Origin of the sequence: Streptomyces yunnanensis (genome assembly GCF_029011865.1) — a bacterium.
In the GTDB taxonomy this organism is placed as follows: Bacteria; Actinomycetota; Actinomycetes; order Streptomycetales; family Streptomycetaceae; genus Streptomyces; species Streptomyces yunnanensis.
This window is the reverse complement of record NZ_CP095749.1, coordinates 283,765-339,579: the sequence shown is the minus strand read 5'-3', so window position 1 is coordinate 339,579 and position 55,815 is coordinate 283,765. Positions and strand designations below refer to the sequence as shown.

The 55,815-nt window shown below is 71.4% G+C and carries 52 protein-coding genes and 4 pseudogenes (2 of these 56 cut by a window edge); 29 read left to right on the top strand and 27 right to left on the bottom strand.

The annotated features are described in order from the left end of the window. Positions 1 to 531, bottom strand: the 5' portion of a protein-coding gene (locus MOV08_RS01510) for a TetR/AcrR family transcriptional regulator (RefSeq protein WP_275305846.1). The gene continues 48 nt to the left of window position 1, outside the view; only the first 531 of its 579 coding nucleotides appear in the window; it begins with the start codon at positions 529 to 531; its stop codon lies off the left edge, out of view. An 85-nt stretch (positions 532 to 616) separates the two neighbouring features. On the opposite strand from MOV08_RS01510, the gene MOV08_RS01505 reads away from it, so the two are divergent. The 3 genes from MOV08_RS01505 (at position 617) to MOV08_RS01495 (ending at position 3,127) form a co-directional block, all read left to right on the top strand. Continuing rightward, positions 617 to 1,498, top strand: coding sequence for an SDR family oxidoreductase (locus MOV08_RS01505; RefSeq protein WP_275305845.1), 882 nt, complete (start codon positions 617 to 619; stop codon positions 1,496 to 1,498). Between the two features lie 328 nt (positions 1,499 to 1,826). Then, positions 1,827 to 2,675: an SDR family oxidoreductase gene (locus MOV08_RS01500; RefSeq protein ID WP_275305844.1), complete on the top strand. Its 849-nt coding sequence runs from the start codon at positions 1,827 to 1,829 to the stop codon at positions 2,673 to 2,675. A gap of 233 nt (positions 2,676 to 2,908) precedes the next feature. Then, a complete protein-coding gene (locus MOV08_RS01495; RefSeq protein WP_275305843.1) occupies positions 2,909 to 3,127 on the top strand; it encodes a hypothetical protein in 219 nt (72 codons plus the stop codon). Positions 3,128 to 3,297: 170 nt separating this feature from the next. Here MOV08_RS01495 and MOV08_RS01490 read toward each other — a convergent pair whose 3' ends face one another. Further along, positions 3,298 to 3,888, bottom strand: coding sequence for a TetR/AcrR family transcriptional regulator (locus tag MOV08_RS01490; protein WP_275305842.1), 591 nt, complete (start codon positions 3,886 to 3,888; stop codon positions 3,298 to 3,300). A gap of 277 nt (positions 3,889 to 4,165) precedes the next feature. Between MOV08_RS01490 and MOV08_RS01485 the strand changes: the two genes are divergently transcribed. Both MOV08_RS01485 and MOV08_RS01480 read left to right on the top strand, forming a co-directional pair. Next, positions 4,166 to 5,107, top strand: a complete 942-nt coding sequence (locus tag MOV08_RS01485) for an alpha/beta hydrolase family protein (protein WP_275305841.1) — start codon at positions 4,166 to 4,168, stop codon at positions 5,105 to 5,107. A 182-nt stretch (positions 5,108 to 5,289) separates the two neighbouring features. Further along, the gene (locus tag MOV08_RS01480; RefSeq protein ID WP_275305840.1) at positions 5,290 to 6,183 is read left to right on the top strand and encodes an LLM class flavin-dependent oxidoreductase; all 894 of its coding nucleotides are present in this window, start codon (positions 5,290 to 5,292) and stop codon (positions 6,181 to 6,183) included. A 264-nt stretch (positions 6,184 to 6,447) separates the two neighbouring features. Here MOV08_RS01480 and MOV08_RS01475 read toward each other — a convergent pair. Together MOV08_RS01475 and MOV08_RS01470 are read right to left on the bottom strand one after the other, a co-directional pair. Continuing rightward, positions 6,448 to 6,825, bottom strand: a pseudogene (locus MOV08_RS01475) (transposase); the annotation flags it as partial. Between the two features lie 45 nt (positions 6,826 to 6,870). Continuing rightward, positions 6,871 to 7,233: an isoprenoid biosynthesis enzyme family protein gene (locus tag MOV08_RS01470; RefSeq protein WP_275305839.1), complete on the bottom strand. Its 363-nt coding sequence runs from the start codon at positions 7,231 to 7,233 to the stop codon at positions 6,871 to 6,873. 181 nt (positions 7,234 to 7,414) lie between these two features. On the opposite strand from MOV08_RS01470, the gene MOV08_RS01465 reads away from it, so the two are divergent. The 3 genes from MOV08_RS01465 (at position 7,415) to MOV08_RS01455 (ending at position 9,738) form a co-directional block, all read left to right on the top strand. After that, positions 7,415 to 7,768, top strand: coding sequence for a hypothetical protein (locus MOV08_RS01465; protein WP_275305838.1), 354 nt, complete (start codon positions 7,415 to 7,417; stop codon positions 7,766 to 7,768). A gap of 104 nt (positions 7,769 to 7,872) precedes the next feature. Then, positions 7,873 to 8,706 carry an alpha/beta fold hydrolase gene (locus tag MOV08_RS01460; RefSeq protein ID WP_275305837.1) on the top strand — a complete coding sequence of 278 codons (834 nt, stop codon included), beginning with the start codon at positions 7,873 to 7,875 and terminating at the stop codon, positions 8,704 to 8,706. Between the two features lie 315 nt (positions 8,707 to 9,021). Beyond that, positions 9,022 to 9,738 (top strand): GntR family transcriptional regulator, encoded by a 717-nt coding sequence (locus MOV08_RS01455; RefSeq protein ID WP_275305836.1) that lies wholly within the window; start codon positions 9,022 to 9,024, stop codon positions 9,736 to 9,738. Positions 9,739 to 10,548: 810 nt separating this feature from the next. Here MOV08_RS01455 and MOV08_RS01450 read toward each other — a convergent pair. Next, on the bottom strand, positions 10,549 to 10,704 hold the full coding sequence (locus MOV08_RS01450; RefSeq protein WP_420834114.1) for a 3-hydroxyacyl-CoA dehydrogenase family protein: 156 nt from the start codon (positions 10,702 to 10,704) through the stop codon (positions 10,549 to 10,551). Between the two features lie 607 nt (positions 10,705 to 11,311). Between MOV08_RS01450 and MOV08_RS01445 the strand changes: the two genes are divergently transcribed. Beyond that, positions 11,312 to 11,842 carry a DUF3995 domain-containing protein gene (locus tag MOV08_RS01445; protein WP_275305835.1) on the top strand — a complete coding sequence of 177 codons (531 nt, stop codon included), beginning with the start codon at positions 11,312 to 11,314 and terminating at the stop codon, positions 11,840 to 11,842. A gap of 276 nt (positions 11,843 to 12,118) precedes the next feature. Further along, the gene (locus MOV08_RS01440; protein WP_275311676.1) at positions 12,119 to 12,613 is read left to right on the top strand and encodes a hemerythrin domain-containing protein; all 495 of its coding nucleotides are present in this window, start codon (positions 12,119 to 12,121) and stop codon (positions 12,611 to 12,613) included. On the opposite strand, the gene MOV08_RS01435 is transcribed toward MOV08_RS01440, so the two are convergent. Then, complete coding sequence (locus MOV08_RS01435; RefSeq protein WP_338057123.1) at positions 12,591 to 13,124, bottom strand: MmyB family transcriptional regulator; 534 nt, start codon at positions 13,122 to 13,124, stop codon at positions 12,591 to 12,593. The genes MOV08_RS01440 and MOV08_RS01435 overlap by 23 nt on opposite strands. 114 nt (positions 13,125 to 13,238) lie before the next feature. Between MOV08_RS01435 and MOV08_RS01430 the strand changes: the two genes are divergently transcribed. Both MOV08_RS01430 and MOV08_RS01425 read left to right on the top strand, forming a co-directional pair. After that, positions 13,239 to 13,976: an MFS transporter gene (locus MOV08_RS01430; RefSeq protein WP_275305834.1), complete on the top strand. Its 738-nt coding sequence runs from the start codon at positions 13,239 to 13,241 to the stop codon at positions 13,974 to 13,976. Positions 13,977 to 14,060: 84 nt separating this feature from the next. Continuing rightward, positions 14,061 to 14,990, top strand: a complete 930-nt coding sequence (locus tag MOV08_RS01425; protein WP_275305833.1) for a LysR substrate-binding domain-containing protein — start codon at positions 14,061 to 14,063, stop codon at positions 14,988 to 14,990. Here the strand turns inward: MOV08_RS01425 and MOV08_RS01420 are convergent. Both MOV08_RS01420 and MOV08_RS01415 read right to left on the bottom strand, forming a co-directional pair. Then, entirely contained in the window at positions 14,938 to 15,801 is an 864-nt protein-coding gene (locus tag MOV08_RS01420; RefSeq protein ID WP_275305832.1) for a M24 family metallopeptidase, read from the bottom strand. The two genes, MOV08_RS01425 and MOV08_RS01420, sit on opposite strands and share 53 nt — an antisense overlap. 242 nt (positions 15,802 to 16,043) lie before the next feature. Then, positions 16,044 to 16,664: a TetR/AcrR family transcriptional regulator gene (locus MOV08_RS01415; protein WP_275305831.1), complete on the bottom strand. Its 621-nt coding sequence runs from the start codon at positions 16,662 to 16,664 to the stop codon at positions 16,044 to 16,046. Between the two features lie 117 nt (positions 16,665 to 16,781). Here MOV08_RS01415 and MOV08_RS01410 point away from each other — a divergent pair, with 117 nt between their 5' ends. Beyond that, the gene (locus MOV08_RS01410; protein ID WP_275305830.1) at positions 16,782 to 18,287 is read left to right on the top strand and encodes an MFS transporter; all 1,506 of its coding nucleotides are present in this window, start codon (positions 16,782 to 16,784) and stop codon (positions 18,285 to 18,287) included. 133 nt (positions 18,288 to 18,420) lie between these two features. Here MOV08_RS01410 and MOV08_RS01405 read toward each other — a convergent pair whose 3' ends face one another. The 4 genes from MOV08_RS01405 to MOV08_RS01390 form a co-directional block, all read right to left on the bottom strand. Beyond that, positions 18,421 to 19,299, bottom strand: coding sequence for a geranyl diphosphate 2-C-methyltransferase (locus MOV08_RS01405; RefSeq protein WP_039628840.1), 879 nt, complete (start codon positions 19,297 to 19,299; stop codon positions 18,421 to 18,423). A 32-nt stretch (positions 19,300 to 19,331) separates the two neighbouring features. Next, complete coding sequence (locus tag MOV08_RS01400) at positions 19,332 to 20,390, bottom strand: family 2 encapsulin nanocompartment cargo protein terpene cyclase (RefSeq protein ID WP_275305829.1); 1,059 nt, start codon at positions 20,388 to 20,390, stop codon at positions 19,332 to 19,334. Between the two features lie 18 nt (positions 20,391 to 20,408). Continuing rightward, complete coding sequence (locus MOV08_RS01395) at positions 20,409 to 21,851, bottom strand: family 2B encapsulin nanocompartment shell protein (RefSeq protein WP_275305828.1); 1,443 nt, start codon at positions 21,849 to 21,851, stop codon at positions 20,409 to 20,411. Positions 21,852 to 22,214: 363 nt separating this feature from the next. Beyond that, positions 22,215 to 25,064, bottom strand: a complete 2,850-nt coding sequence (locus MOV08_RS01390; protein ID WP_275305827.1) for a M48 family metalloprotease — start codon at positions 25,062 to 25,064, stop codon at positions 22,215 to 22,217. A gap of 360 nt (positions 25,065 to 25,424) precedes the next feature. On the opposite strand from MOV08_RS01390, the gene MOV08_RS01385 reads away from it, so the two are divergent. Next, on the top strand, positions 25,425 to 26,066 hold the full coding sequence (locus MOV08_RS01385) for a PepSY domain-containing protein (protein ID WP_275305826.1): 642 nt from the start codon (positions 25,425 to 25,427) through the stop codon (positions 26,064 to 26,066). 92 nt (positions 26,067 to 26,158) lie between these two features. Here the strand turns inward: MOV08_RS01385 and MOV08_RS01380 are convergent, their stop codons facing one another. Continuing rightward, a complete protein-coding gene (locus tag MOV08_RS01380) occupies positions 26,159 to 27,295 on the bottom strand; it encodes an MFS transporter (protein WP_275311675.1) in 1,137 nt (378 codons plus the stop codon). Positions 27,296 to 27,613: 318 nt separating this feature from the next. Here MOV08_RS01380 and MOV08_RS01375 point away from each other — a divergent pair, with 318 nt between their 5' ends. Further along, positions 27,614 to 28,108, top strand: a complete 495-nt coding sequence (locus MOV08_RS01375) for a VanZ family protein (protein WP_039628827.1) — start codon at positions 27,614 to 27,616, stop codon at positions 28,106 to 28,108. Between the two features lie 38 nt (positions 28,109 to 28,146). Here MOV08_RS01375 and MOV08_RS01370 read toward each other — a convergent pair whose 3' ends face one another. Together MOV08_RS01370 and MOV08_RS44000 are read right to left on the bottom strand one after the other, a co-directional pair. Then, positions 28,147 to 28,743, bottom strand: coding sequence for a LysR substrate-binding domain-containing protein (locus MOV08_RS01370; protein ID WP_420834273.1), 597 nt, complete (start codon positions 28,741 to 28,743; stop codon positions 28,147 to 28,149). Positions 28,744 to 28,845: 102 nt separating this feature from the next. Then, positions 28,846 to 29,022 (bottom strand): annotated as a pseudogene (locus MOV08_RS44000) (LysR family transcriptional regulator); the annotation flags it as partial. A gap of 72 nt (positions 29,023 to 29,094) precedes the next feature. On the opposite strand from MOV08_RS44000, the gene dapA reads away from it, so the two are divergent. Together dapA and MOV08_RS01360 are read left to right on the top strand one after the other, a co-directional pair. Further along, on the top strand, positions 29,095 to 29,982 hold the full coding sequence (gene dapA / locus MOV08_RS01365) for a 4-hydroxy-tetrahydrodipicolinate synthase (protein ID WP_275305825.1): 888 nt from the start codon (positions 29,095 to 29,097) through the stop codon (positions 29,980 to 29,982). Between the two features lie 148 nt (positions 29,983 to 30,130). Continuing rightward, the gene (locus tag MOV08_RS01360) at positions 30,131 to 30,322 is read left to right on the top strand and encodes a hypothetical protein (RefSeq protein WP_039628824.1); all 192 of its coding nucleotides are present in this window, start codon (positions 30,131 to 30,133) and stop codon (positions 30,320 to 30,322) included. 118 nt (positions 30,323 to 30,440) lie between these two features. Here the strand turns inward: MOV08_RS01360 and MOV08_RS01355 are convergent, their stop codons facing one another. Continuing rightward, positions 30,441 to 34,175: an nSTAND1 domain-containing NTPase gene (locus tag MOV08_RS01355; protein WP_275305824.1), complete on the bottom strand. Its 3,735-nt coding sequence runs from the start codon at positions 34,173 to 34,175 to the stop codon at positions 30,441 to 30,443. A 333-nt stretch (positions 34,176 to 34,508) separates the two neighbouring features. On the opposite strand from MOV08_RS01355, the gene MOV08_RS01350 reads away from it, so the two are divergent. Then, a complete protein-coding gene (locus tag MOV08_RS01350; protein WP_039628818.1) occupies positions 34,509 to 34,886 on the top strand; it encodes a hypothetical protein in 378 nt (125 codons plus the stop codon). 114 nt (positions 34,887 to 35,000) lie between these two features. Here MOV08_RS01350 and ppk2 read toward each other — a convergent pair whose 3' ends face one another. Beyond that, on the bottom strand, positions 35,001 to 35,828 hold the full coding sequence (gene ppk2 / locus MOV08_RS01345; RefSeq protein WP_275305823.1) for a polyphosphate kinase 2: 828 nt from the start codon (positions 35,826 to 35,828) through the stop codon (positions 35,001 to 35,003). A 219-nt stretch (positions 35,829 to 36,047) separates the two neighbouring features. Here ppk2 and MOV08_RS01340 point away from each other — a divergent pair, with 219 nt between their 5' ends. The 4 genes and pseudogenes from MOV08_RS01340 to MOV08_RS01325 all read left to right on the top strand — a co-directional run bounded on the left by MOV08_RS01340 (position 36,048) and on the right by MOV08_RS01325 (position 39,091). Continuing rightward, complete coding sequence (locus tag MOV08_RS01340; RefSeq protein WP_039628817.1) at positions 36,048 to 36,740, top strand: CBS domain-containing protein; 693 nt, start codon at positions 36,048 to 36,050, stop codon at positions 36,738 to 36,740. A gap of 234 nt (positions 36,741 to 36,974) precedes the next feature. Further along, complete coding sequence (locus MOV08_RS01335; RefSeq protein ID WP_052286402.1) at positions 36,975 to 37,649, top strand: CBS domain-containing protein; 675 nt, start codon at positions 36,975 to 36,977, stop codon at positions 37,647 to 37,649. A gap of 216 nt (positions 37,650 to 37,865) precedes the next feature. Next, positions 37,866 to 38,381, top strand: a pseudogene (locus tag MOV08_RS01330) (acetate--CoA ligase family protein); the annotation flags it as partial. Positions 38,382 to 38,422: 41 nt separating this feature from the next. After that, entirely contained in the window at positions 38,423 to 39,091 is a 669-nt protein-coding gene (locus MOV08_RS01325; RefSeq protein ID WP_275305822.1) for a CBS domain-containing protein, read from the top strand. 79 nt (positions 39,092 to 39,170) lie between these two features. Here MOV08_RS01325 and MOV08_RS01320 read toward each other — a convergent pair whose 3' ends face one another. Continuing rightward, positions 39,171 to 39,746 (bottom strand): Rv1733c family protein, encoded by a 576-nt coding sequence (locus tag MOV08_RS01320; RefSeq protein WP_275305821.1) that lies wholly within the window; start codon positions 39,744 to 39,746, stop codon positions 39,171 to 39,173. 189 nt (positions 39,747 to 39,935) lie between these two features. On the opposite strand from MOV08_RS01320, the gene MOV08_RS01315 reads away from it, so the two are divergent. After that, positions 39,936 to 40,634, top strand: coding sequence for a response regulator (locus MOV08_RS01315; protein ID WP_275305820.1), 699 nt, complete (start codon positions 39,936 to 39,938; stop codon positions 40,632 to 40,634). A gap of 129 nt (positions 40,635 to 40,763) precedes the next feature. Here MOV08_RS01315 and MOV08_RS01310 read toward each other — a convergent pair whose 3' ends face one another. The 8 genes and pseudogenes from MOV08_RS01310 to MOV08_RS01275 all read right to left on the bottom strand — a co-directional run bounded on the left by MOV08_RS01310 (position 40,764) and on the right by MOV08_RS01275 (position 47,078). Next, positions 40,764 to 42,473 (bottom strand): GAF domain-containing sensor histidine kinase, encoded by a 1,710-nt coding sequence (locus MOV08_RS01310; protein WP_275305819.1) that lies wholly within the window; start codon positions 42,471 to 42,473, stop codon positions 40,764 to 40,766. Positions 42,474 to 42,548: 75 nt separating this feature from the next. Next, a complete protein-coding gene (locus MOV08_RS01305; protein WP_159030737.1) occupies positions 42,549 to 42,692 on the bottom strand; it encodes a hypothetical protein in 144 nt (47 codons plus the stop codon). After that, a complete protein-coding gene (locus tag MOV08_RS01300) occupies positions 42,689 to 43,531 on the bottom strand; it encodes a universal stress protein (protein WP_275305818.1) in 843 nt (280 codons plus the stop codon). Before MOV08_RS01300 ends, MOV08_RS01305 begins: the two co-directional genes overlap by 4 nt. A 22-nt stretch (positions 43,532 to 43,553) precedes the next feature. Then, positions 43,554 to 43,769 (bottom strand): annotated as a pseudogene (locus MOV08_RS01295) (DUF1918 domain-containing protein); the annotation flags it as partial. 62 nt (positions 43,770 to 43,831) lie between these two features. Then, entirely contained in the window at positions 43,832 to 45,268 is a 1,437-nt protein-coding gene (locus tag MOV08_RS01290) for a nicotinate phosphoribosyltransferase (protein ID WP_275305817.1), read from the bottom strand. A 48-nt stretch (positions 45,269 to 45,316) separates the two neighbouring features. Beyond that, positions 45,317 to 46,045, bottom strand: coding sequence for a helix-turn-helix domain-containing protein (locus tag MOV08_RS01285; RefSeq protein ID WP_275305816.1), 729 nt, complete (start codon positions 46,043 to 46,045; stop codon positions 45,317 to 45,319). A gap of 50 nt (positions 46,046 to 46,095) precedes the next feature. Continuing rightward, positions 46,096 to 46,959: a universal stress protein gene (locus tag MOV08_RS01280; RefSeq protein WP_275305815.1), complete on the bottom strand. Its 864-nt coding sequence runs from the start codon at positions 46,957 to 46,959 to the stop codon at positions 46,096 to 46,098. Beyond that, positions 46,956 to 47,078: a hypothetical protein gene (locus MOV08_RS01275; RefSeq protein WP_275305814.1), complete on the bottom strand. Its 123-nt coding sequence runs from the start codon at positions 47,076 to 47,078 to the stop codon at positions 46,956 to 46,958. The genes MOV08_RS01280 and MOV08_RS01275 overlap by 4 nt, the downstream gene beginning before the upstream one ends. A gap of 1,038 nt (positions 47,079 to 48,116) precedes the next feature. Between MOV08_RS01275 and MOV08_RS01270 the strand changes: the two genes are divergently transcribed. From MOV08_RS01270 to MOV08_RS01260, 3 genes are all read left to right on the top strand, one after another. Next, positions 48,117 to 49,403, top strand: coding sequence for an ATP-binding protein (locus tag MOV08_RS01270; protein WP_039628798.1), 1,287 nt, complete (start codon positions 48,117 to 48,119; stop codon positions 49,401 to 49,403). Positions 49,404 to 49,631: 228 nt separating this feature from the next. Continuing rightward, on the top strand, positions 49,632 to 50,642 hold the full coding sequence (locus MOV08_RS01265) for a YVTN family beta-propeller repeat protein (protein WP_239009870.1): 1,011 nt from the start codon (positions 49,632 to 49,634) through the stop codon (positions 50,640 to 50,642). A gap of 292 nt (positions 50,643 to 50,934) precedes the next feature. Beyond that, positions 50,935 to 51,309 carry a peptidase inhibitor family I36 protein gene (locus MOV08_RS01260; protein ID WP_275305813.1) on the top strand — a complete coding sequence of 125 codons (375 nt, stop codon included), beginning with the start codon at positions 50,935 to 50,937 and terminating at the stop codon, positions 51,307 to 51,309. 88 nt (positions 51,310 to 51,397) lie between these two features. On the opposite strand, the gene MOV08_RS01255 is transcribed toward MOV08_RS01260, so the two are convergent. Continuing rightward, positions 51,398 to 53,083, bottom strand: coding sequence for an ABC-F family ATP-binding cassette domain-containing protein (locus MOV08_RS01255; RefSeq protein ID WP_275305812.1), 1,686 nt, complete (start codon positions 53,081 to 53,083; stop codon positions 51,398 to 51,400). Positions 53,084 to 53,443: 360 nt separating this feature from the next. Between MOV08_RS01255 and MOV08_RS01250 the strand changes: the two genes are divergently transcribed. From MOV08_RS01250 to MOV08_RS01240, 3 genes are all read left to right on the top strand, one after another. Beyond that, positions 53,444 to 53,971, top strand: coding sequence for a DUF4232 domain-containing protein (locus tag MOV08_RS01250; protein WP_275305811.1), 528 nt, complete (start codon positions 53,444 to 53,446; stop codon positions 53,969 to 53,971). A 104-nt stretch (positions 53,972 to 54,075) separates the two neighbouring features. Next, complete coding sequence (locus MOV08_RS01245) at positions 54,076 to 54,417, top strand: hypothetical protein (protein ID WP_275305810.1); 342 nt, start codon at positions 54,076 to 54,078, stop codon at positions 54,415 to 54,417. A gap of 125 nt (positions 54,418 to 54,542) precedes the next feature. Continuing rightward, a protein-coding gene (locus tag MOV08_RS01240; RefSeq protein ID WP_275305809.1) for an ATP-grasp domain-containing protein crosses the window boundary here: on the top strand, positions 54,543 to 55,815 show its 5' portion. The gene runs 92 nt beyond the window's last position; the window shows 1,273 of its 1,365 coding nt (coding positions 1-1,273); its start codon is at positions 54,543 to 54,545; its stop codon lies off the right edge, out of view.

Sequence of the window (55,815 nt, the reverse complement as noted above, 5' to 3'; positions counted from 1 at the left end):
GACGTACCCGGCGAGTTCGTCTTTGCCGTCACGGTCGCCTTCGGACCACTCGGCGAACCCGCGCTTGAAGGCGAGGACGCCCAGCTCGCTCGCGAGGGCCGCGGTGGGGTCGGACAGGCCGCGGGCGACCAGGGCGGCCGTCATCGCGGCGGCGAGGCTGACGGTCTTGAGGGCGTCACGCTCTTGCAGCTCGGCGCTGGCGGCGACGGCGGCCTTCAGGCGCGGGGCGAGCTCGCGGTTCACGGGGCCCATCGCGCTCGACGCGCGCTCAAGACCGGCGGCGACCGCCTCCAGCGGGGTGGCGTGGCCGGGGGCCTCGGCGATCCCCTCGCTCAGCAGTCGGCTCAGCGTCTCCTGTCCGGCCACCAACAGCTCGCGCTTGTCGGGGAAGTGTCGGAAGAAGGTGCTCTTGGTGACTCCGGCACGCTCGGCGATCTGCGCGACCGTCGTGGCGTCGTACCCCTGCTCAGTGAACAGGTCGCATGCGGCCACGACGAGGCGTTCGCGTGCGCCTGGTTCCCACCTACCCATGGGGCCAGCATATGCGATGGGACTCTTGTCCCGTCACCTGGTAGCGTGTGACGGGACAAGAGTCCCATCACTTGGAGGGATTTCCATGCGTGTCTTCGTCACCGGTGCCACCGGTCTGATCGGGTCCGCCGTCGTCGCCGAACTGCTCGGCAACGGCCACACCGTCCTCGCGCTCGCCCGTTCCGACGCGTCCGCGCTCGCCGCCGAGGCGGCCGGCGCCGAGCCGCTCCGGGGAGCCCTCGCCGATCTGGACGTCCTCCGGGCCGGCGTCACTCAGGCCGACGGGGTCGTCCACCTGGCGTTCGGCAATGACTTCAGCAGCCCCGAGGCTCTCGCGAAGAACGTCACTGAGGAGAGCGCCGCCCTCGCGGCCCTCGGCGAGGAACTCGTCGGCAGCGACCGCCCCTTCGTGACCGTCTCGGGTACGCCCCAGGCCCCGGGCCGGGTCTCCACCGAGGCCGACCCGGTGCCGACCGACGGACCGGTCGGCGGTCGCGGCCGCGCGGTCACGGCGGTCCTGGGCCTTGCCGCGCGCGGGGTCCGGAGTGCGGCCGTACGCCTGCCGCGCACGGTCCACAACCAGGGCACGGGCGGGTTCGCCGGCCTGCTGACCGGCATCGCACGCCGGACCGGGGTGTCCGGCTACCCGGGCGACGGCACACAGCGCTGGCCGGCCGTCCACGCGCTCGACGCGGCGGTCCTCCTCCGGCTCGCCCTGGAACGGGCGGAAGCCGGCAGCGTCTGGCACGCCGTGGCCGACGAGGGGGACCGGGTGCAGGACATCGCCGCGGTCATCGGCCGACGGCTGGGCCTGCCGGTCGAGTCGGTGCCGCCGCAGACGTACGGCCCTCTCGGCCCGATCTTCGCGACCGACCAGCCCTCGTCCAGCGCCCATACCCGGCAGACCCTCGGCTGGGAGCCGAAGCACCCCAGCCTCCTGGAGGACCTGGAGAACATCCAGCCCTGACCGGCGACCGGGAGGCCCGCTGACGACGCTCGCGCCGACAACGGCAGACCCTCACCCCTCACCTACGTCACTCGCGGTCGACCGTCTCGGCGCAGCAATATCCCCCGCCCGTCCCCGCCCGCCCACGTGCGGTCAACGCGGCTCCGGCTCTCGTCTTGATCCCCACCTCTTCGCCGACGGCCAAGCCCGCTGACACCGGACCGCCACCCGCGTGGCGGCAACACGTCCCGCACTGTCGACATGTCCGTGGCGAACGTGGGTCTCCGTGGCGTAGCCGGCAGTGCAGCCATTCACTCATTCACTTCCACAACCAACAGGAGGTCCCGCCATGGTGGCAGTTGTCTTCGGCGCTCGCGGTAATGTCGGTCGTCACGTGGCCGATGGCCTGCTGGCCGCCGGCGAGCAGGTCAGAGCAGTCAGCAGAACCCCCGCCGCGGGCTCGACGCCCGGGTGGGAAGCAGTCGCCGCCGACCTGGATCGCCCCGAAACGCTGCCCGCAGCGCTCGACGGTGCCGACAAGGTGTTCCTCTACGGAATGCTCGACCCCCACAAGCCCTACGACATCGAGAAGGTCGCTGCGGCGGCCACAGCCGCGGGGATCCGGCAGGTGGTTCTGCTCTCGTCGGTGGCGGTCCTGAACCCCGACGCCGACCACCCGGTCCCCCGCCTGAACCGCACGATCGAGCAGGCCGTCCAACGGTCCGGCATGGACTGGACGTTCCTCAGGCCGGGGACATTCGCGACCAACACCCGCACCTGGTGGGCCGAATCGATCCGCACCGAGAACGTCGTCCGCCTTCCCTATCCGCTCGCACAGTCGGCACCGGTGCACGAGAAGGACATCGCGGCGCTTGCGGTGACCGCCCTGACCGAACCGGGCCACTCGCACCAGGCATACACCATCTACGGAGCCGAGTCCCTGACCCTGCAACGACAGGTCGAGCACATCGGCGAGGCTCTCGGCCGCCACATCCGGATCGAACACGTCTCCGACGAGCAGGCTCGCGCGGAAGTGGGCAGAACAATGCATCCGGTCGTGGCCGAGGCAATCGTGAGTCAGTGGGCCGCCGCCAACGGCGTCCCGGTCCTGACTTCCGCCATCGCCGAAAAGATCACCGGCACGCCGGCACACACCTACGCCCAGTGGGCCGTCGACCACTCCGACGACTTCCGCTGAGCTTGTCGTTGACCTGTGATGTCGGTGGCGACCCCGGCCGGTCGTGAGGAACAGCCTTGAGTTGATCATTCTCCTTGGGGTCCAACCAAAGTGGCTGTGAAGCCCGCCGCGGAATGACCCTGGAGCCCGTCGGCGGTTCCACCGAACGGCGGGGTCGTGCTCGGCGACGTGCTGGGCGACCCCGTCGACGCCGGGACGGACGTGTCGCTCCAGGGACCGTACGGACCCTGGGCATGAACGTGACCGCTTCCTTCGTCGACGACCAGGACGAGGACGGCTACATCTGGATCCGCCGCTTCGAGGACGAGGCCCAGAGCGAGGCCCTGTACGCGGCGGTCTACGAGCACGACCGTGGGAAAAACGAGATCGGACCGGTCGTCCTCGATCTGCTGATTCCCCAGAAGACCGTCGTCACCGGAGTGGTCCCCACCCCTGCCTCGCCGCTGCGCTGACGCGGCCCCGACCGCCAGTGCAGCGCCCACCAGCACAGCGACAAAGGAAAGTTCTTCAGCACTGACACGCTCCAGAAGTCGTCCCCCTGGCAAGCGTCGGCCGCGCGTTCGGCGGGTGTGCCGCGGCCCCGTGGTCTACAGCCGTCGAGGGCGGGTGCCGACCAACGCTGTCATCGCGTTTGACTCAGCCCCGCGACGAGGAGTGAGGCGAGTCGGCGTGCGTCGTACCGGGGATCGCTCTCGGCGCCGATGCAGAGGTTTCCGATGCCGCGCATGAGCTGGTAGGCATCGATCCCGGAGTGGATCTCACCGGAGGCGGCGGCAGCGTCGAGGAGCTGGGTGCACACCGGCAGCAGACGTTCGAGGAAGTAGGCGTGCAGCGTCTCGAAGCCGGCGCCGTCCCCCTGCATTGCGGCGGCCAGGCCGTGTTTGGTGACCAGGAAGTCGACGAAGAGGTCGACCCACCGCCCCAGGGCGGCATGAGGTGTCGGGCCGGCCGCCAGCAGCGCCGGGCCGGCCTCGGCGCAGGCGTCGACCTGGTGTCGGTAGACGGCGATGACGAGGTCCGCCCGGGTCGGGAAGTGCCGGTAGATCGTGCCCAGGCCGACGCCGGCCTTGGCCGCGATGTCGCGGACCGGCGCTTCCACTCCCGAGGCGACGAAGACCGCGGCGGCAGCGTCCAGCAGGGTCTGCTGGTTGCGCCGGGCGTCCTTGCGCTTGGACCGGGCCGAGCTGCCCGGGCCCTGGCCGCTGTCGTTCACCGTGGCACTCCTTTCGTGAGGTGCATTGCAAACCGGAACAGCGTTCCGTATCGTTAGCGGAGCAACGTTCCGTTTCCATTCGATGGTAGCGGCGAGCGATCTACCGGAGCCGCTGCTGACACCATCACGCTCCACCCGGACGGAAGAGCACGGCCCGCCGGTAGCCGACGCCGATGCTGCGTCACCCGAGAAGCACTCCTCGCTCTCCACCCGAGCCGGCCCTGCGCCCCCGCCGAGGAACCACACAGCGCGAAGACACCGAACGGAAGGCACCTCCATGTCCGACTCGAAAACCGCGAACGCTCAGCAGGCCGCGGACGCTCCCACCACGGTGGTCTCTGCGAGGCCGGTCGTCCTGTCCGCCCCGGGGCGCGGCGAGGACCTCCAGGTCCGCGTGTCCGCCCCCGCGACCGGCCGCAACCTGCCCGTCATCCTCTTCTCCCACGGCTTCGGCTGGTCGATGGACGGCTACGCCCCGCTGGCGGACCACTGGGCCGCACACGGCTTCGTTGTCATCCAGCCCACCCACCTCGACTCCCGTACGCTCGGCATCCCCGCCGAGGACCCCCGCACGCCGCGGATCTGGCGCTTCCGCATCGAAGACCTCACCCGCGCGCTCGACGGACTCGACGTCCTGGAAGCCTCCGTGCCCGGCCTCGCCGGGCGACTCGATCGCGACCGCATCGCCGTGGCAGGCCACTCCTGGGGAGCCCAGACGGCCAGCACGCTGCTGGGCGCCCGCGTCCTCGACTCCGACGGTGTGCCCGGTGAGGACATGTCCGACCCCCGCGTCAAGGCCGGTGTGCTGCTCGCCCTGACCGGCCTCGGCGACGACCTGACCCCGTTCGCCGCCGAGCACTTCCCCTTCATGAAGCCGTCCTTCACCACCATGACCGCACCGGCCCTCATCGTCGCCGGCGACCACGACCAGTCCCACCTGTCCACCCGCGGACCGGACTGGTTCACCGACCCCTACACCCACAGCCCGGTGAACAAGAGCCTGCTCACCCTGTTCGGAGCGGAGCACTCGCTCGGCGGCATCCCCGGCCACCAGGTCGCCGAGACGACGGACGAGAGCCCCGAACGCGTCGCCCTGATCCAGCACCTCACCACGGCCTTCCTCCGCAGCGCCCTGCACGGCGAGGGCGCCGGCTGGAAGGCGGCGGCCACCGCGCTGGAAGGCGACCCCAACGCGCTGGGCAAGCTGCAGAGCAAGTAGACGAACGCACCGGGACCCACTGTGCGGTGCTGCCTCGCGGCAGGGGGAGTGGACCCCCGGGCGGCCCTTCCCCGTGCCGCGAGGTGCTGCCCACCCCGCCCGACAGACACCCGGCAGGGACTGCCGACACCACCAAGCAGTCCACACCGCACGTCATCCGAACGAACAAGGACCCAACGCCCATGACGCAATCCGTCCCTCCCCGCTTCGGGATCATGACGGCTCCCTCGCAGGTCGAATACCACGACATCCTGCGGGTCTGGCACGAGGCCGACACCGTCCCGGAGATCGAGCACGCCTGGCTGTTCGATCACCTCATGCCGATCGGCGGCGACCCCAACGGGGTGACCTACGAAGGCTGGACACTCCTCTCCGCCCTCGCGGCCCACACCCGGCGACTGCGCCTGGGCGTGCTTGTGACGAGCAACCGCTTCCGCCCGCCCGCACTGCTGGCCAAGATCGCCGCGACCGTCGACGTCATCTCCGGCGGACGCCTCGACTTCGGCATCGGCGTCGGATCGCGCCCCAGCCACCCCGGCGCCCGGCGCGAGTACGAAGCCCACGGCCTTCCCTTCCACGACACAGACCGCGCCGTGGCGCACCTCGCCGAAGCCTGCACCGTGATCCGGCGCCTGTGGACCGAGGCCGAACCGTTCGACTTCCGCGGCACCCACATCCAACTGACCGGCGCCTTCGGCAACCCCAAGCCCGTTCAACGCCCTCACCCGCCCCTCCTCATCGGCGGACGCGCCGCCTCGACGCTGCGGGTCGTGGCCCAGCACGCCGACGTGTGGAACATCCCCGGCGGCGACATCGACGACGCGGTACGGCGCAGCGCACTGCTGGACCGCTACTGCGCCGAGATCGGCCGCGACCCCGCCGCCATCACCCGCTCGACCGTGCTGCCGGTCTCCTATGACCACCCCGACACGACCCGGAACGCGATCGGCGAGGCCGTCGGCGCCGGGTTCCACCACATCATCCTCGGCCTGCCGGCGCCCTACCCCGCAGGCGTCGCACGATGGGTCGCCGACGAACTCATCACCGGCTCAACCCAGGAACACCGCTCGGCATGAACGCGAAAACGCCACGACCCACCACGGACAGGCAACGATCCTCGTCACCGTCACCGTTACCGGAGGCTTCGGTTTCACCGGACCGCGGACCATACGAGCCCTGCTCGACCAAGGCGAAGACCGCGCCGTGGTCCAGCGCACCGCCCGCGAACTCCCGGCCGTACTGGCCGGAAGCGCGGGCGGCGGTAGGGCAGACGGACATCACCGGCATCGCGCACCTTGCCGGCTCCTACCCCTGGCCCCCGTCCCCGACGGCCCATCGAGGCGACCCACATGCGCTGTCGACTGGACGTCCTTACGGTCGCCGGAGTCATCCATGACCAGTACACCGTCCTCGTGCGGAGCGGTCACCCGGTCGGCAATCAGCAACTTCAGACGTCGAGCATTGATGCGCTCGTAGTCCCAGCGCGGCTCGGAGAGGAAGGAATGCAGTCGTTGCACTGCTCGGTGCTGAGCCCCGGCCACCGGCTCAACACCGGCCAGACAACTCAGTGTCTTGTTCCGATCCCTCGGCGCGAGCAACCCTGTCAAGTACTCACGGAAACCTCTACGTTGAGCCAACGTGCCGAGTAGGTCGTCCCAACGCGCGGCATGCGCTTCCTACACACCCGGCGCTGGTGGACGCGGCAGACGAGCGGTCATACGCCACACCCCTTACGGGGGTAGTAGCGCAATTACATTCCGCCGTCAACAAACCGCCGCTGGCAGGTCACAGGCACTTCGACTCCCATAAGCACTGGTCACAGAGGTGCGGTGGAAGAACTCGCAGGCCCCGTCGTCGAACGCGAAGAGCCAGACGTACCAGTCTGACAGTAACCGCAGCATGTCGGCGGCTACTTCGGGATTGGTCCGTGCGGCCAGGTAGCCGCTGCGTTGACGCCGAATCCACTCGGCCTGGTGCGGTTGCCTTTCCGGCAGCCGGTGTCGTGCCAGCCAGGCCAGGCTCTGCTGGTCGACCTGCTCGAAGTGTTGGTTTATCAGGGAAGGGAAGGGACACCACAAATCGTCGGTGGCTGCTCTGCCCGGTTGCCCGTCGGGAAGATTGCCCACTGGTCTGCCAGCCTCGCCTGGGTGGGTGAAGCCGGGTTCCGTCCCATGCGACGACCGCGCGGGACGGGCCTGCTTGTACGAGCTGACGAGGTAAATCAGCCCAGGACGGCGCAGTGGACTCTGCGCGCATGCACGGTTGACTCGTGGCGCACCGCCACCTCCGGGGCATGCATTCTGGTCGTTGCTCCACCGGTCCATCGCCCTGTCCGCCCACCAGCGGGACGCCCTGGAGAGCGCGCTCGGTGTCCGGTCCGGCACCCCGAGCGGGTTCGCCGTCGGCGCCGCTGCCCTGGTACTGCTGGACGAGGCGGTGCGCACCGCCCTCGTGCTGCTCCTCCTGGACGACCCGCACTGGATCGATTCGTCGAGCCCGGCCGTCTTCACCTTCCTCCAACGGCGCTGTGCCGAGCTGCCGTTGGTGATCGTTGGTGCCACCCGCACGGACCCCCGGCTACTCGGACGTGGTCGGCCGAGACCGTCGACGTGCGGGCCCTGCCCCGGGCGGACGCTGCCCTGCTGTCGGGCGGGAGTGTGAGATCTCAGTTTGCTTTATTGAGATCTCGGATGTCTTAATGCTGACAGTGGGCCGCTGCCGTGCAGCCGAAAATTCGCCATATGTGACCATCGAGGAGTTGAGTGATGACGATCTTCGAACCGATCACGGGCCGCTATGTCGCGGTCAACGGTGCGCGCACCTACTTCGACGAGGCCGGTGAAGGCGTCCCGATCGTGTGCATTCATCCGGGGGCCACGGACTCTCGGATCTACCGGCACCTTCTGCCGCTGCTCGCTGAACGCGGATATCGCGCGATCGCGCCCGATCTTCCCGGGCACTGCCGTTCCTACCCGGCACGGTGGCAGCCGGGGACTTCCATTCACGACCACGCCGAGTTCGTGCACGCGTTCGTGCGCACGGTGCTGCCTGGGATCTCACCCTTCGTGCTCGGTGCCTCTGTCGGGGGCCTGACGGCACTGGATCTCGCCGCTCACCACGGAGAGAGCTATCGAGGTGTCGTCGCGATGCAAGCAGCGTCGTGGACACCGCTGTCGGCCGAGGCTGCCGCGTTGCTGGCAGGTCGGACAAGCGCGCCCGATGCCGGCTGGACGGATCACCTTGAGTATGCGGCGGTGACCTCGGCGAGCAAGAAGCTGACAGCCGAGCAGGAAACCGAGCTGAGGTGGCTGCAGCGCAGTACCTCCCAGCAGGCCGGTCAGTTCGACGGTCAGGCGTGGGCTTCCCACGATCTGCGCGGCCGGCTCGGCGATGTGCGGTGCCCGGTCCTGCTCGTGCAGGGCACCGACGATTTCTTCGTTCAGGACGAGCTGGTCGATGACACGGTCGCCGAGATGGGCTCGGCCGCGCAGTTGCTGAGAGTGCCTGACATCGGGCATTACCCGCCGCTTGAGAATCCGGAGTGGGTTGCGCAGGTCGCAGACACCTTTGTGAAGCAGGTGACGGCAACGGCGGACTGATCGTTTGCTCTGGCCCCCTGCTTTGCCACCCGCAGGCCGACGGGTTCGATGGCGCCCCCGCGGGGTCCGGCGAGGCGAGTGCCGAGAGAAGGGGCCAGGCAAGACCGGACGGTGGTGGCAACTGCCACGAGGCGCAGCCGACAGCCGGCTGCGAAGACGACCGCGGTCGGTGTCTGGCAGGCCACCTTCACGGCGTCGGCCGCCACCTGCGGCACCTGATCTCCCCGGACGAACCACCTGCCGGATCCAACGCCTGCACGGACCACTAAGATCCAAGACCTTCTGACTGGGATATCAAATCCCTAGGATGGATGCGTGAAGTATCTGCCCGCCATCCTCAGCACGGACCACCCCAGCCTGAGCGCCACCGAGCGCGCATATCTCGCGATCAAGCGGCGGATCATCGAGCTTGACCTGGTGCCCGGCGCCCATGTCACCAAGACGGATCTGACGCGGCTGACCGACGCCGGCACCATGCCGGTGAGAGAGGCTCTGACCCGGCTGCAGCGCGATGGGTTGGTCGATGTGCTCCCCCGCTCGGGATACCGGATCCTGCCTGTGACCTTGAAGGGGGCACGCGATCTGTGCGCCTTCCGCCGGCTTCTGGAGACGGAGACCGCCGCCCTCGCGGCAGAGCGCGGCTGCCGGCAGGATGATCTCGGCCGTATGGAAGAACTCCTGGGCCAGTCCTACGAGCCAAGCGATACAGAGAGCATCGAGGCATTCCTCCGCGCCACTTTGGAGTTCGATGCGATCATCGCCGACAACTGCGGCAACGACAGACTGGCCCGGTCGGTCATCCAGGTCTTCGACGAGCTGGAACGAGTTCTGCGGATCACCTTGGGCTCGCTTCCGTTCTCGGCAGTAGCCGCGCATCAACGACGCGCGGTCTGGGAAACGATCCGCGACCGCGATCCGGTCGCGGCCCGTGCCGCCATGGACAACCGCACGCGAACCTCTCAGCAGCAGATCATCGACGCGCTCACGGCCAGCCCGTCGATCGCCGAGGCCAGCATCACCATCTCCCGATGAGACGTCTCCGTCGACTGCGGATCCTCTTGCTTCAGGGGGGATTCCTGGCTCAGGCCGCCTCCTGGACCAGCGCTCCAGGAGGTCTTACGCCCTCGGCACCAGCCGGGGTCTCCGTTGTCGGCAACGGGCCCGTCCCTGCACGCCGCCCCACCACCCCGCCAACAGACCTGGGAGGCGTGCTGGGGGCGACCCCTCACGAGTTCGAATCTCGTATCCTCTGAACCCGCCCACCGCACTGATGGGCCGGCGCTGTCCGGCGGGTGGGCTCACCGAGCGCGCTCAGCGGCACAGGGTCCGCAGGGCGGTGAGGCAGTCCGCGCCCCGGCGCTGCGGGTCGGTGTCGGTGCTCGCCCAGGTGATCCGAGCGTCCGGTCGGATCAGAACGGCGGTGACGTCCCGCCAGATCGGATCCGCCGCTTCAGTTCTCCACCCGATGGCTGCCCGTCGGCACCGACTATCCGCAGCAGGTCCTAGCTGGACCACCGCCTGGTGAACATCGACGCTGACTGGCTCTACCGCGGCAGCCGCCGTACCCGCCTCACCCCTCGGGCGCCCACTCCGACTTTCTCCGTCCGGAATCCGCCCATCTGCTGCTGACCCTGGCGGAACGCTCCCGCTGACGTGAGCACCACCCGCAGCACGATGTCGACGCTGTTCCATGTGCTCGGTGGGAATCGGCGAGCTGGTGTCCCACCAAGTACAGCACCGGGACTCTGTCGGTGATCTCGTATGGGGTGCTGGCGGGAGGGCCGTGGGGTGCTTCGCTGCAGGCATGCGGGGTGACTTAGGGTCTGGGGCGTTGCGGTGTCGTTACGGCCGAGGAATTCCCAGCGGATCCCGGGGGCGCCGCACCCGCTCGTACGAATAGCAGCCCGACCCTGACTTCCGGCCCAGCCGGCCCGCGTCCACGATGCGTGCGAGCAGGGGGGAGCGACGTACAGAGGGCTCTTTGTACTCCTTGTTCATGCAGCCTCTTGCTCGCGGCAGCTGTCTTCCAGCCAGGTCCTGATTTCGCTAGGCCAGAACCGCAGTTGTTGCCCCACGCGAAAGCTAGGGATGGCCTGCTTCTCGTGACTGTCGTAGACCCATGAGGCGGGCTTTCCGAGGCAGTTGGCCAGGGCTGGCACGGTCCATATTGCTTGCTCCATTGCTGTTCACTGTTCACTTCCATAGGTCGGGAGTGCGACAGGATATGGACGGATCACAGCCACACCAAACGACCCCCTACAACGACGCCTGACCTTCCTGGGCCCGTCCTGACGAGTGTCCGCGGGGGAGTCGGCGCTGCGATTGAGATGACGCAAAGTGAAGAGTGAGCGTGTCGCGGCCCTGGACTGTCCGCAGTTCCACGTGCCGGCGCGGGAAGCCAGCACCGATCAAGCACGACGCTCCCGAACGGACCCCACCTCGCGTCCACCGGGACAGCCACCCTGCCGGAGCTTGTGAGTCCGAGCCGGCGTTCAACCGGCGGGTGGGCCCGCTGCTTTCGCGGTGGTGGCGGGTGGTGCTGGTGGTAGTTGTAGTGCCAGTGGTGCCGGCGACGGCGCGCCATGGCAGTGGCATGCTCCTTGCCATGCATAAGGACCGGCAGGACAGCAGGACGACGGCAGGGGTGTGGGGGCGGATCGCATGTGTCTGGGCGGTCGCTTTCGCTGCGCTTCACTTCTACTGGGCGCTGGGCGGCAGCTGGGGACTGAGTGTCTCGGCGGGACCCTTGGCCGAGGAACGCCCCGCCTGGTTCGTGGCGGTGGGCTTGTGGGGTGTGGGAGTGCTGTGCCTCGTAGGCGGTCTGCTGGGGTGGCTGCTCGCCCGTCCGCGGCCCGGTGGCCTGGTCGGACGGCTGGTCAAGGCGCTGGGCTGGGGTGTCTGTGCCGTGCTGCTGGTACGCGGCATCGGGGTTGAGATACTGCTGCTGCTCGACACGGCGGGCCGTGCGGTAGGCGTCAGCCCGGAACAGCGGCTGTGGACGCTGGTGTTGTGGAATCCCTGGTTCCTGGTCGGCGGGCTTGTCTTCGGCCTGGCCGCACGGGGATGCGGACGGGTGACGGGCCGAGCAACGGAACTGCCTGACGGGCCCGTCGGCGCACGAGAGCAGGGTGGGTGAGCGGTGGATGACGAGCCGGAGACCGGTCGGCGGAGGCGAAGGCTGCCGCCGCCGACCGGCAGCCGCGCCGGGACTCGGCAAAAGTCGACCGTGGTAGGGAGAGCGGCCCACCACGAGTCGTGCGTCCGATCAGGGCGACCGCTCGTGCCTGCGCCTGCCCCCTGCACTTGATTGACAGACCATTTTTGCCTTGGTAGGAATCTGGGCAGCGTCGCGGTGTACCCGGCAAAGAGACCGTCGAGGACATGGAGGCGCCGAACCAATGGGACAACCTTGGTGACACCCCACGGACGCCTGAAGGCGTTCGGCAATCAGTTGGTCGAAGTGCATCTCTGGCTCCGCGAAGAGCTCGCCGCACTGCGTGAAGACGTCGACTCCTATCTCGCCGGCGGCACACGACTCCGCGAGTTGCGGACGCACTGCCTCACCTTCTGCTCGGCATTGAACCGACACCACACCGGCGAGGACCACGTCGCATTCCCCGAAATGGCTGAGCAGTACCCTGAACTGCGCCCCGTTTTGGAGGAGTTGCGCCGCGACCATCAACTGGTCGAGGACTCCTTGCGACGGCTCGACGCGCTGGTCGGCGAGCTGGACCAGGCGAAGGACCCGGCCGAAGTCCGCCGCGAGATGGACAGCCTCGCGGCCCTGATGGAGACGCACTTCGCCTATGAGGAGAAGCGGATCGTCGCTGCGCTCAATGCGCTGAACGTGCCGGACTGGGAGGGTTCGATGCCGGACTTCCTGCTCACCGACGACGTGGAGCACTGACCGGTTCAGCGGCCGTACCGCTGCCGTCCCGAGGCGCCATCCGCCCCGGACGCGCTGCCCGTCCCTCGGCGGGGCCGAGCGCTCTGTCTGGCTGGCCTGCACGCCCATACGCCCGCACGTCCGCACCGTAGTGGAGGCGCATCGAGCCGACCTCCGGGTGGTTGAAGTGCTTCTGGCCGCCGCCGCGCACCCGCACCTCATACCGCTCCCACAGACGGGCGAACTCCGGGCTCATGACGGCGAGTTCACCGACGAGCTGGGCCAGTTCCGGCATGTCCGGGTCGGCGCCCGCCATCGCACGCAGGTGGGCCGCGCTGTGGCCGGCCGTCTTCTCCCAGTCGCGGTAGGGCCTGCGTCCCATGGTGTGCAGGAACATGTGGGGGGTGAGGTTGCGGCGCTCCGGTGGCCAGTCCGTGATGCCGGCGAAGAGGCGCAGGCCGGGTCGGTTGGCGGCCAGCAGGTCGTTGGTGCGGCTGACCACGCATGCCGGGGAGGGCCGCAGCGACTCCAACAGGGCGAGGATCGGCTCTTCCTCGACGCGCCCCCGGGGATCGCCGCGTGTCTGACGCTGCTGCGGGCGGCGCCCTCACCGTGCCACCGTGCACCGTTCGACCTCCCGGGCCAGGTGACGGCGGTACTCGCGCTGGCCGGCCTGACCTTCGCCGTGATCGAGGGCGGTCACCGCGGAGTGACGGGAACGGTGCTGACGGCGGTCGGGGTCGCGATGGCGTCCGGGGTCGGATTCGTGGTCGTCGAGGCGCGGCGGCGCACGCCGATGCTGCCGCTGAAGCTGTTCCGACAGCGCGGCGTCACCGTGCCGGTCGTCGCGGGCTTCGCCGTCAACGCGACTTTCTACGGAGGGGTGTTCGTGCTGAGCCTCTTCTTCCATCAGCAGCGGGGACAGTCGGCGTTCTCGGCCGGGTTGATGTTCGTGCCGATGGCGGCGATCACCGCGGTCTTCAACTACCTCTCGCCGCGGGCGGTTTCCCGCTACGGCCCGCGGGCCGTGATCGTCGTGGGGCTGCTGACCGTGGTGCTGGGCCGCGGCACGTTGCTCGCCGTCGACACCGGCACGCCTGCCTGGCTGACCGCGTTGTCGATGACCCCGCTGGGCTTCGGCGGCGCGCTGGCCATGCCGGCGATGACCTCCCTGCTGCTCGACAGCGTCGCCGCCGCGCGGGCCGGCACGGCGGCAGCGCTGCTCAACACCAGTCGTCAGACGGGCGGAGCGCTCAGCATCGCCGTCTTCGGTGCCCTCATCGCCCAGGACTTCGCGACGGGTATGCGCGAAATCCTGCTGCTCGCCGCCTGGCTGTTGGTGGCCACGGCGTGGGGAGCAACGGCACTGCTGCCACGGCGGTGAGGGCGACCGGGGGACTGCAACCCCCGCCGACCAGGTAGGTTTCCCTAATAGACCACGGCTGACGCAACGAGAGCGGAGTGGAGAGTGGACGCACAGTCGCTGCCCAACCTCGCTTCCCTACGATCCCTCGAAGCCGCCGCGCGGCTGCGCAGCTACACCCTGGCCGCCCGCGAACTGCACGTCACGCACAGCGCGGTCAGCCATCAGATCCGCCAGCTCGAAGCGCAGCTCGGGGTGGCCCTCTTCGCCCGCTCCGGGATGCAGATGCTGCCGACCCCGGTCTGCGCACGCCTCGCGGCCCGGCTGCGCCGCGGTCTCGGGGACCTCGTGGAGGCCCTGGGCGAGGCCGCGGGCGAGGCCGGCGCGTCGTCCATGCCGTTGGAACTGAGCGTGATGGCCGACTTCGCCAACGTGTGGCTCATCCCGCGCCTGGCGGACCTGGCCCGGGCACACCCGCAGATCGAGTTGTCGGTGCGGCTCCACACGGGGATGGCCCCGCCCGATCCCCGCTCGGTGGACCTGGGCATCTGGCACCGGCCGGTCGAGGCCCACGACCACCGCTCCGTGCGCCTGTTGGAGGACCAGGTCATAGCGGTATGCAGCCCCGGGCTGACGGCCCGACACCCGGGGCTGACCCTCGGGACACTGCCCCAGGCACCGCTGCTCCGCTTCGCCCTGCGCTCCTGGAAGGAGTTCTTCGCCGCGGCCGGGATCGACGCGGACGAACCCGCGCACGGGGTGATCTACTCCGATGCGGAGGCGCTGCTGCGGGCGGCGCTGGCCGGACAGGGCGTGGCCATGGTGCGCCGGCAGATGGCCGACGCATACCTGGGCCGCGGGGACCTGGTGCGGATCGGGGACGTCGAGATCCGCGCCCGACTCGACTACTTCCTCAGCTGGCGCGAGGGCCATCCGCGCGCATCCACCATCCACACGTTCCACGACTGGCTACGGCAGCAGCTCACCGCGGCACCGGAGCCCCTCGGGACAGGCGACGATGGTCGTAGAACGTGACGTCCTCGCCCTCGCGCAGATCCAGCACCTCGCAGCCGGAGTCGGTGACGGCCACCACGTGCTCCCAGTAGACGGCCAGGGATGAGTCCGCGGTGACCGCCGAACGCGTCGCGTCGGGCAGGCGCATCCCCTCGCCGCTGCCCGCGCAGAGGAACGGCTCGACGGTGATGACCATGCCCTTCTGCAGCACGCGGCCCTCGTTGCGCTCGTCCTCGTAGTACGGGATCAGCCAGCCGTCGGCGTGCACCTGGCCGATCGAATGCCCCGTGGCACTGTCCACCCGCAGCATCGAGAACCCGAACGACTCGACGTACGCCTGGACCTGCCTGGCGATCTCCTGGAGCCGGGCGCCCGGGCGGACCAGGCTGATGCCCAGGCACATGGCCTGATAGCCGACGGTGGCCAACAGCCGTGCCTCGGCGGTGGTTTCCTCACCGACGATCCACATCCGCTGTGTGTCACCGCACCAGCCGTTCTTCTTGATGCTCACATCGACGCCGAAGAGATCTCCCTTCCTCAAGGGAATTCCGCTTGGCTCGCCACTGAATGCGACCTCATTGTGTGCGATGGATATGGCTGCGTATGCGCTGGAGTCGTAGCCGGACAGGTCCTCGCGATCGATTTCCGCGCCGTACTTGTCGACGATGAGGTCATGGGCGATGTCATTGATGCGCCGAGAGGTGGTTCCCGGCTTGATGTATGGCGTCAGGTCCTGCAACACCTGGGCCGCGATGCCTCCGGCGGCCCGCAACATCGCGATCTCCGCCGGCGTCTTGAGGGAAATGGAGTCGTAGTCGACAGGGTGGCTCATGGGTCCTCCAGAATCATCAATTCTGCTCTGCAGGGAGGTATATGACCTCGCGTGAATGAGTATTCCGGGCACCCTGGAGGAAGGCGAACGAGAAGATTTCGACGGGGAGGTGAGGGGAATTCAACGGGCGTAGAGGGCGCGCCGCGCACTGCGCGTCCCGCTCACCCGCGCCGTGCGAACTCCCGGTCCGGGACATGGCGACACCGCGGGTGAGCGCGGGCTCTGGAGGGGCCGTCAAGTCCTCAGGCGGAACAGGTGAGTGCGTCGGGGATCTTGGCGAAGGTCTCCTCGACCAGTTTCGTCAGGCCGTCGCGGCCGCCCCGGCCGCCCTGTGCCGTCCAGTGCAAGGAAGCCGTGTGCCAGGCGGCCACGAAGATCTCCACGGTCAGGCGGAGGCGCACCCCGTCGACGTCGGCACCGGAACGCTCGGTGACCGTCCGGACGATGGCGCCGGTGGTGTCGTGGCAGTACCCCAGGCTGTGCGCCTGCAGTGCGGGAACGCCGTCCGACAGCTCACGGGTGGCCAGGAAGCGGCGGTCCCAGTCCGGGTCCATCGCGCCCAGGGTGGTGTCCAGGGCCGTGCGGAGAACCGCCAGCAGCGGGCCGTCCAACTTCAGGGTGGCCACGTGGTCCAGATAGGTCGACCACAGGTCGCTGTCGGAGGCGAGCGCGACGTCCTCCTTGGACCGGTAGTTCCGGAAGAAGGTGCGCTTGGACACCTCCACCGCGTCGCACAGGTCGTCGAGCGTGGTGGCGTCGTATCCGTGCTCGGTGAACAGGCGCAGTGCGGTCTCGGCGAGGGTTCGGCGAGTGCGCAGCTTCTTGCGTTCGCGCAGCGGCAGGGCGCGCAGGTCATCACTCACACCCAGGAGATTACCACCAGGAAGCTTTTGCCCTTTGACAGCTAATGCCACTGAGTGGCACTGTCCCCCGAGTGGCCGACTGTGGCCGTTGAACGTCCCCTGAAGGAGCCTCAACTCGTGACTACCGTCCCTACGGGCCGCTCCCGTCCGACGATTGCCCTGCTGGTGGTGCTGCTGGCCTTCGTCACCGTGCCGATGTCCATCTCCGGGGCAGCCGTCGCCCTGCCCGACATCGGCGAAGACCTGCACGCCGCAGGCGCACCCCTGCAATGGGTTATGAACGCCTACAACCTCACCTTCGCCTCGTTCATGCTCGTCGCCGGATCCACGGCCGACCTGGTGGGGCGTCGTCGGACCTTCGCGACCGGTGCGACCGTGTTCGCCGTCGGCTCGCTCGCCGCGGCAGTCGCACCCGGCATCGTCCTGTTGGACGTCGCCCGTGCCCTGTCGGGCATCGGTGCGGCGGGGGTGTTCGCCAGCGGAGGCGCGATCCTGGCCACGACGTTCGACGGCGCCGCGCGCACCCGGGCGTTCGCGGCGCTCGGCAGTGCCGCCGGCCTCGGTCTGGCGGCCGGGCCGACCCTGGCGGGCTGGTTGGTCGGCGCACTCGGGTGGCGCGCCACCTTCGGACTGCACGCGGTGTTGGTGGTCGTGGCACTGGCCGGTGTCGGTTGCGTCGCCGAATCCCGCGCCGAACAGCGACCCCGGCTGGATGTGACCGGTGCCGTGGTGTTCGTCGCCGGCCTGGGCCTGCTCGTCCTGGGTGCGGTCCAGGGCCCGGACCGGGGTTGGGCGAGCCCTGGTGTGCTGGCACTGCTCGTCGTCGGCGTGGGGCTGCTGGGGCTCTTCGTCGTCCTGCAGGCGCGCTCGACGGCGCCGGTCCTGGATCTGACGCTGGTGAAGAACCGCCGGTTCCTGGCGTTGTGCATGGTGCCGGTGGTGTCGACCTTCGGCTTCGTGACGCTGCTGACGTACCTGCCGACCTATCTGGTGGGCGCGAGCGGCTTCTCGCCCCAGCGTGCGGGAACGGTGTTGCTGCTGATGACCGCGCCGGTACTCCTGGCCCCACCGCTGGCCGGGGGGCTCGTCAACCGGGGTGTGTCGCCCCGTACGCTCATCACGCTCTCGTTGGTGATGTTCGCCGGCGGAAACGCCTGGCTCACCGTGATCGGGCCTTCCTCCTCCGTCGCGGTGATCGCCGGTCCGCTGCTGACGAGCGGACTGGGAGCCGGACTGTCGTTCGGTGTGGGCGACGGCGCGGCGATGAGCCTCGTCGAGCCCGAGCAGGCCGGAATGGCCACCGGATTCCTCAACACCCTGCGGATCGGCAGCGAAGCCGTCGTCATCGCCGTGTACGGCGCGGTGCTGGTCAGCCTCATCGGTACCCGCGTCGGCTCGCAGGAACTGGCCGCGCGGGTCGCCGCGGGCGACCTGTCCGGCAGCGACCCCGGTGTGCTGGCGGACGGGTTCACCCATGCCCTGCACCTCGCGCTGTACGGAACGGCCGCCGTCTGCGCGATCGGCGCGGTGGTCATCGGCGCCGCACTGGCCCCACCGCGCCGAGCCGCCGCCGCGACGCCCTCCGTTCCCCAGGACGCCCAACTGACCACGAAGGCGGGCTGATCCGGCGCCGCCGGCGGACCCCGTCCGGAACGAAAGCGTCGGTCCCCACGATCACGATCGGATCGTGGGGACCGACGTCATACGAGGGACCGAACAGACCAACGGCATCCGTCAGAGGTGCGGCCCCGGCACCTCACACGCGGTCGGCGGCGATCAGCAGGTACTGGAAACTCCCGTTGCGGTAGGCGTTCAAGAACGTGTCCTCGATGCCGGTGACCAGGTGGTCGGCCTTCCGGCGCAGCTCCCAGTACGGCAGCGCGGTCTCCGTCAGGTCCTCGACGTGCACGGGGACGAGTCGGTTGCGGGCCATGGCGTTGAAGTACGCCGAACGGGGGTGGATGTCGCAGATGTAGTGGGCGTTGATGAGGGACACCTCGCGGGAGGCGCGACCGTAGGCGTCGTTGTAGCAGCCGGTGATCGTGACGTAGCGCCCGCCCCGCCGCAGCAGCCGCGCGTGCTCCGCGAACAGCAGGTCCAGTTCGACGTACATCGTCGACTCGTTGTTCCAGGACGCCGCGTACGCACCGGAGGTGAAGCCGGTGTCGAGCATGTTGCCGTGGTGGTAGCGGACCTTGTCGTCGATACCGCGTTTGCGGGCCTGCTCGTTGGCGAATTCGGCCTGCTTGGCGGAGATGGTGACCCCGTCGGCGTGGCAGCCGTAGCGCAGGTTCGCCACCACGCTGCCGCCGCCGCGTCCGCAGCCGGCGTCGAAGACGCGGTCGGACGGGGTGAGGTCACCGAGGTGGGAGGCGAGGAGCTCGGCCTGGGCGTGCTCCAGGCGGTGCAGTTCGCCGGTGACTCGTTCCCGACGACGGTCGGGATCCGGCTCGTCCAGCACCGACCAGTCGGCGTCCCCGATGCCGTAGTGGTGGTGGTACAGGTCGTCGATCTTTCCGAGTTCGAGGTTGACCGGGTTCTCCTCGGCGTTCCAGTAGTCCGCGACCCGTGACTGGTACGTGGACTGGCTCGGCACCGGCGTGCGGGCGGCGGTGTCGGCGTGTGTGATGGTCAACGGTGACTCCTTGGGACGATGCGTGCGCGGGTCTACCAGTAGTTGGGCAGCTGGTAGCGGTCGGTGTTGGTGGCGTGCCACTCGTGGTTGCCGGAGACCCAGTCGGTCAGTCCCCGGACGTACTTTTCGAGGAGGGGCGAGAGGGCGGCCAGCGGGGCCGACTCGGCCTCGAACGCCTCGTAGACCTCGTTGTGGATCTCGACGCTCTTGAGGTAGGCGGCCTTCAGGCCGCGTTTGTCGTTGGCGGCCACCACCTGCGGCAGGTTGAGGTGGGTCGGGTCACTGGCCAGTTCCTTGGTGAAGGAGTACAGGTCGTTGACGATGGTCGTGGCGTTGCACGCCAGCGTGGTGACCCGCTGGACCTCGGGACGGGCGTAGACCGCCTCGGGCAGTTCGTAGCCGTCCACGGTGTCCACGAGGGACAGACAGGGACGGAAGTTGTTGAACTGCCGCATGACCAGGTACTCCCAGACCTGCGGTGCGTGTCGCGTCTCGGCCCAGGACGCCTCGCCGAGATAGCCGAGGTGCAGCCGCGCCATGTCGTGGACGAAACGGTCCGCCTGACTGGGCGTCGAGACGGCCGCGAAGTCCTTCATCGCCCAGTAGTACGAGCGCAGCGGTCCGTCGGCCTGCATGCCCTCGCGCCACTCCTCCTCCAGCGCGGGGGTGCCGTGGAAGGGGTCGAGGGCCGACTGGGCCAGGATCAGCCGGCCGGCGAGGCCGCTGCGCGACGCACCCCGCCCCTCGTCCTCCTCGCAGTAGCAACTGTCGACGACGTTCTCCGCCAGCAGGAACTTCCCCGCGACGGTGAGGCGTTCGAGATCGGCCGCGCCGGGGTGCTGCAGGACGACGGCCCGGCCGCACTGGAACTCCGCGAAGTCCCCGGTCCACTGCGCGGGGAAGAGGTCCAGGCTGCGGGCCCACTCCTCCAACCTGCGGTCGATCTCCTTGGCCTTCTCCGGGTCGGCGGGGACGGCCGGTCGGTACTTCAGACCGGGGACGGCTCCGCCGTTGCGCGCCCGCAGGTCCCGGACGAGGTTCGGCGGTCCGGGCATGGTGAACCCGGAGTCGGTGCTGGGGGGCGTGCTCATGGTTGGTACTCCACCGGGTCAGTCGGCGCTCCGGCCGAGCTGGACGTTCTCCAGGATGCCGACGGCGTCGGGCACGAGGATGGCCTGCGAGTAGTAGGCGGTGACGAGGTACTTGATGATGGCGGCCTGGTCGATGCCCATGAAGCGGACGTTCAGACCCGGTTGGAACTCCTCGGGGATGCCTGTCTGGTACAGGCCGACCACGCCCTGGTCCGCCTCCCCGGTCCGCAGCGCGACGATGCTGCTGGTGTGCGTACCGCTGATCGGGATCTTGCCGCACGGGAAGATCGGGACGCCGCGCCAGGCAGGGACCTCGTGCCCGTCGACGTCGGCCGTGCCCGGCACCAGACCGCGTTTGTTGCACTGCCGGAAGAAGGCGGCGATCGCCTTCGGATGGGCCAGGAACAGGCGTGTCTTGCGGCGCATGGACAACAGCTCGTCCATGTCGTCGGGGGTCGGCGGACCGGTGTAGGTGCTGATGCGCTGGCCGTAGTCGGCATTGTGCAGCAGCCCGAATTCCCGGTTGTTGACCAGCTCCCACTCCTGGCGCTCGCGGATCTCCTCCACGGTGAGCCGGAGTTGCTGCTGGGTCTGGTCCATGGGCTCGTTGTAGAGGTCGGCGACCCGGCTGTGGACCCGGAGCACGGTCTGGGTCAGGGAGAGTTCGTACTCGCGCGGGGCGAGTTCGTAGTCGACGAAGCCGCCGGACAGCATCGGCTCGCCGACATGTCCCGCCTGTACCGGCACATCCGCTTCGCCCTTGCGGTTCATGGGGAGCTGCTGCTGCTCCGCGTACGCCGACAGGTGCGCGGCCAGGCTCGGCACGCGGCCGGTGAAGTCCTCGAGCACGTCCCAGGGCAGCACCATCACCACGCCCTCGGTATCCGCCCGGACCGAGCTCAGCCACCGCGGTTCGGGCTGGCCGATCGCCTCGTCCCCCATCTGGTCGCCGTCCGTGACGACACCGATGATCTCCTCCTCGCCGTACTTGCCTGGCTTGTAGCGGGAGAACCGGCCGTGGACGACGAGGAACGCCTCGGTGGCGGGCTGCCCCGCTTCGAAGAGGACCTGGCCGGCCCGGACCTCCCGGACGCGGAAGCGGCCGGCGATCTCCTTGAGGACCGCGATGTCGTCGTAGCCGCGCAGGACCGGGAGTTCGGTGAGGGTCTGGGGGATCACCTTGATGTCGTCCGCGCCGTTCTGCTCGAACTGGACACGTCCCCGGCCGACTCGGAGCTGCAGCCGTCGGTTGACCCGGTAGGTACCACCCTTGACGTCCACCCACGGCAGCATCTTCAGCAGCCACCGCGACGTGATGGCCTGCATCTGGGGCACGGTCTTGGTGGTGGTGGCCAGTTGGCGTGCGGCCTGCGTGCTGAGGCTGGTGCGCGCGCTGTCTGCGGCTGGATCGAGTACGGGCTCATCGGTGACGGAACCGGTGACGCTGTCCGGTGTGGACACATTCCCTCCCGGGACGTGAACAGAGGTGGGCGGAACGGCCGTTGATGTGCAGGGGGCCGTGCGCAGGGACAAGCGAAACAGGCTGGAGATCATCTCGGTACGGCGTGAAGGAGGGCGCCTTCGCACTCAGGGGGCGCAAACATCAAGATGGCGCACACGGATCAAGATCGCGATTCCGCGCGCCCCCGGGTTACCACGTATCCCGGAGAAGCATGCGTCGTGACCAGCGCCAATCGTGTCGCTCGTTGGTGATCACCTTCGCACAATGATGCGAGACGGGTCGAAAGGCCCGGAGTCCCCTGACGCCCCCTGACGCCACTGGCCGGACGTGCCGACGCCCCGTGCCGTTCACGTCGACCCCAATCACCCTTCGGGCGCGCCGAGTTCCTCCTTGGTGGTCGTCGACGTAGCCGCCTTCGTGATGTCCTGAAGCGTGGTGGAGAGACTGCGCATCCCCTTGGCGATCTCGTTCAGGGAGGTGGTGAAGAGTGCCCCGCGTTGTTCTTCGGCCTTGCGGGTCTCGCCCTCGGGCGGAACCGTCGCCTGCCGGCACTTCTGGGCCCCCAGCCGCAGTTGGCTCAGCGTGTCGGACCACGACGTCTGCAGGTCCGGGTCGGGAACCCGGAAGTAGCCCTGGGCCTCCTCGACCCGCTTGCCCAGCGTGCCGCAAGGGCCGTGGAACCGCTTCTCGTCCACCCGGACCTGCCCGTTCTCGTCCCTGCTCTGGGCCGAGAGCAGCAGGATCTGGTGAGCCAGCGATGCCCAGGCGGTCTCGATCTGCTGCGCGTGCAGCGTCCCGCCGTGGTACATCCACGACCAGACCTGCCATGTGCGGAGCTTGGCCGCCTGACCCGGCGAGAGCCGGTCCGGCTTCTTGTCTCCCGCGGCCGCCGTGTCCCCCGAGGAGCCGGCCACGGCGGACGAGGACGAGGAGGCCGTCTGCAGGATCGTCACGACGGTCAGCAACAGGGCGGGAACACCGAGCGCAAGGACCGTGCCCGTGGTGAGGAGTGCCGAGCGCTGCCGGCGGGACGCGGTGGGCGCCGGGACCGCGGGCAGGTCCGACGCCGCCGGCCGCCCGCGCAGTCGGCGGGCGGCCCAGGCCGCGCCCGCGCCCATCAGGGCCGCGCAGGCCGCGCCGACGACGGCGCCGGCCAGCGTGAGGTGGGTGACCCCCTTGTCGACGGTCAGGCCGTTGTGCGGGCGCCACTGACAGGCGTCCAGGACGGTGTTCAGCGGTCCGAGGCAGCCGTCGGCGGAGTAGAGCACGAACACCCCGGCATACGCCATCAGTTGGGTGATCTGTGCGGCGATGAGTGCCCGCAGCAGCCAGTGGCGTCGGGAGTACGCCGCCACCAGCGCGGCGGTCAGCCCGCAGGCCGCCAACACCGTCACGACCATCCACCACGTGTGCACGACGAGGAAGGGCCCCGCGCGCTCCTTCAGCGTGGCCGGCCGCTGCAGGTACATCGCGTACATCGCCGCGGCCAGTCCGGCCCACGACACCAGCCCGCCGGCCACGCCCGCGCCGAGCGTCCGGCGCATCCGCAGTCCCGGCCCCCGCACAAGCAGGAGAACCAGCGGAACGAACCACATCAGGAAGGCCGTGGCATCGGCCAGGCGCTCCTCGGACAGCGGCGTGAGAAGCGGCATGCCGACCGTGAGGGTGGACAGATCCAGGCCGTAGTCCCGCCAGTTGCCCGGCACCATCCGGGCGTACATCGCGGCCAACCCCTCGCCGGCATCGCCGTACCCCATGGCGATGCGCTCGCCTCCCAGGCGCCACCACAGCAGTCCGGTGAGCAGCACCGCCGCGGTCACCAGCGCACAGACCACCGCTGCCGCCCACCGCTGCCCCCGCCGCGGCAGGCCGAGGGCCAGCCGCAGGCTGTGGGACCACCACAGTGTCGGCACCGCCCCGATGAACAGGAACGCGAGCAGGTACTCGGGCTGCGACAGCAGCACGTCGAGCCGGTACTGACCACTGGCCGTCACCTCGCCCACCAACAGGCCGCAGCCCAACCAGAGGCCCGATACCACAGTGGACCTGACGTAACCCCGCGCCGGGTCCGAGGCACGCACCAGCGGCAGGCCCAAGCCGGCACAGAGCACCGGCGTCACCACCGCGACCGTGGCCCCCAGCGCGTACGACCACCCCACGGTTTCCGGGAACAGAGCGGAAGACGTCAACCCCAGCGCCGAGTACAGGAGCGACGCCGAAGCGCCGGTCAGGAACATCTCCAACGGACTGACCCGGAAACCACGGCCGGCATCGGCAAGGACCCCACGACGCTCCGCCCAACTGGGGTGGGTCCGCAGCAGCGCGGTGAGCCGGCGCAGCACGGGGGCCACGGCACCCGCCGGGTCGGACCGGTCCCAACTGCCGGGATGCGCGCCCCAGGCCACCGCCTGGAGGTCGGCGTGGAGTTCACGTCGGCGCAGCAGATCGGCCCGGGCGAGGTGCAGCAGCGCGGTCAGCAGCAGCCCGACGAAGACCTCGGCCAACAGCGCGGGCGCGGCCCCGGGCCACCACGGCGAGTCGGTGCCGGAGAACGCGAGGAGGAAGATCCAGCCGATCCCCGCGAAGTGCGGCAGGAGGGCGAGCAGCACGTAGACCCGCCACAGCGCGGTACTGGCGTAGGCGTAGTCCACATCCCGGTGGTGGACGTGGGCGAGCTCGTGCAGCACGACCGCACGGAAGCCCTCGGGGTCGGTGCCGCGCCGGGCGAGCAGACCGGCATGCAGGCACACGGTGTAGTTCCCGGTGCGGCCGTAGGCGCTGGCGCCCGAGGCCATCCGGGCCGGATCGACGCGGAAGCGCAGGCCCGACCGGACGCCGGTGCGCTCGCACAGGGCGGCCAGTTCGGCTCGCAGTGTGCCGTCGGCATCAACGGCTTCGACCGGCACCATCCTGCGCCGCCAGTCGCGTGCCTTCGGCATCCACCAGTAGACCAGTGCCGCGACCGCGAGCAGCACCGCGGTCGCGATCAACGCCCGGTAGCCGACCGGCCGGTCGCCCAGGCACTTCAGCAAGGCGTCCGGACGGCTCATGGTCGCCCGGATATTGCCCAGATCGCTGCCGGCGGGGTCGAACCCGGCGGCGTACAGACAGCTCGGTGTGCCGTACAGGCCCGCGCCGGGGCGCCCCGACTCGGACGGCACCGAGAGTTGGTCGAGCACGCTGGTCAGCGTCGCGAAGCTCGACGCCGTCACGAGGATGATCAGGAGCGCGAAGCGGGGTCCGGTTCCGCTGGAATTCCTGAGCGCCGCGAAAGCCCTCGCGAGGCGGCCCCGGGTGTTCCCGGCCCCCGCCGCCCCGTGTACCGGATCGCGTACGTATGCCATCAGTAACCCCCGTACGTAGCAGTCGAGTTGAGCGTAGGTTCGGCGCCTTCGGAGGAGAAGAGGAACGACACCGGGTACGGGCGGAAATCCCGATCCCGCCGGCTCGCCGTCCCCCGCGTCCCTGAAGAGACCTTCAGGTGGCTTCAGCTCCGCTTCAGGTCCGTTCGACCACTGTGGTGGCACAGCGTTCGACAGCGCGGACCCGGACGACCGGGCCCGAGCAACCACGTGAGGAGAGCACATGAAACGCCACCTCGTCATCGCCGCCGCCGCGGCCGCCGTGCTGGCGTCGGTACGGTCACCGCCGTCGCGGTCAGTGGCAGCGGCTCCGGCGGCAGCGCACCGACCGCGGCGCCGGCCGCCGGGAACGGTCGACAGGACACCGAGGACCTCCGGGAGGCCCGCGCGGCCCGGGTGACCGCACCCCAGGCGGCAGCCGCCGCCCTCAAGGCCGTCCCGGGCAAGGTGTCCGGCCTGGACCTGGACCAGGACCGCCCCGGCCTGGTCTGGGACGTGGACGTGTTGGGCAAGGACGGCAGGTGGCACGAGATCACCTTCGACGCGCGCACGGCCCGAGTGCTGGACCAGCGCATCGACGGGGCGAACGACGACGATCACGGTCAGGAGCGGGCCGCCCTGGGCACCGCCCGGACCGATGCCGCCGGCGCTGCCAGGACGGCCGCCGCCGGACACGGCACGGTGACCTCCGTCGAACTGGACGATGACCACCGTGCGCAGGCGGTCTGGGAGGTCGAGACCCTCACCGAGGACGGCATGGAGCACAAGCTCCTCGTGGACCCGCGCACCGGCGCCCTGCGCACCGCGCCGGCGCATGACGCGTACGACGACAACGAGGGTGGCGACGACTGAGCCGGTCGGTCGTCGGGGCTGCCACACGGCGATGCTGCTGCCGCCGGTGGCCGGCCCGCACAGCCGTCAGGGCACCGTCCGGAAGGCCGAGTTCAGCCCCGACGGCCGCACCCCGGCCCCCATCGGCGAAGACGCCACCGGCCGCCCAGCAGCACCGCGCAGGCCAGCACGGTCAGCAGCCCGCCGGCGAGGAACGTGCCCCGCACGCCGGCGAGCGGAAGGACCAGCCCACCGAGCGCGGCGCCCGCCGCGATGCCGGCGTTGTACGAACCGGAGTTCGCCGCGAGCGCGATGTCCGTGCGGCCGGGCGCGCAATGCAGCATCGCGTTCTGGGTGGTCATGAACACCGGCCCGAGCGCACCGCCCATCAGGACCAGGAACACCACGGCCGCCGCCTGATGGGTGCCGGCCGCGAACAGACCGAGCATGCCCATCGCCTGGGCGGCCATGGCCGTGGCCGGCGCCGCGTGAGGGAAGCGGTCCAGCAGCGCCCCGGTGATGCCCACCCCGGCCAGACACGCCACACCGAAGACCACGAGCCAGACGCTGACCGTGTTCGGGGCGAAGCCGCTCACGTCGACCAGGAACGTCACGACGTAGGTGTATCCCGCGAACGCCCCCGTGGCGGACAGCGCGCCGGCCGCCAGTACGGTCCCGAACCGTCGGGGGTCGGGACTGGTTCCGTAGGCGGCGGGTTCCGCCTCCGGCGGTGAGGTCGGCAGCCCGGCAGCGATCGTGACGAGCGAGCAGAGCCCCGGTCCCGCGAGCAGCGCGACGGGCACCCGCCAGTCACTGTGCTGGCCCAGCCAGGTCCCGAGGGGAACACCGAGAACGAGGGCGAGTGAACCGGCGACGGACAGCGCCCCGACCACACGCCCGCGGACCTCGGGCGCGAACAGGCCCACCGCGACCGGCCCCATCACGGCCCAGAACAGCGCCTGGGCGAGAGCCGTCAGCAGCCGTGCCACGAGGAGCGGCCAGTAGGACGTCGCCAGCGCCGCGACCAGACTGGACACGACGAGCGCGGCCAGCAGTCCGGTGAGCACATGACGCCTGGGCACGGTCCGCGTCGCGTGGGCGAGCGGCAAGGACGCCACGGCCACCATCACCCCATAACCGGTGACCAGGAGGCCGACCGCCGCCACCGGGACCCGGAGGCTTCTCGAGATGAGCTCCAGGAGGCCGATCGGCAGGTTCTCCGCCGTGTTGAAGGTGAACGCGGCCAGCATCAGGGCCGCGAGAACCGCCGTCGCGCGCCATGGAGCCGGGCGCGTGGCGCCCCTACGACTACCTTCGGCCCGCACCCCTTGCGCCTGTTCCATGGCACCGTCCATGGACGTACCTCACCGAGCCCACCCGCCCCGCCGCAACCGAATTCGCTCTTCGTCCGAGGCCGGTTCGGCCGAGGGGCGGACGGCAAGCGTCGCCAGTCACCAGACCGTGAAGTAAGTCACCAAATGCGCGAGAACCAGACTTTTCGCTCGGTCGTCTCTCCCCTCGATATCGGTTGGCCAACCCGCTGGACAGAAAACCGAAGGAGAGCCCCTGTGTCCTTTCCCCTCGCCCTGAGCATCGGCGTCCTCGGCTGTGGCGTCATCGCCGCGGTGACCTTCCTGATCGGCCGTCCCCGGCGGACGTCCCATCGCGTGTGCAGCGCGCTGGGATGGTTGTGGGTGGCCGGGGTCGTGGGCCTGACGTTCGGCACGCGCTCCGGAGGCGGACAGGCGATGAACCTCAGGCTGCTCGACCTCTCGAACCCCGCCGACACCTGGGACTTCTTCCTCAACGTGCTCATGTTCCTCCCTGGCGGGCTGCTCCTGGCGAGCGCAGGCGTGAGCCTTCTGACCGCGACGACCGTGGGATTCCTGGGTTCCCTCGCCATCGAGACGACGCAGTACCTCACCGCCTCGGGGCGGACGGCCGACGTCAACGACCTGTTGGCCAACACGCTGGGCTGTGTCGCCGGATACGCCTGCGCCGCAGCCGTCCGGGCCGCCTTCCGCAGGACCACGGCGACCGCCGGACCGCGCCTGCGGGCCTGACGCCGGACCGCGCGGCCGGGCGCGCGCTCCGGAGCCGATCACAGGAGTTCCGGTGGGACGGCCATGCGGAGGGCGGCGGTGACGGTGGCGACGGCCGGGTGGTCGGCCGCGCCCGCGCGGTGGACCGTGCGAGTGCGGCGGGACATCGGGAGTCGCGTGAGGCTCAGGCCCGGGGGTGGTGCGGTGGCGCCGAGGTGGGGGATCAGGGCGACGCCCTGGCCGAGCGCGACCAGGGCCAGGACGGTCGCGAAGTCGTCGACCTCGTGGCGCACGTGCGGGGTGAAGCCGGCTGCCTGGCAGGCCCGCATGGCCATCGTGCGGCAGAGTCTGCCGGGCGGGGCCATGATCCACGGGCTGGTGCTGTGGTCGTTCAACGAACTCGGCGTCCGGGCCGCCAGGTACATCGGTTCGGTGAACAGTTCCTCGCCGGTCAGGCCGGGCTGCGGCTCGGCGGGGACGACGTCGTATTCGTGTACCAGGGCCAGGTCGAGTTCTCCGGCGCGCAGCGCCGCGGCCACGCCGACCGGATCGACGTCGAGGACTCTCGCCTCCAGCATCGGGTGTTCGCGGGCCAGCGCGGCCAGGGCGGCCGGGATGATCGCACGGGTCGCGGACGGGTAGCTTCCGATGCGCACCGGACCGGCCAACCCGGAGCGTACCGCTGCCAGTTCGGCTTCCGCGTGCTCCAGGCGTTCGAGTACGTCCTCGGCGTGCCGGACCAGGTTCTGCCCGGCCGGGGTGAGTGCAACGCGGCGTCCCGTCCGCTTCAGCAAGGACACTCCCGTCTCGCGTTCCAACAGGGACAGTTGTTGGGAGACCGCGGACGGGCTGAACGACAGTGCCTCGGCGACGGCGGCGATGGTGCCCCGGTGCGCGAGTTCCCTGAGCAGACGCAGGCGACGAACATCAAGCATCAGCTCAGCTTACGAGCACCATCGAGAGTATGAACTGGACCTGTGCGACAACCGGTCGCCATGCTCAAGGGCATGGAACTGCATGGCATTTACGTACCGCTGGTGACGCCGTTCGCCGAGGACGGGGAGGTCGCGTTGGGGGCGTTGGAATCACTGGCGCGCTCGGTGCTGATGGAGGGTGCGGCCGGGCTCGTCGCGCTGGGTACGACGGGGGAGCCTGCCACGCTTTCGCCGGAGGAGAAGTGGCAGGTGGTGGAGGTCTGCGCCCGGGTGTGCCGGGAGCGCGGGGCGAGGCTGATCGTGGGCGCCGGCGGCAGCGACACCAGACAGAGCGCGGCGGCACTGGAGGAGCTGGCACAGGTCGCGGACGCCGCGCTGGTCCCGGTACCGCCCTTCGTCCGGCCCTCGCAGGACGGGGTGCTCGCGCACTTCACATACCTGACGGAGCACAGCCCGGTACCGCTGGTGGTCTATCACATCCCCTACCGGACCGGGCAGGCACTGGAGGCCGGCACGCTGCGTCGACTGTGCCGGATGCCCGGGATCGTCGGGGTCAAGCTGGCGACCGGCTCGGTGGACGAGGACACCATCGAGCTGATGGGCGACCTGCCACCCGACTTCGCCGTGCTGGCCGGGGAAGACGCCTTCCTGGCCCCGCTGCTCGCCCTCGGCGCCACCGGCGGGATTCTCGCCTCGGCCCACCTGGCCACCGCGCAATTCGTCGAACTGCTCGAAGACTGGGACAAGGGAAACCTGCTGCACGCTCGCGCACTCGGTCACCGTCTGGCGGCGCTGGCCCGGGCGGTCTTCGCCGAACCCAACCCGGCGGTCGTGAAGGCGGTGCTGGCGGCGCAAGGGAGGATTCCGACGCCGGCGGTACGGCTGCCGTTGCTGCCCGCGAGCGAGACCGCGGCAGCACGGGCGTCGGCCTGCCTCGATGCGCTTTCCGAGGGGCCCTGAACGGCCCTGCCCGGGGCGTCGGCCACGGAGCGGAGAGCGATCCGATCCTGGGGTCCATAGGGGTGGATTCGCCCAGACACGCGCGTCACCGGGGGCCAGAGGCGGCAGCGTTACACAACACCCAGTCGCCCGTCCTAGGAGGAACGCCATGCACCGTGGGACTCGTCGAATCGTCGCCGTCATCATCGGGGCTGTCGCACTCGTCGGACTCATGTCCCCCCAAGCCAGCGCGGGCGGCGGCAGCCCGGTCAAGAAGGCGATGATGAAGTTGGGACTGCCGCCCGACGGCATCGGCACCCTCCTCATCGACGCCGCCGGCGCCGCCGCTGCGATCGTCTAGCAGCCGCGAAGAGGTGACCCTGCCGTAGGCGGGAGCCAGGTCGTGTCCGCGGAGTCCCGTCTGTCATCCGGTGTCCGGCACGCCCTCCGGGCGAACGAGGGGACTTCGCGGACACGACTCAGCAGGGTGGGCGGTAGGGGAGTGCGGCGAAGAAGTGGTCCCAGTCGGAGCGGGTGAGCGGTGGGTGGGCGGTGGCGCAGATTCGAGCGGCGGCGCGGGTGGGGTCCGTCTCCCACAGGCGGGCGGTGGCGTCTGCGCCGGCGGTGGCCAGGGTGTGGCCGTCGGGGCCGAAGGCCAGTCCGTAGACGCGGTCGGTGTGGCCGGTGAGCGTGGCCAGGGCCGTTGGTCTGCCGGGGTCCGTGACGTTCCACAGGCGTGCGGTGGTGTCGGCGCTGGCGGTGGCGAGGACGTGTCCGTCGTGGTTGAAGGCCACGCCGTAGACGGCGTTGGTGTGGCCGGTGAGGACGGCCAGGCGGTGGGGTTGTCGGGGGTCGCCGACGTCCCATAGGCGGGCGGTGCCGTCGAGACTGGCGGTGGCGAGCGTATGGCCGTCGGGGCTGAAGGCGGCGCAACGGATGGACTGGGTGTGGCCGGTGAGGACGGCGAGGGTGTGGGGGTGTCGGCGGTCGGAGATGTCCCACAGGCGGACGGTACGGTCCTGACTGGTCGTCGCCAGGACGCGCCCGTCGGGGGCGAAGGCCGCCCCTTCGGTGTTGTTGTGATGTCCGGTCAGCACGGCCGCGAGGGTGGGGCGGCGCGGCTCCGTCACGTCCCACAGGCGGACGGTGGCGTCCTCGCTGGTGGTGGCCAGGGTGCGGCCGTCGGGGCTGAACGCGGCCTTCCAGACGGTGTCCTTGTGGCCGTGCAGGGTGGCCACGGCGCTCGGGTGCCGGAGGTCGGAGACGTCCCACAGCCGGGCGGTGCGGTCGTCGCCGGTCGTGGCGAGGGTGTGGCCGTCGGGGCTGAAGACGGCCGAGCGGACGGTGCCGGCGTGGCCGGTGAGGGTGGCGAGCTGTTGTGGATGGCCGGGATCGGCGACGTTCCACAGGCGCACGGTGTGGTCGATGCCGGCGGTGGCCAGCGCGCGGCCGTCGGGAGCGAACGCCGCGCTGTACAGGCCGTCGGTGTGGCCGGTGAGGATCGGGCCGGGGATGTCCCACAGGCGTGCGGTGTTGTCGTCGCCGACCGTGGCCAGGGTGCGGCCTTGCGGGCCGAAGGCCGCCAGAACGACGTTGTCGGTGTGGCCGATGAGTGTGGTGAGGTGGTGGGGATGTTCGGGGTCGGTGAGATCCCACAGGCGTGCGGTGTGGTCGTTGCCGGCGGTGGCGAGCGTGTGCCCGTCCGGGCTGAACGCGGCCGAGCGGACGGCGTCGGTGTGGCCGGTGAGGGTGCCCAGAGGCCGCGGATGCCGACGGTCGGCGACGTTCCACAGGCGAGCGGTCCGGTCCGCTCCGGCGGTGGCAAGGGTGCGGCCGTCGGGGCTGAAGACGGCCGACCACACGGTGTCGGTGTGGCCGTGGAGAGTGGCGAGGCCGCGGGGATCGCGGGGATCGGTCACGTCCCACAGACGTGCGGTGTGGTCGTCTCCGGCGGTGGCCAGGGTGTGGCCGTCGGGGCCGAAGGCCACCGACAGCACGGTGTCGGCGTGACCGATCAGGGACGCGAGTCGGTCGGGGTGCCGGGGGTCGGCGACGTTCCACAGTCGCACGGTGCGGCGGTCGTCGCCGGCGACCGCGAGCGTGCGCCCGTCGGGGCTGAACGCCACCGACCAGACGTTGTCGGTGCGGTTGCCGAGTGTGGCCAGGCGGTGGGGGCGGTCGGGTCGGGTGACGTCCCACAGGCGGATGGTCCGGTCGACGGCGGCGGTGGCCAGGAGGCGGCCGTCGGGGCTGAACCGCACCGACCGGACCGTGTCGGAGTGCCCGGTGAGGGTGGCCAGCCCCGTCGGACCGCCCGGGCCGGTGAGCCTCCACAGCCGCACCGTGTGGTCCTCGGTCGCGGTGGCCAGGGTGCGCCCGTCCGGGCTGAACGCGGCGGCGTCGGCGCTGCCGGTCAGCCGGTGGGCGTAGGGCGTGGCGAACGTGCTGAGCACGGCGCCCAGCGCCTCGGCGGTGGGCGCCAGCCGGTAGGCGGCCAGACCGAGTTGGGCCGCCAGGGCGGGGGTGGTGGCCCGCTGGGCCATGGCCTCGATCGCCACCTGCCGGGACACCGCGAGGTCGCGTTCCCGGTCGGAGGACCACTGCGCGCGGAAGGCGAGGACGGTGCTGACGCTCGCCACCACGACCGCGGTGGTCAGCAGCGCGACGAGCTGACGAAGGCGACGGGTGCGGCGGCGGACGGCGGTCTGCTCGCTCATGGCGGCGGCGATCGACGCGTCGAGGAACCTCCCCTCCAGAGCGGTGAGTTCGGCCCGCGCTTGGGGAGCGGCGAAGGCGTCCTTCGCCGCGGCCAGCCGGGCTCCGCGGTACAGCACGCCGACGTCGTGCCGCAGTTCCTCCCATGCCTGGGCGGCTTCGGTCAGCTTCCGGTGTAGGCGCAGGCGTTCGCGGTGTTCCTCGATCCAGCCGCGCAGGCGGGGCCACGAGGCGATCAGGGCTTCGTGGGCGAGGTCGGCGATGCCGTCGTCGAGGGTGACCAGCCGCGCGCGGGCCAGCCGTTCGAGGACGATACGGGTGCCGGCGGCGTCGCCGGTGTCGAGTTCGCCGTGCGGGACGGGACGTCGGGTGTCCTGGGTTCCCTCGCCGGGGGCGATGAGGCGCAGCAGGATGCGCCGGGCCAGCCGGGCCTGGGCCGGGGAGAGCCGGGTGTAGACGTCCTCGGCGGTCTGGGCGACGGCGCCGTGCACACCACCCGCCGCCTCGTAGGCGGCCACGGTCATCGTCCGGCCCCGGCGGCGGCGCCAGGTCTCCAACAGCGCGTGCGACAGCAACGGCAATCCGCCCGGCGCGTCCGCCAGTTCGCCCATCAGCCGGTTGGTCAGCGCGCGCTCGACGACGAGGTCGTCGGCCGCGGCCGGGCGCACGATGGCCTCGCGCAGCTCGGCCGGGGTCATGGGGCCGACCATCAGCGTCGCGTGCTGCAGCGCGGTCACCAGTCCGCGGTGCTCGGCGCAGCGGGGGTAGAAGTCCGCGCGCACGCCCAGCACCACCCGCAGCCGGCTGCCGGGATCCTCCGCCGTCAGCAACAGGTCGATGAACCGGCCGCGCTCGTCGGCGTCGGCGCAGAGGGTGAACAACTCCTCGAACTGGTCGACGATCAACCAGACGTCCCCGCCGGCCCCGACCGGGGCGAACAACTGCTCATGGCTGCGCACCGGGTGCGGTCCGGGCGTCAGGATGCGCAGAGCGGCGGGCCGTGGACCGGGCTCCCCGGCGTGCCGCAGGCGCGGGATCAGCCCGGCGCGGAGCAGGGAGGACTTGCCGCTCCCGGAAGGGCCGAAGAGCGCCGCCACCCGGTGCTCGCGCACCAGTTGCACGAGTGCGCCGGTCAGCGCGTCGCGGCCGAAGAACCGCGCGTGGTCGTCGGCCTCGAAGCGGGCCAGCCCCCGATACGGCGCACCCGCACCGCCCCCGGCGACCGACCGCGCGGCCAGCTCCTCGTCCACCTGGCGCCACCGCAGCTCCCACTCCGCGGCGTCCCCGCCGCACGCCTCCACATAGGCCAGGGTGACCGGGAGGGACGGCAGCTTCTCGCCCGCGGCCGCCTGGGACAGCGTGGGCACGGAGTACGGCACGCGCTGGGCCATCGCCCGGTAGGTGATGCCGCCCGCCTCCTGGCGCAGTTTGCGCAACTCATGAGCCAGCCGCTGCACCGGCCCGGCGGTCGGGTCCACCGGTTTCTCACGACGCCCCACGCTGTTCCCCGTCCCCCGCGGAGTCCTGATCGCCCGCCACGCTAGGCATGTCCTGCCGTACCCCACAAGGCGTGCTCATGTCCCCAGCGGCCCTTTTCGGCCGTCGGCCGCGGATTGTTGGGTGCGGGAACCGGGCTGCCCAACAACCCTGCGGTGCCACAACGTTGGCTGCGGATCGGCCGACGAACGGGGGAGCCGAGTTCCGGCGCCGGGCCGCCGCAGACAAGCGGAACGCGCCCGGCCGGAACCCGGAGTGACGCCGTCCGCGCCGTCCCGGCACCGGACCACGCGTAGTCCCTGCCGACGACACCAGGACACGAGAGGAACACGATGATGACAACCCGCAAGGGTGCCGCCGCGGTCGCGATGGCCGCGGTGGCGGTCGGCGCGATACTGACGGCCTCCACCACCGCGTCCGCCGCGCCCGCACCGGGCAAGGCCACCCGGGACGCCTCCGTTCGGGCCACGACCGCCGGGGCCCCGGCGCTCGCGAGCCACCCGTGCTGGACGTCGTTCGTCCCGGAGAACCCGGAAGGCGCGGCGATGGACCAGTACTACAAGAACTGCACGGACTCCCCGGTGACGGTCTGCGCCAAGAACCTCACCGACGGCTATGTCGCCCCGTCGCGAACCATCGGCGCCAACGACGTCGCATGGTGGCACTGGAACTCGACGACTCCGGGCGCCCACTACACGACCATCTTCTGCTGACCCGACCTCGAAGTCGGCGGTGCCCGCCGGACGGATGAGCACGGCCGTCCGGCGCGCGCCAAGCGGCCCCTTCGGATCGCCGAAGAGGCCGCCGGCGGATGGCCCGCCCCGGCGTCACCGCTCCAGCTGGGCCGCGTGGTCCGGCACGTGGTTCTGCAGGGCGCGCGGCGGTCGCCGGTAGCCGGTGCTCGGCGGGCGGGGCGGCAACTCCAGGACGGGCGGGGCGACGTCGTGGTAGGGCACCGTCGACAGCAGGTGGGCGATCATGTTGAGCCGGGCCCGGCGTTTGTCGTCGCTCTCGACGACGTACCACGGTGACTCGGGGGTGTCGGTGTGGACGAACATGTCGTCCTTGGCGCGGGAGTAGTCCTCCCAGCGGGTCAGCGATTCGAGGTCGACGGGGGAGAGTTTCCACCGGCGGGTCGGGTCGTCCAGGCGCTGGCGGAGGCGCTGTTCCTGTACGTCGTCGCTGACCGAGAACCAGTACTTGCGCAGCAGGATGCCGTCCTCGATCAGCATGCGCTCGAAGACCGGGCACTGGTGGAGGAAGCGCTGGTACTCGGTGGGCGTGCAGAACCCCATGACCCGTTCGACGCCGGCCCGGTTGTACCAGCTGCGGTCGAACAGCACGATCTCACCGGCCGCGGGCAGGTGCTCCGCATAGCGTTGGAAGTACCACTGGGTGCGTTCGCGCTCGGTGGGCCGGGGGAGGGCGACGATGCGCGCCCCCCGGGGGTTGAGGTACGCGGCGACGCGTTTGACGGTGCTGCCCTTGCCGGCCGCGTCGCGCCCCTCGAAGACCACGACGAGCCGGGCGCCCTCGGCGCGCACCCACTCCTGGAGCTTCACCAGCTCCGCCTGCAGGCGGTACAGCTCGCGCTCGTAGCGGCCCTTGGACAGCTTCCTCGGCCCGTGGCTCCTGTCTTCCTGGTCGTCGGCCATACCTCGACGGTACGGAGCGCCGGGCCGGCGCGGGCGGGCGCGGCGGCCGAATGGGCGCAGGCCGGGAGCTGCCGTGCCCGCGCTGGGCGGGGGAAGGGGCCGGACGGCCCTGTCCGGCCGAGGCGGCGCGTCGCAGGCTGGGAGTGATGCCGGACAGCACGCGCCGGACGGCCGGACGGTGACCGTGCGGCGCGGAGCCGCTTCCGAGGAGGCGCCATCATGCCGAACACTCCGTGCAGGGTCAGCGACGTCATGACGCAGCCCGTGGCGGCCGTCGACCGCGAGGCCGGTTTCAAGAAGATCGTCGAGACCCTGCGGCAGTGGCGGGTGAGCGCGCTGCCGGTGGTCTCCGCCGAGCGGCGGGTGGTCGGTGTGGTGTCCGAGGCGGATCTGCTGCCCAAGGAAGGGTTCCGGGAGGCGGACGCGGACCGACTGGCGCGGCTGCGGCTGTCCGACGACGTACGACGCGCCGAGGCGGTGACGGCGGGCGAGCTGATGACCAGTCCCGCGGTGACCGTGCAGGGCGACGCGACGCTGGCCCAGGCGGCGCGCACGATGGCCCGGGCGTCGGTCAAACGCCTGCCGGTCGTGGACGGGAAGGGCCTGCTGGTGGGCATCGTCAGCCGGGCCGATCTGCTGAAGGTGTTCCTGCGGTCCGACGACGACCTCGCGCAGGAGGTGCGGCAGCTGCTGGCGAAGTTCTTCGCCGCGCCGACGAAGTACCTGCATGTCGGGGTCGCCGACGGGGTGGTCACGTTGAGCGGGCAGATGCGGGACCGGTCCCTGGTGCCGGTGGTGGCGCGTCTGGTGCGCGGCATCGAGGGGGTGGTGGACGTGGCGTACGACGTGACGGGCGTCGCGCCGGTGCACATCGGTCCACCGGGGGAGGGCGCGCAGGGCTCGTATCCGTGAGCGCGCCCGCGGCGAAGCCGGGCCCGCGGGCGAGCCGTCCACACCGAAGGGCGCGGGGCGCCATGGCCGCCTCCCCGGCGACGGACGGGCGCGCCGGGTCCCCCCGACTGCGCGGTGCGCCCCGGCCGATCGGCGGGAGGTAGGGCCGGACGGCCCCTGCCGGGGGCGGGCGGGCCATCGCACGCTGAAGGTGTCGCAGCCCGGGGAGAGCGGTCGTAGGGAGGAGACGGCGTCATGGCGCACAGCCCGCACACGGTCGGCGACGTGATGACCCAGAGCGTGGTCGCCGTCGGTCAGGGGGCCAGCTTCAAGGAGATCGTCGAAACCATGGAGCAGTGGAAGGTGAGCGCCCTTCCGGTGCTCGCGGGCGAGGGGCGGGTCATCGGCGTGGTCTCCGAGGCCGATCTGCTGCCGAAGGAGGAGTTCCGGGACGCGGACCCGGACCGCATGGAACAGCGGCGGCGGCTGGACGACCTGCGCAAGGCCGGCGGCCGCACGGCGGGCGAGTTGATGAGCGCACCGGCGCTGACCGTGCACGCCGACGACACCATCGCCCAGGCGGCGCGGACCATGGCCCGCAAGTCCGTCAAGCGACTGCCCGTGGTCGACGCGCACGGCATGTTGCAGGGCATCGTCAGCCGCGCGGACCTGCTGAAGGTCTTCCTGCGCCCCGATGCGGACCTGGCCGCCGAAGTGCGGACGGAAGTCGTCGACCGGCTCTTCCCCGGGACTCCGCGACGGGTCGAAGTGAGCGTCGAGGACGGCGTGGTGACGCTGCACGGGCCGCTCCGGGACAGCCCGCTGCTGCCCGTCGCGGCGCGACTCGTTCGCGCGGTGGAGGGCGTGGTGGAGGTGACGTTCGACGACCACACCGTTGCGACGACGAACCGGCGCACGGTGGCCGGCTGAGCCGATACGCGGGCCCTGCCCGTGGAGGGACGAGATGCGATGACGGAACTGGTGTCCGAGGCCGGCACGGTGTGCGCGCTGCTCGCCGACGGGAGCACGGTCAGCCTGCGCCCGGCGGGCCCGGCGGGCCCGGCGGACCGCGAACGGGTGCTGCGGCTCTACGACGAGATGTCCGCAGACAGCCTGCGCAACCGCTTCTTCATGGTCAGCCGGCGCCACAAGACCGAGCGGGGCGGCGTGCTCCTGGACCTGCGTGGCGCGCACGCCGTGCGGACCGCCTACCGCGACCTGACCGCACGCCTGGGCCCGGCGATGACCGGGGCACTGGTCCAGCCCATGGCACGACGGGGCACCGAACTGCTGGCCGGCGTGGTCCAGGACGAGGTGTTCGGCGCCCTGGTCGTCTTCGGCTCCGGCGGCACCACCAGCGAGCTGCTGGCCGACCACGCGGCGCGACTTGCCCCCCTCACCGACACCGACGTCCACGAACTGCTCACCGCTCCCCGCTGCGCCCCCCTGCTGCTCGGCCACCGCGGCGCCGAGCCGGCCGATCTGGCGTCCCTGAAAGACCTGTTGGCCCGCCTCTCACAGATGGCCGACGACCTTCCGGAGCTGGCCGGGGCCGAGTGCAGCCCGGCGATCGCGCGGCCCGACGGCAGCACCGTCGTGGACGCCCGGGTCCGCTTGCTGCCGCGCCGGGCGACCGACCCGTATCTGCACCGGCTCCCGTGAGCCGACAGCGCACGGCGGAAGGCGGGGAGAAGGGAAACGAGATGAAGCGGCGACGGGTCGGGGCGGTGATGACCGGTGACGTGGTCCGCGCGCACGGCGGCACGACGGCCGCTGAACTGACCCGGTGGATGGCCGAGTTCGCCGTCAACGGCGTACCGGTGGTCGACGGCGACGACAAGGTGATCGGGGTCGTCTCGGCGACGGACCTGGAACGCGCGCGCCGTACGGGCGGCAGCTCCCCGGACCGCTCCGCGCGGACCCTGATGTCCGCCCCGGCCCATACCGTCCGCGCCGACGACTCGGTCGTGCGGGCCGCCCGCCTGATGTCCTCGTACGGCGTCGAGCGACTCCCGGTCGTGGACGAGGAGGCCCGCCTCGTCGGCATGCTGACCCGGCGCGACGTCCTCAAGCTCTTCGCCCGTTCCGACGAGGAGATCCGGGAGGAGGTGATCGACGAGGTCGTGCTCCGCACCCTGTGGTTGAACCCGGCCGGCGTCGACGTCTCCGTCCGCGACGGCGTGGTGACCGTGGCGGGATTCCTGGAGAGCAGTGGCCAGGCCGCCGCCCTGGTCCGGATGACGCGGCGGATCGACGGCGTCACCGCGGTGGTGGACCGGCTCACCCACCGGCGTGCGGGTCCCTGGCGGGGGCCGGAGTGGGACGCGACGGGCGATGCCCTTCCGCCGAGACGCCCTCCTGACGTCATGTGATCTCCCATGACGTCAGGAGTCGCGCTGCGGGAGGGGCCGGGGCGGCAGTCGGCAGTGGACGGTCACCGGCGGTGAACGGTCACGGGTGGTCGCGGCGCGGTCGCGCGTCCAGTTCCGCCCATTCCTTTTCCCACTGCGCGTACCGACGGCGGTCGAGCAGCCGGACGCCGCCCTTGTGCACGGCGAAGAGCGCCAGACCGGTGCCGGAGGCGGCCACGATGCCGACCGCCACACTCTCCACCACGATGTCCTCCGGCGAGCCCGGGTCCCGTATCAGCGCTCCGCGACCGTCCAGCCAGACGGTCGTGCGGTCCCCGGCACGGGCACCGGGGGGTACGGCCGCCTCGCCCGTGCGCACGATGCCGTTCGACGCGGTCCACCGTACGACCGTGTAGACACGCCCCACCGTCCCGTTGCCGGCGGCGACGCCGAGGGCGGCGGGCGGGGTCCTCGCCACCACGCCGACCGTCGAGTGCCGGTCGGCCCGTTGCCCGTGGACGGCGGCGTCCACCGCGTTGCCGGCCAGCACTCCGGCCGCGGGCCCGGCCACGACGATCAGCAGGCCGCTGACCAGCGCCATCCAGGACTGCGCCACGTCCGTGCGGCGCCGGAGCGGACCGTGCCGCCACGGCTGGTGGAGCGTCCCCGGAGCCATCGCGCACCCCTTTCACCCGGTGGTTCGAGGCTCTCACCACGGGACGTCCGGGGGAGAGGGCCGAACGGTCCCGGTGCGGGGCCCGGAAGTGCGGGCGGCGCGTGCGCGCCGGGACCGTTCGGCCCTGGCAGGCCCCCTCGGGCGGAGCCACGATGGAGCAGGGGCGCGGATTCGTGGACGGAGGTCCTCATGAGCGAGACGGGCACGTTCTCACCACAGCGGCCGATCCGGGTGTTCCTGGTCGACGACCACGAGGTCGTCCGGCGCGGCGTGCAGGACCTGCTCGACGCCGAGCCGGACATCGAGGTGGTGGGCGATGCCGGGACAGCAGGCCAGGCGCTGGCCCGGGGGCCGGCGCTACGGCCCGACGTGGCGGTGCTCGACGTCCGGCTGCCGGACGGCGACGGCGTCACCGTCTGCCGTGAGCTGCGCTCACGGATGCCGCACGTGGCCTGCCTGATCCTGACCTCGTTCGACGATGACGACGCCCTCCTCGACGCGATCATGTCCGGGGCCTCCGGCTACGTCCTCAAGGAGATCAAGGGCACGGACCTGGTCGCCGCGGTGCGCACCGTCGCGTCCGGGCGCTCGATGCTCGACCCGGCGACCACGGCGCGACTGATGCGCCGCCTGCGCGGCCAGGAGGCCGACACCCGTCCCGAGGAGGACGCCCTGTCCGGCCTGTCGGGCCGGGAGCGGGAGATCCTCGAACTGATCGGGGAAGGGTTGACGAACCGTCAGATCGGTGCACGCCTCTACCTGTCCGAGAAGACCGTCAAGAACCACATCTCCCGCCTGCTGGCCAAACTCGGCGTCGAGCGCCGCATCCAGGCGGCGGTACTCGCCACACAGCGCGGGGCGGCGGTCGGCACGGAACGGGGCGCCTAGGGTCTCTCCGATGGGGTCAGGGTCGGACAGACCCTAGACGCCGCTGGACACTGCTGAACGCCGCGGAACACGGCACCGATCCGCCGCTCCGCCTCCGGAACGCGGCCTTCCGCGGCGCGGACGGCGGTGCTACGCGGGCAGCGGCGCCGACCACACCAGGCGGGTGCCGCCCTCCGGCGCGGCCTCCACGGTCATCTCCCCGCCCGCGCTCTCGGCACGTCTGGCGAGGTTGAGCAGCCCGCTCCGTCGGCCGTGCTCGGCGATCCCCACGCCGTTGTCCTGCACGGCCAGGGTGAGCCGGCCGGTGCGGGCGGCCAGGAAGACGTCGGCCGCGGTCGCGCGGGCGTGCCGGGCGATGTTGCTGAGGGCTTCGGCGAGCGCCGCCAGGGCGTGTGCGGCCAGCGCCTCCGGTACGTCGGTGTCCAGCAGCCCCTCCATGTGGAGGGACGGCGTGAAGCCCAGCGCGTGCGCGGCGTCCTCCAACGTGGCGACCGTCCGGGCCCTGAGGCTCTGCCGTCCGGTGGCCACGTCGCGGGTCCGCAGTCCGAAGATGGTGGACCGGATGATCTTGATGGTTTCGTCCAGGCCGTCCACCGCGCGCAGCAGCCGCTCGTGCGCCTCGGGGTGATCCACGAACCGCACCGCGCTCTGCAGCGTCATCCCGATGGCGAAGAGCCGCTGGATGGCCAGATCGTGCAGGTCACGGGCGATGCGGTCGCGGTCCTTGAGCAGGGTCACCTGATCCGCGGCCGCCCGTTGTTCGGACAGCTCCATGGCGAGCGCGGCCTGACCGGCGAACGTCAGCAACGGCGCGGTCTCGGACTCGGTGAACGGGCGGCGCCCGCGCAGCCGCGCCAACAGCAGGACCCCGTGGACCTGCTCACCGGTCGCCATGGGCACCGCGACGGCCGGCCCGAGCCCCCACCAGCGGGGCGGACCCGTGGTGATTCTCGGGTCGTGTTCGATGTCCTCGCTGATCAGCGGACGGCCGGCGGCCAGGGCGGCGCCCGCGAACGATCCCTGGCGGGGGAGGACCAGGCCGCGGTGCGCTTCGGCGTCGACCCCGGAGGCCAGCTCCATGCGCAGAGTGCCGTCCTCCGTCGGCAGGGCCAGGACCCCGAGGTCGGCGGAGAGGATGCGCACCGCGTGGTCGACGATGGTCGGCAGGATGTCCTCTTCCTCCGCGGCCGGCAGCAGGCCGGCCACGATCTCGTGGATCGCCTCCAGCCATTCCTGGCGGTACCGGGCCTCCTCGAAGAGCCGGGCGTGCTCGATCGCCACCCCGGCGGCCACCGCCAGCGTCGCCAGCAGCGTCTCGTCGTCGCTGGTGAACGACCCGCCACCGCGCTTCTCGGTCAGGTACAGATTGCCGAAGACCTCGTCCCCGACCCGTATCGGCACCCCGAGGAAGGAGTGCATCGCCGGGTGGTGCGGCGGGAATCCGTAGGACGCCGGGTGCTCGCCCAGTTCGCTCAGGCGCAGCGGAGCGGGGTGCCGGATCAGCTCGCCGAGGATTCCGTGGCCGGCCGGCAGCGGGCCGATGGCCTTGAACTGCTCGTCGGTGAGCCCGACGGGAAGGAACTGGCTGATCCTGCCGTCCGCGCCGATCACCCCGAGCGCGCCGTACCGCGCGTCCGCGACCACCACGGCGGCCTCGATGATGTGCCGCAGCACCTGGGGCAGCTCCAGCCCGGTGCCCACCGACAGCACCGCTTCCAGCAGCAGATGCTGCGAGCGGCCGCTCGCCTTCTCCACCGCGCGCAACCGCTCCTGGAGATCGTCCGACAGCGCGTGCAGCTGCGGACGCACCCCGTCCGTCCGACAGCCGTCCTCGCCCACGGCACGCCTCCACCGCGGCCGGTATCGCGTGGCCCGGCCACACCACCACCGTAGTGCGCGCGGCCGACGGGCACCTCACGCGCGAAGCGCCCCGCCCCGGCCGCCGCGGGGCGCGAGGTCCTGCTCGATCCGCGCGACGAGCGGGGCGACGGCGGCGGCGACCGCCGGTGACAGCGCGGTGCCCGGGCCGGTGGACGCGGTCCCGTCGGCGGAGATCACGCACCGCGGGGAACGACCGCGACCGGACAGCGCGAGTGGTGCAGCACGGCGAGCACCGACGGCCCGAGGGGCAGCGGTGTGCGCTGCGGCCGGCGCCCGATGACGAGCAGCCCGGCCCGGGAACAGGCCGCCAGCAGCACGGGCACGGCCCTGCCCACGGCGACCTGCTCGACCACCCGGACATCGGGAAACTTCTCCCGCCACGGGGCGACGCTCGCGGACAGCGACTCCTGTGCGCCCGCGGCGCCCGCCGCCTCGTCCGACGCTCGGGCGGGGTCCGCGGCGGGCGCCCAGGCGCGCACCGCACGCAGGCCCGCACGGTGCGCCGAGGCCGTCGTGAACGCGTAGTCGAGCACGGCCTCCCCTTCGGTGCCCGTCTCCCGTACACCGACGACGACTTCGGGCCCCGGGCCGACGGACGACTCCTCCTCGCGGACGGTGACCACCGGGCACGCGGCGCGTCCCAGGACCCGCAGGCTCACCGAGCCCAACAGGAAACCCGAGATCCTGTCGTGCCCACGCGATCCGAGCACCAACAGCGTGGCCGTGCCGCTGCGTTCCGCCAGGGCGTCGGCGGCCTCCTCGTCCACCTGCTCCGCCGTCACCGCGACCGCGGGGCGAAGTTCCTCGACGAGGGCTTCGGCCCGCCCCAGCACTTCGGCTCCGTACCTGCGCCGGTCGGCTTCCCGCGGCGCGCAGGAGACCGGCCACGGCTGGGAGACCCGGGAATGCAGGAGGTGGAGGGGGAGATTGCGGACCGCGGCCTCTTCGGCGCCCCAGCGCACCGCCGGCACGCTGTTCCCGGTGCCGTCCAGCCCGACCAGGACCGGTCCGCCCACGTCACACCCCCGCCGAGGCGACGGTGCCGGGCGAGGTGGCGTCCGGAGGTCGGTCGACATGCCGGATACGGGTGTCGGGGCCGGGGAAGAAGAGCCAGATCTGATCGGTGTCCGACCAGCGGACGTCGTAGGGCGGGGTGCCGTCCTCGTGGTGCAGCCCGACGATCTCGCCGTCGCGCCAGGTGGCGCCCGTGGCTGCGCACTCGACCACGAGTTGGTCGCCGATGTGTGCCTGCACCGAACTCACCTCCTGTCCCACCGGTGCCTGTGCCGAACGTGTCACAGGGGAGGCCGGGCCGGTCATGGGGCGAGTCGCCCGGATGCGGGGCCGTTCGGCCCATGCGACGGGGACCAACCGGAACCCGCCCGCACGGTCCCGACGCGCTGCTCCGGAGACGACGGGGAGGACGGGCCGAACACCTCCCGCTCGATCTGCTGCCGCACCCGGTTCGTCAGCCGCGCGAGTGGCTTCGACACGCTCGGCCGTACCGGCACCGGCGACCTGATCTCCCTGGCCGCGGCGGGAAGTTGCGCTACTTCCGCGGCGAGCCGCCGCCGGGCGTCCTCCAGCGGCAGCGGCGACGTACACCGCATCCCGCCCCGCATCGCCGTCCGCAGCAGCGGCACACTGCCGGGCGGCGGCTCCTCGTCCGCCAGGCCGATCACGTCGACGCAGCCGGGGCGCCGGAAGACCTGCTTGCGGCCGGGCGCCGTCGCCTTCGCAGTGGACAGCTTCATCACCGGACGCCCGGCGTACTCGACGAGCTTGTACGCGGTGTCCAGGTACGGGGCGTCGGCGCTGACCCCCACCCGGGTCCCGACGGCGTAGACGTCGATCGGCGCCCGCGCCGAGACCAGGTCGTGCACCGCGAACTCGTCCAGGCCGCCGCTGGCCACGATGCGGACCTGTGGGAGCCCGGCGGCGTCGAGGACGGCGCGGGCGCGGAGGGACAGTTCCTTGAGGTCGCCGCTGTCGAGGCGGACCGCGCAGCCGTCGGCGCGGTCCAGTGCGCGCAGTACGCGGGCGGCGGTTGCGACGCCCGACTCGGTGTCGTAGGTGTCCACCAGGAGCGTGACCGGGCCGGGGTGGCAGCGCGCGAAGGCGGTGAAGGCCGCCTCTTCGTCCTGGAAGGCTTCGACGTAGGAGTGGGCCATGGTGCCGACCGCGGGGAAGTTCAGGGCCCGGGCCGTGGCGACGTTGCTGGTGCCCGCGAAACCGGTTAGGGCCGCCAGTCGGGCCGTCTGCAGGCCGGCGGCCGTCCCGTGGGTTCGGCGCAGCGAGAAGTCCACCACCGCATGTCCCCGGGCGGCGAGGACGCACCGGACGCACTTGGAGGCCACCAGGGTCTGGTGGCTGAGGTGGTTCAGCACGCTCGTCTCGACGAGCTGTGCCTGCGGCAGGGGCGCCGTGACCTCCAACAACGGCTCTCCGGCCAGCACCACGCGGCCCTCCGGCACCGCGCGCACGGTACCGGTGAAACGCATCCCCACCAGCGGCATCAGATCGCCGACCGGGCGTCCCAACGCCTCCGCGAAGGCCCTGGCGTCGTCGAGACCGACGCGGTACCGCGACAGGTAGTTCAGTGCGGACTCGACACCGGCGCACACCAGGAAGCCCCGGTCGGGCGGGAGTTCGCGGACGAAGCAGCTGAACGTGGCCGAGTCCGTCATCCGCTCGCGCAGGTAGGAGAGTGCCATGGTCACTTCGTACAGGTCGGTGGTCGTGGTCTCGGACATGACGGCCGTTCCTTCCACGCTTCCGCCCGGCGGGCCCCGCCGCGGCGCTCATGTGCCCGAGCCGTGCTCGGCTTCTCCGGTCGGCGGGGCCGGTGGCCCGGGGACGCGGATGCGCCGCCCGCTGAAGTGCGTCGGCCGGATGGCGATCCACTGGTACCGGCCACCGCCCACCCAGGGAGCCGAGTACGCGTGCTCCTCGAACCTGCGGGTCTCGTAGAAGCCGGTGACGACCTCGGCGGGCCCCACGGCCAGCACACTCCAGCCCTGGCTGAACGCGTCGTCGATGTGGTCCACCTCCAGCGCCGCCTCGTGGCCGGCCGCCGCGGCGGGACCGGAGCCCGCCTGGGTGCGGTAGGCGATCACGTCGTCGATGACGGTGTAGTTGACGGGGAAGACGGCGGGGGTGTCGTGGAGGGTGACGGCCACCCTGCCGATGCCGTGGGTGGAGAGCAGCTCCCGGCATTCGGCGGGGCCGAGCGTCAGCACCTCGGGATGGGCGCCGGCCTTGCCCAGGCCCGTCGGCAGGTCGGTGGTGCCGCCGGTCAGCTCGGCGACCGTGGTGTTGAGCGCACCGGCGAGGCGCAGCAGGAAGCCGATGCTCGGCTCGGCCGGGTGTTCTTCGACGTACTGGATGTAGCCGGGTGAGGCGGCGGCCCGGGCCGCGACCTCCTCGCGGGTCAGCCCCAACTGCTCACGGCGCAGTGCGGTGCGCCGCCCCAGATCGCTGCGGGGCGGTTCCGGCCCGGTGCCGGAACCGGTTGCTCCGTCGCTCGTCATCGCAGACGTCCTTTCTGCCGGCGGCTCCTGCTCCGCCCGTACGGAGCGGGTCACTCGCGCGGCACGATCGCCACGGGGCACGGCGCGTGATGGACGGCCGCATGGACGACATGACCGATGCGCGGGACCGCAAGGCCGAGGTGCCGGCGGCCGACGATGAGCAGCTGCGCTCCCGCCGCGCCGTGCAGGAGGGCGGGCGCCGGACTCTCCATGACCACCTGCTCCTCGACGCGCACGTCCCTGAACTTCTCCCGCCACGGGCGCAGTGCCTGGGACAGTTCCTCACGCGCGAGCAGTTCCGCCTGTTCCGCAGCGGCCCGCTCCACGGCACCGCCCCGGTCGTACGCGAACGGGGGCAGGTTCCGGCCGTGCACGGCCCGGAGTGGGACGGCCCGCCGGGCCGCGGTCTCGAAGGCGAAGGCCAACAGCCCTTCGCACGCCGCGTGCAGGCTGACACCGACCGCGACGCTGCTGCTCTCCTCGGTCGCCGGGCGATCGAGCCTGGCCCGCACCAGGACGACCGGGACGGCGACCCGCGGCACCAGATCCAGGCCGGTCCCGCCCAGCGTGAAGCGGGCCGCAGGGCCCAGCCCCCGCGACCCCAGGGCCAGCAGATCCGCCTGCTCGGCGGCCTCGACCAGGGCCTCCAACGGCGGCTCGCGCACCAGGCGCACCTCAACGGCCACCCCCGGCTCCGCCGACTCGACCGTGGCCCTGGCCTCCTCGATGATCCGGTCCGGCCAGGGCGGCACCTCCCGGGCCCCCGGCGCGCCCCGCGGCGTCGCCGTCAGCGGTTGCCAGGCGGTCAGCAGTCGCAACCGGGACTGCCGCAGCCGGGCCTCGTGCGCCGCCCACTGCGCCGCCGCCAGGGCCTGGGACGTACCGTCCACACCGACGGTGACGACGTCCTTCATGAAGACGACCGGCCTTCGCCCGCTCGCCCTTCGACCGTCACGACGGGCCGGCCGGACCGGTCGAGCCGCACGCTCACGACTTTCCGGGTCATCAGCTCACCTGTCGTGCGGTGCTCCATCTCCGGCTCCTTCCGCCCCGGCGGCCGGCGGCGCGGCCGCACCTCCAGCGTGGCCGGGCCGCCGGTCGCACCGATATGAGCCACTCGGCCCTCTTGTGCGGCCGGCCGTCCCCGCCGGGCCGGCCGGTCCTTCCGTCGGGGCCCTACGGCCCCTGCTGCCGACGACGGAGTCCCACGACGCTGGAGGCTCCTGCCGATTCCACCGACGGCTCCCCACCCGGGCGCGGCCCGATCCGCCCGGGAGGCTCCCGGTGCTCACCCACCCCACCCTCGACGACACGGCTGTCAAGTCGCTGGTGGCCGACGCCACCACCGCGCCCTCGATGCACAACGCCCAGCCGTGGCGCTTCGCGTACGCGCGGGCGTTGCGCACGCATGCTGCTCTCCGCCGACCGGGACCACGCGATGCCACTGGCCGACCCCGACCCGCCCCCTCCGCAGTGCGCCCACCACCCAGGCCACGGCCGGGACGACGGCGATCACCGTGCCGCCCGCCCAGCACGCATCGGCGAGTGCCCCGCGCCCGGCCAGCCAGGCGATCCCGCCCGCGACCAGCGCCACCGTCGTCGCGCTCAGCAGTACCGGGTCGGGACGCCTCCGCCAGGCATCCGCGGTCCCACGCGCCCGGCCCCCTGCCCGGTCCTCAGCGCACCGCACGGCAGCCTCCGCTCCCTGCTGCCCGGGACCTCCTCGACGATCCCGGCGACGAGCCCGTATCCGCGTGCACAGGCCGTCCGGCTTCCAGGTCAGCACAGTGCCCGGCGGCCTGCCAGTGCCGGACGGCCCTCGCCCGGGCGGTCCGGCACACCGGAGCGGACGTCTCCGGGACGCCCGCTCCGTCAGCGGAGGACCATTCCGCGTACATGCCATGGTCGACGCGGCGGACGCCGCGGCCAAGGTCCGGACGGGCCAGCAACGGTAGGGCCATCCGGTCCCTCGCGGCGCATGACCCGGCGAGGGACATTGGAGAGACGGAGCCCGACGCGTCGAGAGCGCGGTCCCACACCATCAGTCCGGAGACCGGAGAGGTGACGTGCAATGTCCCCATGGCGGGTCCGTGCGCTGGAGGAGAACGACCTGGACCAGGTGGTGCGCATCTGGGAGGAGGCCCCCGACACCACCGTGGACCTGGCGGTGAGCCTGGCGGAGGCGGTGAGCGCGCTGCACGCCGAGGCGCCGGCCGTGGTGGCCGTGGTGGGGGAGCAGGTCATCGGCGCCGCGGTGTCCCTGACGACGCAGGAGCGTGCCTGGATCCTGCGGATGGCGGTCGGCCGGCCCTGGCGGGGGCACGGCGTCGGACAGGCGCTGCTGGCGGCCCTGGAGGAGCGGCTGGGCGGCGCCGGCGTGCGCCGCATCGGGGCGCTGCTGCCGGACGGTGAGGCCGGCCAGCGGGCGTTCGCCCGCGCCGGATACGTGAACCGGCCGGACCTCAGCTACGTCGAGAAGCAGCTGACCGCGGACTCCGCCGAAGCCACCTTGCTCGACCAGCTCGGCGGCACCGTCCCGGACGACGGCCTGTGGAACAGCATCGCCGGCATGAGCGCCGAGAAGGCGCTGATCGAGCGCCGACTGGTCCTCCCGCTGGAGCATCCGGAGGTCGCCGGGCAGTACCGGCTGGTGCCGCCCCGCGCGGTGGTGCTCTTCGGCCCGCCCGGCACCGGAAAGACCACCTTCGCCCGAGCGGTCGCCTCCCGCCTGCGCTGGCCGTTCATCGAGGTGTTCCCCTACCAACTCGCCGACGACGCGCACGGCGTCGCGGCCGGGCTCCGCCGGCTGTTCGCCCGCGTCGAGCACCTGGAGCAGGCCGTGCTGTTCTTCGACGAGGCCGAGGAGATCGCCTCCGAGCGGCACGACCCGACGACGCTCGCCCACCGGGTCACCAACGAACTCCTCAAACTCATCCCGCAGTTCCGGCGCGGCGACCGCCGGCTCCTGATCTGTGCCACCAACGCCGTGCGCTCCCTCGACCCGGCCTTCCTGCGCCCCGGCCGCTTCGACTACCTCATCCCGGTCGGACCGCCCGACCCCCAGGCCAGACGCGCCATCTGGACCCGCTACATCGGCCCCGACCGCGCCGCCGGCATCGAACTGGACGCGCTGGTCGAGGCCAGCGACCGCTTCACCCCGGCAGACATCGAGTACGCGGCGCGCACCGCGGCCCAGGCCGCCTTCGAACGCCATCTGGCCTCGGGCGGGCAGGAAGCCGCCGACCCGGCCCGGATCACCGGCGACTACCTGCAGGCCATCGCCCACACCAGGACGTCCCTCACCGAGGAGGACATCCGGGCCTTCGACCGCGACCTCAGGACCGCCGCCCGGGTGTGAGGAAGGGGCCCACCCCCGACACGGCCGGCCGCCACCTGCGGCGACGGGCTCGACGCCGCTTCGCACCCCGGGGTACGGACAGGGCTGGCTGGCCTAGCGGGACTGCGGGATCGGTCGATGCCTGCTGTGGTGGAGCGCAGTGATCACTACTGCCCCAGGAGAACCATGCACCGTCCAACCCCAGCCAGCGAGCCCCTCGGCCAGAGGCCCACCCGGCACCGACCGAGCGTGCCACCGTCGTCCCGGCGCCGCCGTCGGCTGTGCCGGGACGTGACCACCGCGCTGGTGCTGTCCGGCGTACTGGTCGCGGCCGGGGCGCAGCCACGCCCCGCGGTGCGGCGCGCGGCCGGCTACCCCATTCGCGTCAGTGCCTACGTGGCCAACAGCGGTGCGGAGATCGTCTCGGCCTATGACACCCGTCTGGAACGCAAGTTCGGTGCCGTTCAGGTGGGCTTCGGCCCGACCGGGGTGGGGGCGTCTCCGGACGGCGAGCGGGTCTATGTCGCCAACGGCCGGTCCGACACCGTCTCCTGCATCAACACCGGTCCCCGGCTGGTCACGGCCACGGTACGGGTGGGGCGCCGGCCCTTCGCGGCGGTGCCGACCCGGGACGGCCGCAGGGTGCTGGTGGCCAACTTCGGGTCGGACACGGTCACGGTCCTCAGTGCACCCGACTGCCATGTGATCGCCACCGTGCCGGTGGGACCGCTGCCGCACAGCATCACGACCATTCCGGACGGACGCGCGTATGTGACGGACAACGGCGGTGGGGCGGTGACCGTCCTGGATCCCAGCTCCCATCCCGTCCGGCGGATCCCGGTGGGGGACTTCCCCAGCGGCATCAGTTCGCCGCCCTCCGGCCGCCTCGTCTACGTCTCCAACACCGGTTCCGGCACGATTTCCGTCATCGACACCCGCACCGACACCGTGGTGGGCCGTCTGCCCGGCGGTCGGGCGCCGCTCGGCAATGCGGTCAGTCCCGACGGCAGGTTCCTCTACGTCGCCGACTCCGCCCAGGACTGTCTGCTGATCATCGACATCTCCGGCCACCGGATCATCGGTCACGTGCACGTCGGCGTCCAGCCGCAGGGGGTCGCGGTGACCCCGGACGGCCGGCGGGTGTGGGTGACCAACGAACAGTCCGACACCGTGTCGGTCATCGACCCCTATGCCCGGCGGATCCGGGCCACCCTGCCGACCGGACACGAGCCCGAAGGCATCGCCATCACCCCGCGCTGAGCCCCGCACCCCCACACGCCACAGCCCGCTTCCCACCGGGCGACAGACAGGAACCTTCTCCGCGATCCCCCGCACATGCGTACAACGCTGCTCGCAAGCGTGACAGTGACTCGAACACCGGGACCGGCTCCCTTTGTTGCCACACACTGGTCCCTACGACCTCGGTCTGGCCGGGGAGCCCTGGGCCGGTCCACGTGAACAGGCCGCCGGGCCGCCCCTCGTCGGGCGAAAGCCCCGGCAGACGACCCAGCTCACGGCATGTGTCGACCGTCACGCGAGATCCGGAGATCCCATGCGCATCCAGCACCTCGCCGCGGCCCTCGGCCCACTGGCCGCCGCGACCGCCCTGGCCCTGGCCGCCACCGTCCCCGCGTACGCGGGCAACGGCGCCGCGTTGCCCGCTCGGGCCCGCGCCGCGGCGGCCTGCCCCGAAGGTTCCGTCTGCTTCTGGTCGAAGTCCGAGTTCGGCGGAGAGATGAGGGCCGCGCAGTACCCCGAACACGACTGCGAGGCCACGCCGTTCCAACCCGCGCGATCGGTGTACAACAACAGCGACGAGACCAGGTCGTTCTTCGCCGGACCCCGTTGCTCGGTACGCGTCGGCACCCTGCAGCCGGGCGGGTCGGCGCGGTCGGTCTCCCTCGCCAGTTGGGGCACTGTCTACTGACCGAGGGTTTTGCGCGGGGTTCCCGGGACGCGCGTGCTCGGGGTGTCGGCCGCGGCGGCGGACCGACCGTCCGCCGCCGCGGCGCCGGTCAGCGCCGGAGTCCGCCGCACAGCTCCAACCGCTCGCCCGGGAACCGTTGGCGGAAGCCGCGGTCGTGCGAAACCGCGACAACCGCCCCCGGATACGCCGCGAGCGCGGTCTCCAGGTCCTCGACGAGGTCGAGCGCGATGTGGTTGGTCGGCTCGTCCAGGACGAGCAGGTCCGCGGGCCGGGAGACCAGGATCGCGAGCTGCAGCCGCCGTTGCTGCCCCGCGGACAGCGCCGCGACCGGGACGTGCAGGTCCTCCGCACGGAACAGGCCCAGTGCCAGCAGCCGTTCGGCGTGCTCCTCCGGCAGCCCCGGCCGTCCGGCCGCGAACGCGGCGAGCAGCGGGTGGCGCGTGCAGCGCGCGGGAAGCTCCTGCGGCAGATAACCGATCCGGGCAGGGCGGCGCACCGAGCCGGCATCCGGCTCCAGGTCGCCCGCCAGGACACGCAGCAGCGTCGTCTTGCCCGCCCCGTTCTCGCCCGTGACCAGGAGCCGCTGCCCGGGCATGAGCGCCAGCAGCCCGTCCAGGCGCAGCCGTTCGCCGACCGCTATCCCGTCGAGCTCGGCAATGGGGTGTCCCCTGCTCGAACGAAGCCGAGGGCTCGGGGAAGGACGGCCGACGGAACACGCGCCGCCCGCCGCCGACAGCGCGGCCGTGAACCGCAGCGGTTCCGGCGGCGCCGCCACCGGATGGCGCCGCAGCTGGGCCAGCCGCTCCCGGACCGCCCGCACCTGCCCGCCCAGCTTCGCCTCGTGCGAGCGGCGGTGCTTGCCGAACCCCTGCCGCGGGTCCTTGCCGGTGCCGGCCAGCCGCTTCCCCGCGGCGTCGAGCAACTCCTCACTACGGGCCACCTCGTGGAGCCACTCCGCGTACTCCTGCTCCGCGCGGCGCCGGGCGGATGCCTTCGCGGCGCGGTAGCCCGCCCACCCGTCGCCGTACCGGCGAACCGTGCGGGCATCCCGATCGACTTCCAGGACCGTGGTGGCGATGCGTTCGAGGAAACCGCGGTCGTGGGTGACCGCGACGACGGTGCCCCGATGCGCACGCAAGCGCTCCCCGAGCCAGTGCACGGCCGCCGCGTCGAGGTGGTTCGTCGGCTCGTCGAGGAGCAGCAGTTCGGGGTCGGCGGCCAGCACGCATGCGAGCGCGAGCCGCGACTGCTCGCCGCCGGAGAGCGAGCCGAGCGCGCGGTCTCGGGTGATCCCGGCGAGCCCGAGCCCGTGCATGGCGGCATCGACACGGGCCTCCGCCTCGTATCCGCCACGCTCCTCATACGCGGTCAACAGCTCGCCGTATGAGGCGAGTTCGTCCTTCGACGCCTCGCCGAGGCGTTGCTCAGCCGTGCGCAACCGGCGCTCCATGGCGCGCAGTTCGCTCAGAGCGAGGTCGACGGCGTCCTGCACGGTGCGGTCCGGACCGAGGTCGAGGGTCTGGGTGAGATGGCCGAAGCCACCGGGGAAACCGACGATGATCTCCCCGGCATCCGGTACTTCGACTGCGGCCAGCAACCGCAGCAGGGTGGACTTCCCGGAACCGTTCTCCCCGATGACGGCGGCCTTCTCGCCCGGGCGGACGGTGAAGGACACCTGGTCGAGGACGGTCCGGGTGCCGTAGGACTTGGTGACGTCCTTGACGGACAGCTGCGCCACGGCAGCGGGCACAGCGGTATGGGCGCGTACGCGCATATGACTTTCCCTGGGAATGCGAAGCGTCTACGGGCAGCAGAAACGGCGGCGTCGGCCGTGCCCGGACTCAGAGGAAGTAGAAGAAAGCCATGCGCCTACCGTAACAGAACGATGCGTCTCGTCTCTCCGTGAAGGTGCTCAACGAGGAGCGGGCCGTTGGGGGCGTCGGGGGCGTCGGAGGCCCGGACATCCGCGCAGAGCCGCTCGCGCCGACGTCCCGTCGCGACGGAAGGGAACGGACGTTTGGTGCAGTTGTGACGGCCCTATGACATTCGCCGGTCTGGCTGTGGGGGAGGAGTGGAGGTGATCGGGGTTCCGGTCGAACCCAGTGGACTGCCGAGCAGGAATGGAGGGTTCGTGATGCGTACGACCACCCGGAAGATCGCCGTCACCGCTGCCGCCACCGCGTTGGTGGGTGCGCTGGGAGGGGGAACGGCGGCGCACGCGTCGTCATCGACCACCGCGACCTCGGCGGACGGCAACGCGGCACCCTCCGCCTGTCGTCCGGCGAACCACATCGCCAAGATCGGTGCGGCTCCTGCGACTTCGGGGCATCGCCACTACCGCGTCACCCTGACCGCGGCGCCCGGGTACGAACCGTGCCGGCTGGCCGGATCGCCGACCGATGTGCGCTTCTACCACCACGGTTCCCTGGACGGCGTCACCGCCGGCCGGTACGGCCCGCAGCACATGGCGGTGACCTTCGGCCCCGGCCACCCGGTCCACTTCGACATCCAGGTCCCCCACGGCTCCGCCGGTGCCCCGGCCGACGAGGCGACCTTCACCCTCAGGACCCCGGACGGCGTGATCCCCGGCGAGTCCTCCGCCCGTGGTCGGCTCGTAGTCGATGCCGGCACCGCCATCGGCCCGGTCCGACCGGGCGCCTGACCTTCACCGGGGACGGGCCCGTCACCCACCCGGACGGCCAGCCCCTGGTCGCCGCCCGCCACCGGGACATCGCCCAGCCCGGACTCAACCGACAGGTGGTCCCCGTGGCGGGGTTCACCCAGGCCGAGGCCGGAGACACCCCCGGAGCCACGGCGGCCTACGGAGCACTGCTGAACGACCTGCTACAGGCCCTGGGCGGGCCGATGCTCCCGACCGAGACCCTCCTGAGCCGTATGGCGACACGCCCCAACGTGCTCGACGTCTTCAACACGCACCACTGCCACGCCTACTGGCGCGGCCGGTCCGGAGACGCGGCCGGCGCCGCCTCCTCCTTCACCTACCTCCTCAACGAACAGCTGCGCGTGCTCGGACCGGATCACCCCCACACCCTCACCGCACGTGCGGAACCGGCTCGTTGGACCGAACGCGTCCGCAACGACCGATAGACGCCGAGAGGAGCCGAGAGACGGCAGCCGGGGAGGTTGACGCCGGGTCTTCCACGTACGAGCGGAGGAAGCGGGCCAGGAGTGTGGGGAGTGGGGAATCGACGCTCGGCAAGGATAATCGTCGGGTGGTCACCTCACTGGACGAGGCGTGCGCCGTCTTACGGAGTGCCAACGCCTTCGGATTCACCCCCCGACCGTTCCTGTTCTTGCCGCTGTTGCGAACGGGATGCCTCTCCGTACTGGTCAGCGGCCAACAGGAAGATCAGGGGTGGGCGGGCCGCTTCGGCGTCGAGTGTCTCTCGGCCGAGGAACGCACCCGGGTGCGCGACGACGCAGGGGGTCGCAGCGATCTGCGGCACCTGCTGCCCCGGGCGGGGGAGGCACTCGCCCGGCGCTGGCGTGGTCGCCGGATGGCGCTCGCCTCGTACGGCCAGTGGTGGCCGGAGTGGCGCGCGGAGCTCGCCGGCGCCGGCCTGTGTGTCCAGGCGCCACAGGTACCGCCACAGCCCGACTGCCTGGTGGACAAGACCCGGATGCGGCCGTGGCTGCGGTCCCTGTGCCTGGAAACCCCCTCGGACACCGTCGTGGACCGTCTCGACCACGTGTCCCTGCGCCGGCGATTCGGCTCGCCGTTCGTGGTGCAGCAGCCGCGGGGTACGGGCGGGCACGGTACCCATCTGGTGCGCGACGAGCGGGATCTCGGCCGGATCCCGCCGGGCGGCCCCTGGCTGGTCAGCCGATACGTCGAAGGAACCGCCATCAACCACCACGGCCTGGTCGGTTCCCACCGCGCCGTCTGCGTACTGCCCGCGTCGGTGCAGCTCACCAACCTCCAGGGCGTCGGGGCCGCCTTCGGGGCCTACTCCGGCTGCGACTTCGGCGCCGTGCGCGCGCTGCCACCCGCCGCTCAATCGCAGGCCCGAACTGCCGTGGAGCGGATCGGGCACGCCCTCGCGCGCCTGGGATATCGGGGCACGTTCGGCGTGGACCTGGTGATCACGGGTGACCACCAGGTCCTCGTACTGGAGATCAACTGCCGTATGCAGAGCTCCACTTGGCTGCTCGGTGAACTGGAACTGGCTGCCGGACTCCTCCCCACGCAACTACGGCACGTCCTGGAACAACACGGTCACAGCACTGCGGGCCCTCACCTGCCCGATGCGGGCGATGCCGTGCAACTGACTGTGCGTCACACCGGCCCTCCGTCCCGGGTGACCCGAGCGCCCCGCAGCGGCCGATACGCGATCAACGGCGCCGGCGAGGCCGTCTGGCGGGGCGAGAGCTACGGCCTGTGGGAATGCGGCGCGGACGAGATCGTCCTCATCCACCTTCCCCGCCCGGCGACCGTCCTGGCCCCCAGCGCCTCCCTCGCCCGTCTGATCAGCCGCCGACCACTGA

Coding starts and splice junctions, on each gene's coding strand:
- MOV08_RS01335 (WP_052286402.1), top strand. CDS start 36,975: ATGGCGCACAGCCCGCACACGGTCGGCGACGTGATGACCCAGAGCGTG.
- MOV08_RS01290 (WP_275305817.1), bottom strand. CDS start 45,268: ATGTCCGAGACCACGACCACCGACCTGTACGAAGTGACCATGGCACTC.
- MOV08_RS01505 (WP_275305845.1), top strand. CDS start 617: ATGCGTGTCTTCGTCACCGGTGCCACCGGTCTGATCGGGTCCGCCGTC.
- MOV08_RS01325 (WP_275305822.1), top strand. CDS start 38,423: ATGAAGCGGCGACGGGTCGGGGCGGTGATGACCGGTGACGTGGTCCGC.
- MOV08_RS01400 (WP_275305829.1), bottom strand. CDS start 20,390: ATGAGCACGCCCCCCAGCACCGACTCCGGGTTCACCATGCCCGGACCG.
- MOV08_RS01280 (WP_275305815.1), bottom strand. CDS start 46,959: ATGAAGGACGTCGTCACCGTCGGTGTGGACGGTACGTCCCAGGCCCTG.
- MOV08_RS01270 (WP_039628798.1), top strand. CDS start 48,117: ATGTCCCCATGGCGGGTCCGTGCGCTGGAGGAGAACGACCTGGACCAG.
- MOV08_RS01320 (WP_275305821.1), bottom strand. CDS start 39,746: ATGGCTCCGGGGACGCTCCACCAGCCGTGGCGGCACGGTCCGCTCCGG.
- MOV08_RS01285 (WP_275305816.1), bottom strand. CDS start 46,045: ATGACGAGCGACGGAGCAACCGGTTCCGGCACCGGGCCGGAACCGCCC.
- MOV08_RS01350 (WP_039628818.1), top strand. CDS start 34,509: ATGACAACCCGCAAGGGTGCCGCCGCGGTCGCGATGGCCGCGGTGGCG.
- MOV08_RS01485 (WP_275305841.1), top strand. CDS start 4,166: ATGTCCGACTCGAAAACCGCGAACGCTCAGCAGGCCGCGGACGCTCCC.
- MOV08_RS01500 (WP_275305844.1), top strand. CDS start 1,827: ATGGTGGCAGTTGTCTTCGGCGCTCGCGGTAATGTCGGTCGTCACGTG.
- MOV08_RS01250 (WP_275305811.1), top strand. CDS start 53,444: ATGCGTACGACCACCCGGAAGATCGCCGTCACCGCTGCCGCCACCGCG.
- MOV08_RS01315 (WP_275305820.1), top strand. CDS start 39,936: ATGAGCGAGACGGGCACGTTCTCACCACAGCGGCCGATCCGGGTGTTC.
- MOV08_RS01340 (WP_039628817.1), top strand. CDS start 36,048: ATGCCGAACACTCCGTGCAGGGTCAGCGACGTCATGACGCAGCCCGTG.
- MOV08_RS01260 (WP_275305813.1), top strand. CDS start 50,935: ATGCGCATCCAGCACCTCGCCGCGGCCCTCGGCCCACTGGCCGCCGCG.
- ppk2 (WP_275305823.1), bottom strand. CDS start 35,828: ATGGCCGACGACCAGGAAGACAGGAGCCACGGGCCGAGGAAGCTGTCC.
- dapA (WP_275305825.1), top strand. CDS start 29,095: ATGGAACTGCATGGCATTTACGTACCGCTGGTGACGCCGTTCGCCGAG.
- MOV08_RS01460 (WP_275305837.1), top strand. CDS start 7,873: ATGACGATCTTCGAACCGATCACGGGCCGCTATGTCGCGGTCAACGGT.
- MOV08_RS01495 (WP_275305843.1), top strand. CDS start 2,909: ATGAACGTGACCGCTTCCTTCGTCGACGACCAGGACGAGGACGGCTAC.
- MOV08_RS01480 (WP_275305840.1), top strand. CDS start 5,290: ATGACGCAATCCGTCCCTCCCCGCTTCGGGATCATGACGGCTCCCTCG.
- MOV08_RS01360 (WP_039628824.1), top strand. CDS start 30,131: ATGCACCGTGGGACTCGTCGAATCGTCGCCGTCATCATCGGGGCTGTC.
- MOV08_RS01380 (WP_275311675.1), bottom strand. CDS start 27,295: ATGCTGGCCGCGTTCACCTTCAACACGGCGGAGAACCTGCCGATCGGC.
- MOV08_RS01420 (WP_275305832.1), bottom strand. CDS start 15,801: ATGAGCCACCCTGTCGACTACGACTCCATTTCCCTCAAGACGCCGGCG.
- MOV08_RS01255 (WP_275305812.1), bottom strand. CDS start 53,083: ATGCGCGTACGCGCCCATACCGCTGTGCCCGCTGCCGTGGCGCAGCTG.
- MOV08_RS01450 (WP_420834114.1), bottom strand. CDS start 10,704: ATGAACAAGGAGTACAAAGAGCCCTCTGTACGTCGCTCCCCCCTGCTC.
- MOV08_RS01275 (WP_275305814.1), bottom strand. CDS start 47,078: ATGGAGCACCGCACGACAGGTGAGCTGATGACCCGGAAAGTCGTGAGC.
- MOV08_RS01445 (WP_275305835.1), top strand. CDS start 11,312: ATGCATAAGGACCGGCAGGACAGCAGGACGACGGCAGGGGTGTGGGGG.